The organism is Gelidibacter gilvus, assembly GCF_004115975.1.
Lineage (GTDB): Bacteria > Bacteroidota > Bacteroidia > Flavobacteriales > Flavobacteriaceae > Gelidibacter > Gelidibacter gilvus.
Genome location: NZ_SDDZ01000001.1, coordinates 865,072 through 922,742, shown reverse-complemented (window position 1 = coordinate 922,742; position 57,671 = coordinate 865,072). Strand labels below are relative to the sequence as shown.

Annotated in this window: 52 protein-coding genes (2 of these 52 only partly in view); 17 read left to right on the top strand and 35 right to left on the bottom strand. The window is 37.0% G+C overall.

Translation table 11 applies throughout. The features are described from left to right. From ESZ48_RS03875 to rpsU, 3 genes are all read left to right on the top strand, one after another. A protein-coding gene (locus ESZ48_RS03875) for an AsmA-like C-terminal region-containing protein (RefSeq protein WP_129015974.1) crosses the window boundary here: on the top strand, positions 1-2,217 show its 3' portion. Its footprint begins 441 nt before the window's first position; 2,217 of the gene's 2,658 nt are visible here — the last part of the coding sequence; the start codon falls outside the window, past its left edge; the stop codon is at positions 2,215-2,217. A 179-nt stretch (positions 2,218-2,396) separates the two neighbouring features. After that, positions 2,397-3,260, top strand: a complete 864-nt coding sequence (locus ESZ48_RS03870) for a sigma-70 family RNA polymerase sigma factor (RefSeq protein WP_129015973.1) — start codon at positions 2,397-2,399, stop codon at positions 3,258-3,260. Between the two features lie 33 nt (positions 3,261-3,293). Beyond that, positions 3,294-3,488: a 30S ribosomal protein S21 gene (gene rpsU / locus ESZ48_RS03865; protein WP_129015972.1), complete on the top strand. Its 195-nt coding sequence runs from the start codon at positions 3,294-3,296 to the stop codon at positions 3,486-3,488. A 51-nt stretch (positions 3,489-3,539) separates the two neighbouring features. On the opposite strand, the gene ESZ48_RS03860 is transcribed toward rpsU, so the two are convergent. Next, the gene (locus ESZ48_RS03860; protein WP_129015971.1) at positions 3,540-3,758 is read right to left on the bottom strand and encodes a DUF2101 family protein; all 219 of its coding nucleotides are present in this window, start codon (positions 3,756-3,758) and stop codon (positions 3,540-3,542) included. A 217-nt stretch (positions 3,759-3,975) separates the two neighbouring features. Beyond that, on the bottom strand, positions 3,976-4,770 hold the full coding sequence (locus ESZ48_RS03855) for a DUF2797 domain-containing protein (protein ID WP_129015970.1): 795 nt from the start codon (positions 4,768-4,770) through the stop codon (positions 3,976-3,978). A 73-nt stretch (positions 4,771-4,843) separates the two neighbouring features. Here ESZ48_RS03855 and ESZ48_RS03850 point away from each other — a divergent pair, with 73 nt between their 5' ends. Beyond that, positions 4,844-6,358: a GH3 auxin-responsive promoter family protein gene (locus ESZ48_RS03850; protein WP_129015969.1), complete on the top strand. Its 1,515-nt coding sequence runs from the start codon at positions 4,844-4,846 to the stop codon at positions 6,356-6,358. A gap of 295 nt (positions 6,359-6,653) precedes the next feature. On the opposite strand, the gene clpX is transcribed toward ESZ48_RS03850, so the two are convergent. The 6 genes from clpX to ESZ48_RS03820 form a co-directional block, all read right to left on the bottom strand. Further along, entirely contained in the window at positions 6,654-7,886 is a 1,233-nt protein-coding gene (clpX, locus tag ESZ48_RS03845; RefSeq protein WP_129015968.1) for an ATP-dependent Clp protease ATP-binding subunit ClpX, read from the bottom strand. Between the two features lie 62 nt (positions 7,887-7,948). Then, positions 7,949-8,632, bottom strand: coding sequence for an ATP-dependent Clp endopeptidase proteolytic subunit ClpP (gene clpP / locus ESZ48_RS03840; protein WP_129015967.1), 684 nt, complete (start codon positions 8,630-8,632; stop codon positions 7,949-7,951). A 131-nt stretch (positions 8,633-8,763) separates the two neighbouring features. Next, entirely contained in the window at positions 8,764-10,086 is a 1,323-nt protein-coding gene (gene tig / locus ESZ48_RS03835) for a trigger factor (RefSeq protein WP_129015966.1), read from the bottom strand. A gap of 211 nt (positions 10,087-10,297) precedes the next feature. Further along, positions 10,298-10,645 (bottom strand): phage holin family protein, encoded by a 348-nt coding sequence (locus ESZ48_RS03830; RefSeq protein ID WP_129015965.1) that lies wholly within the window; start codon positions 10,643-10,645, stop codon positions 10,298-10,300. A gap of 36 nt (positions 10,646-10,681) precedes the next feature. Next, positions 10,682-11,449, bottom strand: a complete 768-nt coding sequence (locus tag ESZ48_RS03825) for an alpha/beta fold hydrolase (protein WP_129015964.1) — start codon at positions 11,447-11,449, stop codon at positions 10,682-10,684. Between the two features lie 142 nt (positions 11,450-11,591). Then, the gene (locus tag ESZ48_RS03820) at positions 11,592-12,305 is read right to left on the bottom strand and encodes a pyridoxine 5'-phosphate synthase (protein ID WP_129015963.1); all 714 of its coding nucleotides are present in this window, start codon (positions 12,303-12,305) and stop codon (positions 11,592-11,594) included. 87 nt (positions 12,306-12,392) lie between these two features. Here ESZ48_RS03820 and ESZ48_RS03815 point away from each other — a divergent pair, with 87 nt between their 5' ends. The 8 genes from ESZ48_RS03815 (at position 12,393) to murI (ending at position 20,615) form a co-directional block, all read left to right on the top strand. Then, positions 12,393-13,049, top strand: coding sequence for a CBS domain-containing protein (locus tag ESZ48_RS03815; protein ID WP_129015962.1), 657 nt, complete (start codon positions 12,393-12,395; stop codon positions 13,047-13,049). A gap of 4 nt (positions 13,050-13,053) precedes the next feature. Next, positions 13,054-13,935, top strand: coding sequence for an NAD kinase (locus ESZ48_RS03810; RefSeq protein ID WP_129015961.1), 882 nt, complete (start codon positions 13,054-13,056; stop codon positions 13,933-13,935). Positions 13,936-14,034: 99 nt separating this feature from the next. After that, positions 14,035-14,724, top strand: coding sequence for a type IX secretion system protein PorG (gene porG, locus ESZ48_RS03805; protein WP_129015960.1), 690 nt, complete (start codon positions 14,035-14,037; stop codon positions 14,722-14,724). Next, a complete protein-coding gene (locus ESZ48_RS03800; RefSeq protein WP_129015959.1) occupies positions 14,725-15,465 on the top strand; it encodes an isoprenyl transferase in 741 nt (246 codons plus the stop codon). After that, a complete protein-coding gene (locus tag ESZ48_RS03795; protein ID WP_129015958.1) occupies positions 15,437-18,019 on the top strand; it encodes a BamA/OMP85 family outer membrane protein in 2,583 nt (860 codons plus the stop codon). Before ESZ48_RS03800 ends, ESZ48_RS03795 begins: the two co-directional genes overlap by 29 nt. 171 nt (positions 18,020-18,190) lie before the next feature. Continuing rightward, on the top strand, positions 18,191-19,207 hold the full coding sequence (locus tag ESZ48_RS03790) for an OmpH family outer membrane protein (protein ID WP_129015957.1): 1,017 nt from the start codon (positions 18,191-18,193) through the stop codon (positions 19,205-19,207). A 46-nt stretch (positions 19,208-19,253) separates the two neighbouring features. Then, positions 19,254-19,763, top strand: coding sequence for an OmpH family outer membrane protein (locus tag ESZ48_RS03785; RefSeq protein ID WP_129015956.1), 510 nt, complete (start codon positions 19,254-19,256; stop codon positions 19,761-19,763). A gap of 72 nt (positions 19,764-19,835) precedes the next feature. Beyond that, positions 19,836-20,615, top strand: coding sequence for a glutamate racemase (gene murI, locus ESZ48_RS03780; protein WP_129015955.1), 780 nt, complete (start codon positions 19,836-19,838; stop codon positions 20,613-20,615). A gap of 108 nt (positions 20,616-20,723) precedes the next feature. Here the strand turns inward: murI and ESZ48_RS03775 are convergent, their stop codons facing one another. The 3 genes from ESZ48_RS03775 to ESZ48_RS03765 all read right to left on the bottom strand — a co-directional run bounded on the left by ESZ48_RS03775 (position 20,724) and on the right by ESZ48_RS03765 (position 24,484). Next, positions 20,724-21,242, bottom strand: a complete 519-nt coding sequence (locus tag ESZ48_RS03775; RefSeq protein WP_129015954.1) for a gamma carbonic anhydrase family protein — start codon at positions 21,240-21,242, stop codon at positions 20,724-20,726. 212 nt (positions 21,243-21,454) lie between these two features. Beyond that, positions 21,455-22,189 (bottom strand): LytR/AlgR family response regulator transcription factor, encoded by a 735-nt coding sequence (locus ESZ48_RS03770; protein WP_129015953.1) that lies wholly within the window; start codon positions 22,187-22,189, stop codon positions 21,455-21,457. Positions 22,190-22,318: 129 nt separating this feature from the next. Beyond that, positions 22,319-24,484 carry a tetratricopeptide repeat-containing sensor histidine kinase gene (locus tag ESZ48_RS03765; protein WP_129015952.1) on the bottom strand — a complete coding sequence of 722 codons (2,166 nt, stop codon included), beginning with the start codon at positions 24,482-24,484 and terminating at the stop codon, positions 22,319-22,321. Positions 24,485-24,690: 206 nt separating this feature from the next. Between ESZ48_RS03765 and ESZ48_RS03760 the strand changes: the two genes are divergently transcribed. Further along, positions 24,691-25,851, top strand: a complete 1,161-nt coding sequence (locus tag ESZ48_RS03760) for a vWA domain-containing protein (RefSeq protein WP_129015951.1) — start codon at positions 24,691-24,693, stop codon at positions 25,849-25,851. 188 nt (positions 25,852-26,039) lie between these two features. Here ESZ48_RS03760 and ESZ48_RS03755 read toward each other — a convergent pair whose 3' ends face one another. Then, positions 26,040-27,050 (bottom strand): PorP/SprF family type IX secretion system membrane protein, encoded by a 1,011-nt coding sequence (locus tag ESZ48_RS03755; RefSeq protein ID WP_129015950.1) that lies wholly within the window; start codon positions 27,048-27,050, stop codon positions 26,040-26,042. Positions 27,051-27,431: 381 nt separating this feature from the next. On the opposite strand from ESZ48_RS03755, the gene ESZ48_RS03750 reads away from it, so the two are divergent. From ESZ48_RS03750 to ESZ48_RS03735, 4 genes are all read left to right on the top strand, one after another. Beyond that, positions 27,432-28,334 carry a NifU family protein gene (locus ESZ48_RS03750; protein ID WP_129015949.1) on the top strand — a complete coding sequence of 301 codons (903 nt, stop codon included), beginning with the start codon at positions 27,432-27,434 and terminating at the stop codon, positions 28,332-28,334. A 62-nt stretch (positions 28,335-28,396) separates the two neighbouring features. After that, positions 28,397-28,597, top strand: a complete 201-nt coding sequence (locus tag ESZ48_RS03745) for a dodecin family protein (RefSeq protein WP_129015948.1) — start codon at positions 28,397-28,399, stop codon at positions 28,595-28,597. A 43-nt stretch (positions 28,598-28,640) separates the two neighbouring features. Beyond that, on the top strand, positions 28,641-28,997 hold the full coding sequence (locus ESZ48_RS03740; RefSeq protein ID WP_129015947.1) for a DUF1304 domain-containing protein: 357 nt from the start codon (positions 28,641-28,643) through the stop codon (positions 28,995-28,997). Between the two features lie 71 nt (positions 28,998-29,068). Next, positions 29,069-29,881: a mechanosensitive ion channel family protein gene (locus tag ESZ48_RS03735; protein WP_129015946.1), complete on the top strand. Its 813-nt coding sequence runs from the start codon at positions 29,069-29,071 to the stop codon at positions 29,879-29,881. On the opposite strand, the gene tsaB is transcribed toward ESZ48_RS03735, so the two are convergent. The 23 genes from tsaB to ESZ48_RS03620 all read right to left on the bottom strand — a co-directional run. Beyond that, positions 29,878-30,549, bottom strand: a complete 672-nt coding sequence (gene tsaB, locus ESZ48_RS03730; RefSeq protein WP_129015945.1) for a tRNA (adenosine(37)-N6)-threonylcarbamoyltransferase complex dimerization subunit type 1 TsaB — start codon at positions 30,547-30,549, stop codon at positions 29,878-29,880. The two genes, ESZ48_RS03735 and tsaB, sit on opposite strands and share 4 nt — an antisense overlap. 18 nt (positions 30,550-30,567) lie before the next feature. Further along, on the bottom strand, positions 30,568-31,869 hold the full coding sequence (locus tag ESZ48_RS03725) for an efflux RND transporter periplasmic adaptor subunit (RefSeq protein WP_129015944.1): 1,302 nt from the start codon (positions 31,867-31,869) through the stop codon (positions 30,568-30,570). 49 nt (positions 31,870-31,918) lie between these two features. After that, complete coding sequence (locus ESZ48_RS03720) at positions 31,919-33,361, bottom strand: TolC family protein (RefSeq protein WP_129015943.1); 1,443 nt, start codon at positions 33,359-33,361, stop codon at positions 31,919-31,921. 50 nt (positions 33,362-33,411) lie between these two features. Further along, positions 33,412-34,575 (bottom strand): efflux RND transporter periplasmic adaptor subunit, encoded by a 1,164-nt coding sequence (locus ESZ48_RS03715; RefSeq protein ID WP_129015942.1) that lies wholly within the window; start codon positions 34,573-34,575, stop codon positions 33,412-33,414. A gap of 286 nt (positions 34,576-34,861) precedes the next feature. Next, positions 34,862-36,121: an ABC transporter permease gene (locus ESZ48_RS03710; protein WP_129015941.1), complete on the bottom strand. Its 1,260-nt coding sequence runs from the start codon at positions 36,119-36,121 to the stop codon at positions 34,862-34,864. A 1-nt stretch (position 36,122) separates the two neighbouring features. Next, positions 36,123-37,367, bottom strand: a complete 1,245-nt coding sequence (locus tag ESZ48_RS03705) for an ABC transporter permease (RefSeq protein WP_129015940.1) — start codon at positions 37,365-37,367, stop codon at positions 36,123-36,125. Next, positions 37,360-38,061, bottom strand: coding sequence for an ABC transporter ATP-binding protein (locus ESZ48_RS03700; protein WP_129015939.1), 702 nt, complete (start codon positions 38,059-38,061; stop codon positions 37,360-37,362). Before ESZ48_RS03700 ends, ESZ48_RS03705 begins: the two co-directional genes overlap by 8 nt. A 131-nt stretch (positions 38,062-38,192) precedes the next feature. After that, entirely contained in the window at positions 38,193-38,414 is a 222-nt protein-coding gene (locus tag ESZ48_RS03695) for a hypothetical protein (protein ID WP_129015938.1), read from the bottom strand. Position 38,415: 1 nt separating this feature from the next. Beyond that, the gene (locus ESZ48_RS03690) at positions 38,416-38,961 is read right to left on the bottom strand and encodes a DUF420 domain-containing protein (RefSeq protein ID WP_129015937.1); all 546 of its coding nucleotides are present in this window, start codon (positions 38,959-38,961) and stop codon (positions 38,416-38,418) included. Then, on the bottom strand, positions 38,961-39,719 hold the full coding sequence (locus tag ESZ48_RS03685; protein ID WP_129015936.1) for an SCO family protein: 759 nt from the start codon (positions 39,717-39,719) through the stop codon (positions 38,961-38,963). The genes ESZ48_RS03690 and ESZ48_RS03685 overlap by 1 nt, the downstream gene beginning before the upstream one ends. Then, positions 39,703-40,416: a thioredoxin domain-containing protein gene (locus ESZ48_RS03680; RefSeq protein ID WP_129015935.1), complete on the bottom strand. Its 714-nt coding sequence runs from the start codon at positions 40,414-40,416 to the stop codon at positions 39,703-39,705. The genes ESZ48_RS03685 and ESZ48_RS03680 overlap by 17 nt, the downstream gene beginning before the upstream one ends. Positions 40,417-40,577: 161 nt before the next feature. After that, positions 40,578-40,973, bottom strand: coding sequence for a cytochrome C oxidase subunit IV family protein (locus ESZ48_RS03675; RefSeq protein WP_129015934.1), 396 nt, complete (start codon positions 40,971-40,973; stop codon positions 40,578-40,580). Positions 40,974-40,995: 22 nt separating this feature from the next. Next, on the bottom strand, positions 40,996-41,973 hold the full coding sequence (locus ESZ48_RS03670) for a cytochrome c oxidase subunit 3 (protein WP_129015933.1): 978 nt from the start codon (positions 41,971-41,973) through the stop codon (positions 40,996-40,998). Positions 41,974-42,118: 145 nt separating this feature from the next. Further along, positions 42,119-42,700, bottom strand: a complete 582-nt coding sequence (locus ESZ48_RS03665) for a cytochrome c oxidase subunit 3 (protein WP_129015932.1) — start codon at positions 42,698-42,700, stop codon at positions 42,119-42,121. 1 nt (position 42,701) lies between these two features. Beyond that, a complete protein-coding gene (gene cyoE, locus ESZ48_RS03660) occupies positions 42,702-43,595 on the bottom strand; it encodes a heme o synthase (RefSeq protein ID WP_129015931.1) in 894 nt (297 codons plus the stop codon). A 1,092-nt stretch (positions 43,596-44,687) separates the two neighbouring features. Next, complete coding sequence (locus tag ESZ48_RS03655) at positions 44,688-46,799, bottom strand: energy transducer TonB (RefSeq protein ID WP_129015930.1); 2,112 nt, start codon at positions 46,797-46,799, stop codon at positions 44,688-44,690. Between the two features lie 114 nt (positions 46,800-46,913). Then, a complete protein-coding gene (locus ESZ48_RS03650) occupies positions 46,914-47,711 on the bottom strand; it encodes an energy transducer TonB (protein ID WP_129015929.1) in 798 nt (265 codons plus the stop codon). Between the two features lie 201 nt (positions 47,712-47,912). Further along, on the bottom strand, positions 47,913-48,641 hold the full coding sequence (locus ESZ48_RS03645; RefSeq protein WP_129015928.1) for an energy transducer TonB: 729 nt from the start codon (positions 48,639-48,641) through the stop codon (positions 47,913-47,915). 64 nt (positions 48,642-48,705) lie between these two features. Continuing rightward, positions 48,706-49,068, bottom strand: coding sequence for a VanZ family protein (locus ESZ48_RS03640; RefSeq protein ID WP_129015927.1), 363 nt, complete (start codon positions 49,066-49,068; stop codon positions 48,706-48,708). Further along, the gene (gcvH, locus tag ESZ48_RS03635) at positions 49,061-49,441 is read right to left on the bottom strand and encodes a glycine cleavage system protein GcvH (protein WP_129015926.1); all 381 of its coding nucleotides are present in this window, start codon (positions 49,439-49,441) and stop codon (positions 49,061-49,063) included. Before gcvH ends, ESZ48_RS03640 begins: the two co-directional genes overlap by 8 nt. 57 nt (positions 49,442-49,498) lie before the next feature. Next, positions 49,499-56,680: a T9SS outer membrane translocon Sov/SprA gene (gene sov / locus ESZ48_RS03630; protein ID WP_129015925.1), complete on the bottom strand. Its 7,182-nt coding sequence runs from the start codon at positions 56,678-56,680 to the stop codon at positions 49,499-49,501. Positions 56,681-56,686: 6 nt separating this feature from the next. Further along, a complete protein-coding gene (gene ruvA, locus ESZ48_RS03625; protein WP_129015924.1) occupies positions 56,687-57,268 on the bottom strand; it encodes a Holliday junction branch migration protein RuvA in 582 nt (193 codons plus the stop codon). Between the two features lie 45 nt (positions 57,269-57,313). Further along, positions 57,314-57,671, bottom strand: partial view of an NADP-dependent malic enzyme gene (locus ESZ48_RS03620; protein ID WP_129015923.1) — the end only. Its footprint extends 1,958 nt past the window's final position; only the last 358 of its 2,316 coding nucleotides appear in the window; its start codon lies beyond the right edge, outside the window; it ends in the stop codon at positions 57,314-57,316.

The following is a 57,671-nucleotide window of genomic DNA, read 5'->3' as shown; positions in this document are numbered from 1 at the left end:
TTTGACATCAAGGACTACAGCATCAAAAACAGTGCGCTTACGTATATTGACATCCCTGGAGACATGCAATTTTATGTGACGGAATTGAACCATACAGGCAAAGGCACCTTCTCAGGTGATGTCTCTGAACTTGACACAAAGTCGGAAGCCAAGGTGAGTTTGACCATGGATAGCACCAATTATTTGAACAATAACCATATCAAGCTGGATGCGTTGATAGACATGGATCTAAACGCTCAAAAATACACCTTCAAAGAAAACAAAGCATTGATCAATCAATTGCCAATTGAATTTAATGGATTTGTTCAGCTTATAGAGGAAGGTCAAAATATTGATCTATCTTTCACAAATACCGGATCATCGTTTAAAGATTTTTTAGCGGTAATCCCAGAAGCCTATTCCAAAAACTTGGATAATGTTGAAACGACCGGAAATTTCAAGATCCATGGCATCATAAAAGGAAAGGTAACAGAAACTACCATTCCAACATTGGATATCAGCATCAAATCTGACAATGCATCATTTAAATATCCTGATTTGCCTAAGCGCGTTGAAAACATCGTGATTGATACAGAAATCAAAAACGATACTGGAAACGCCGATGACACATATGTAGCCATCAATACCTTGAACTTCAAAATTGATAGTGATGTGTTCAGATCGTCAGCTTTGATTAAAAACCTAACTGGTAATATGCAAGTCACCGCCGATGTGGATGGCACCTTGAACCTGGCAAACCTTACCAAAGCCTACCCGATAGAACTTGAAAATGAGTTGAGCGGGATTCTAAAAGCCAAATTGAATACGGCTTTTGATATGAACGCCATTGAAACCAGTGCTTACGATAGAATTAAGGCGTCTGGAAATGCGACGATCAGCGACCTGGTGTTTACTTCAGATGCCATGAACGAACCGCTGCATATTTCAAAAGCAGAGATGACCTTCAACCCCTCTACGGTAACTTTAAATAGTTTTAATGCGAAGACGGGACGAAGTGATTTTTCGGCAACAGGAACCATCAACAATTTAATCGGGTTTATGCTGAGCAAGAAAGTGAACTTAAAAGGAAATTTCAACCTGAGCTCAAACACTTTGGCACTGAACGATTTTATGAGTGAAGAAACCGAGACCACTACAGCAGCGACTTCTAAAAAAGCGGCAACGAGAACCGAAGGTTTAAAAATTCCTAAGTTCTTGGAATGTACAGTTACTGCAAATGCCAACACCGTCATTTATGACAACCTAAATTTGAAAAACGTAAAAGGCGTTTTGACCATAAAAGACCAACAAGCCACTATCAATAGTTTGAGCTCAAGTATTTTTGACGGTATTCTATCTCTTTCTGGAAATGTCAGTACTAAAGCCGATACGCCATCTTTTAATTTGAATCTGGATGCCAGTAATTTTAACATCGCAAAATCTTTCAATGATTTAGAATTATTACAAAGCTTAGCGCCAATAGCGAAAGTACTTCAAGGAAAGCTGAACAGTAGTATTAAAATATCAGGAACTCTGGACAAGGAATTTTCTCCAAACTTAAATACCATTTCCGGTACCGCAAATTCACAATTGCTAACTACGGACATCGATGAGAATGCGAGCCCATTATTATCGAAATTGGAAGGCGCCTTAAGTTTTATAGATTTCGGCAAACTGGATCTAAATAATTTAATGGTAAATTTAGAATTTGCCGACGGTAAAGTAAATATCAAACCTTTTGATTTAAGATATCAAGATATTGGCATTACGGTTTCTGGAGCTCATGGTTTTGATCAAACCATGGCGTATGATGCTGTTTTTAATGTGCCGGCCAAATATTTGGGAAGTGACATCAACCGTCTTATCGGAAAGATCAATGATAATGAAGTCAACAAAATCACTATTCCGGTAATCGCCAACATTTCTGGGTCATTTACCAATCCAAAAATTTCGACAGACTTAACGAGTGGGATAACCAACTTGACCAAACAATTGATTGAGATTGAAAAACAAAAATTAATTGGGAAAGGCACAGATAAGATAAAGGATCTTTTGGGAGGCATTATGAGCGGTAACACAAATCAGATCCCAGAAACAGAACCTACCACAAAGGATTCTACCACTACCCAAACCGCTCCAATAAAAAAGGATAGCACTAAGACTGGTAGTGACGCTATAAAAAAGACCATCAAAGATATTTTTAACACTCAAAAGAAGAAAAAAGATAGCGTGAATTAAAAGAATGGAAGTTTATCGATTTATTCAGAAAATTGACGAATTTCCATGATTTGAGGTCAAAACAACCTGCAATTTAAAAAAAATTATCGAATTATGTTAAAGTATTGTGAGTTTGTTTGCTTTTGTCGTTTAAATAGTTATAATGTAGGGTTAACGTTCATTAAAACAAAAGAGACTACATGAGGCAATTAAAAATTACAAAGCAGGTTACAAACAGAGAATCCAAATCCCTTGATAAATATCTTCAGGATATTAGTAAACTGCCATTGATTACAGCAGATGAAGAGGTGGAATTGGCGCAACGTATTAGAGAAGGAGATCAGGAAGCTTTGGATAAGCTTACCACTGCTAACCTTCGTTTTGTTGTATCTGTCGCTAAACAATATCAAAATCAAGGGTTGACCTTACCCGATTTAATCAATGAAGGTAATGCTGGTTTGGTAAAAGCTGCTAAACGTTTTGACGAAACCAGAGGTTTTAAATTTATTTCTTACGCAGTTTGGTGGATTCGACAAGCAATTCTTCAAGCTTTAGCAGAACAATCTCGAATAGTTAGATTACCTTTGAACAAAATTGGTTCGATCAATAAGATCAATAAGGCCTATTCGTTTTTGGAGCAAGCGCACCAACGCCCTCCAAGTGCTGAAGAAATTGCCAAGGAATTGGATTTGACCATTAAAGATGTGAAACAGTCCATGAGAATTTCAGGACGCCATGTATCCATGGACGCGCCTTTAAGAGAAGGAGAAACATCAAGTTTATATGATGTTGTTTCTTCTAGTGATTCTCCAAGACCGGATCGTCTTTTAATGACTGAATCTTTAAGTTTGGAAATTGACAGAGCGCTCAACACACTATCACAAAGAGAAAGTGATGTGATCCGATTGAATTTCGGATTGAGCAATCAGCCACCGATGACTTTAGATGAAATTGGCAAGACCTTTGATTTAACCAGAGAACGTGTTCGTCAAATTAGAGAAAAAGGCATTAAGCGATTAAAGCACACGTCAAAGAGTAGAATTTTAAAAACGTATTTAGGATAGTCCTAAATATTCCATATACTATAAAAACTATTTATGTTAAGAATTGAAATTAAAGAAGGTGAAAATATAGAACGCGCCATTAAGCGTTATAAGCGTAAACACAGAAATGTGAAAGTTATGCAGACTTTAAGAGAAAATCAATATTTCACTAAACCGTCTGTCAGGAAGAGAAGACAAATGCAAAAGGCAGCTTATATTCAAAATTTAAGAGATCAAGAAAACATGTAGTCTTTTTAGAATGAAATAAAAAATCACGTTTTACTATAATGACGTGATTTTTTATTTTCCAATGGGATGGTCTTCGTAAAAATCTTCAAAAGTCTTATCAGTGACGTATTTATCCCGCAGCACTTTATAAGCCATTACAACTACAAGGATCTGACCCAAACACGTTAGATAGAACACCCAATTTAGAGGCATGTCCATAGCTACCATGATGGTTAAAGTCACTAACAACAGCGTGGTTATGACCACATAGAACATTACTGGAATTTTCATGAGTTCTGTATTTAAGGTTTCATGCACAGAAAGTCATCACACATAGTACAAACATTTATTTACCAAATAGAAGTGCAGTAAAGTTTAATAATCAGATAATAATGTGGCTAATAAGTCTCTCCATACAACTCTATGCATTGACCTTCATAGCCTTAAATTACAAAATGTTGTAGTGTTCGGAAAGTTTAGAGTTATAAATTAATGTTAATAAGAAACACTAAGCTATTGACAGTGCAATGACGTACCCTTCGCTGCCTCGGATATTAAAAACCGTTTGATCTTCAAAGATGAGATATTGCCCTTTGATCCCTTTTAAAACACCTTGATAGTTTGGTGTTTTATCTAAATTCAGGCTTTTCGGTTTCTCAGGATATTGTAAAACAGGAAACTCAATATTCGTTTCTTTATTATTGGCAATATAATACTCTAAAACTTCTGCAGGAATATATTGCTTTAATCGATCGCGCCATTCCACCAGATCTTCATCAACAATCTCATTCTTCAACATGGTGCGCCAATTGGTTTTATCGGCCACATAATCCTTTAGGGCAACTTCTGTAATACCCGCCAAATATCTATTGGGTACTTCAACAATTTCAATCGCTTCATGCGCGCCTTGGTCAATCCAGCGCGTTGGCACCTGTGATTTCCTGGTCACGCCAACTTTGACATTACTGGAATTTGCCAAATACACAATATGGGGTTTCAACTGCACCTTTTTCTCATAATCCAAATCACGGTCTTCTATATCCAAATGCGCTGTACTCAGTTCTGGCTTCATAATCCAATCTGCAGCTTGTGGGATATCAAAAAAACAACTTTTACAAAACCCTTGCCTATAAATTGGCTTGTTAAGCGAGCAGTTGAGACATTGGTAGCCAATAAACTGGATCGTGATTGTTTTATCCAATAACTGATTCATATTGATGAAGTCATTTTCAAAAACAAGATAGTATTGAATAGGATGAGAAAACTCAGTTTCCATTTTGGTCAAGACCCCTTGGTACGTCATTTATTTAATATTTTTATTTAGAAGAATTAATTTAAAAAAAGTGTTATTTTTAGTCTTTAAAGATACTATAAATATGCCAATCCCATTAGTTAATTCAATTGCTTCCTGGTTTTTGAAAAAGCGATTCCATCAAATTGAATTGTTTCTAAAGTACCCTAACGAAGTACAGAATGAATTGCTGCAGGACTTGCTCACGACAGCTAAAGACACTGAAATTGGCAGGATCTACGACTTTGGAAGCATAACAAATTACCAAACGTTTGCCGAAAGAGTTCCAATTTCAACTTACGAAGAAAATCAAGCCAATATTGAAAGATCCCGAATGGGCGAAAACAATATTTTCTGGCCCTCGCCTATTAAATGGTTCGCAAAATCGAGCGGAACCACTAATGCAAAAAGTAAATTTATACCCGTAAGCAATGAATCTCTTGAAGAGTGCCACTATGCAGCCAGCAAGGACTTATTGTGCATGTACCTCAACAATAATGAAAACTCCCAATTATTTACCGGAAAAAGCTTAAGGCTTGGGGGCAGTAAAGAGCTTTACAAAGAAAACGGGACGGTTTTTGGTGATTTATCAGCGATATTAATTGATAATATGCCATTCTGGGCAGAATTTAGCAGCACTCCCAGTAGTAAAGTATCTTTGATGAATGATTGGGAACATAAAATGCAGGCGATAGTTAATGAAACCATTAACGAAAATGTGACCAGCCTTGCTGGAGTTCCGTCCTGGATGTTAGTCCTTTTGAACAATGTTTTAGAAACCACAAACAAGCAAAGCATCTTTGATATTTGGCCCAACTTGGAAGTTTATTTTCACGGGGGTGTGAGTTTTCTACCTTATGTAGATCAGTACAAAGCAATTTTACCAAGAAAGGATTTTCGGTATTATGAAATCTATAATGCGTCTGAAGGATTTTTTGCCATCCAAGACCAGAACAGTTCCAGTGAGTTGCTACTCATGTTAGATTACGGCATTTTTTATGAATTCATTCCTATGGATGCCTACGGCACTCCAGAACAACGGATCATTCCGTTAGCGGAGGTTGAAACCCACAAAAACTATGCTGTGGTCATTACGACCAATGCGGGACTTTGGCGCTATAAGATTGGAGATACCATTAGATTTACGTCGTTGGAACCCTATCGGATTAAAGTTAGCGGGCGGACAAAACATCATATCAATGTGTTTGGTGAAGAATTGATCATTGAAAATGCTGAAGACGCCTTAAAGAAAGTGTGCAAGAAAACGAATTCGCAAATTGTTGATTATACAGCTGCTCCCATTTTTATGAGCGGCAGAGACAAAGGCGCGCATGAATGGCTCATTGAATTCAAAACCCCTCCAGAAGACATCAATTACTTTAACGAACTATTGGACAATGCTTTAAAATCTTTAAACTCCGATTATGAAGCTAAACGATACAACAACATCACGCTCAATAGTCCTAAGATAAATATTGCACGGCAACAATTATTTTATGATTGGCTAAAACAACAAGATAAATTAGGCGGCCAACATAAAGTACCAAGACTTTCCAATACCCGTCATTATATGGATGCGCTCCTAAAGCTGAATGTATAATTGTATTTTAGCCGAAAATATTACACTTTCCGTTTTTATGACGAGAATAAAGTAAGGTTTATCTAAAAACAGGTATTGTAATTTTTATCTTACAATTATGCTATTATATTTACATCACAGCATCTAATAAAACACAAAAAACGTGTATTAACGCTGACTTACAAAGTGCATAAACAATAGATTTCTATTGAACATATATTCAAAGCATTGTTCCTGCAATATTAATTATTAAATCCAAAAAAAATAAAAACCACCCTGAAAAGAGTGGTTTTGTTTTTTTATATGTTTTAAAGCTTTATGAAACTGCTTTCAATCGTTTCAAAGTGGTTTTATCCAATTTGTCTTCAGCGTATTCTTTGGTAACGTGTAGCTTTTTCTCTTTGCTACTTGGCAATTCAAACATAGCATCAGTTAAAATCTCTTCACATAGAGATCTCAAGCCTCTCGCTCCCAATTTGTACTCAATAGCCTTTGTAACTATAAAATCCAAAGCACCATCTGTAATGGTAAACTTTATATCGTCCATTTCAAACAACTTTTTGTATTGCTTGATAATGGCATTTTTAGGCTGCGTCAAAATAGCTCTTAAAGTTTCAGCATCTAAAGGATCCATATAACTTAAGACCGGCAAACGACCGATGATTTCTGGAATGAGTCCAAAATCCTTCAAATCTTTTGGGATGATATATTGCAGTAAATTATCAGTATCAATCACATCTTCCTGAGAAGCGGCCTTGTAACCAATAGCAGCCATATTAAGACGTTTTGAAATCATGCGTTCAATACCATCAAAAGCACCACCAGCAATAAATAAAATATGCTCTGTGTTGACTTCAATGAATTTTTGATCAGGATGCTTACGTCCTCCTTTTGGTGGAACGTTTACAGTGGTTCCTTCCAATAATTTCAACAAGGCTTGTTGTACACCTTCTCCAGAAACATCCCTGGTAATTGAAGGATTATCACTCTTACGGGCAATCTTATCGATTTCATCTATGAATACGATTCCCTTTTCGGCCTTTTCTAGATTATAATCGGCAACTTGTAATAAACGCGTCAAGATACTTTCAACATCTTCACCAACATAACCAGCTTCTGTCAATACCGTAGCGTCCACAATGGCCAAAGGCACATTGAGCATTTTCGCGATGGTTTTTGCCATTAAGGTTTTCCCGGTTCCGGTTTGTCCTACCATGATGATATTACTCTTCTGAATTTCAATATCATCTTTACTTGCCGGTTGCAACAACCGCTTGTAATGGTTGTAAACCGCAACGGACATAACTTTTTTGGTGTATTCTTGACCTATAATATACTCATCAAGAAACTTTTTGATCTGCATAGGTTTTTTAAGCATCAACTCTGACGACAATTCTGCATTGCCGCTCTGTTTCGATTCTTCCAAAACAATACCATGGGCTTGCTCAATACATCTATCACATATATGCGCGTCCAATCCTGCAATCAACAAATTGGTTTCTGGCTTTTTCCTACCACAAAACGAACATTCTAAATCTTCCTTTGCCATAACTCTTTTAATTCCTCATTTTTTCAAATTACAAACTATATCGGTATTGATGAAATCTGTAATTATTGTTTCTTTGAACTCGATAAAACCTCATCAATCATGCCATATTCTTTGGCTTTTTCCGCTTTCATCCAGTAATCTCTATCACTATCATCATACACCTTGTCATATTCTTGACCGGTATGTTTACTGATGATTTTGTAAAGTTCTTCTTTTAAGGTCACGATCTCTCTAGCGGTGATTTCAATATCACTAGCTTGTCCTTGAGCACCTCCCAAAGGTTGGTGAATCATGACACGAGAATGCGTCAATCCACTGCGTTTCCCTTTTGCTCCAGCACATAATAAAACGGCACCCATTGAGGCCGCCATTCCTGTACATATAGTCGCCACATCTGGTTTGATGAGCTGCATGGTATCATAGATGCCAAGTCCTGCATACACACTTCCACCTGGAGAATTGATATATATTTGAATGTCCTTAGCAGCATCTGTACTTTCCAAAAACAACAATTGCGCCTGAATAATATTCGCTACTTGGTCATTGATCGCTGTCCCCATAAAAATGATGCGATCCATCATCAATCTTGAAAACACGTCCATAGCCACTGCATTCATTTGACGCTCTTCAATAATATTTGGCGTCAAACCAACAGGATACATACTGTTCATTATTTGATTGTAATAGGTACTGCTGATACCTTGATCTTTTATTGCGAATTTTTCAAATTCTTTTCCGTAATTCATAAATATTTTTTAGTTCTTAAATTCGTAAAACCCCAGCATCACTGGGAAAATTGAATGACGATTACAATGTCAAAAAAAAGCGTAAAACCTGACAGTTTTACGCTCTAAAGATAACGATTTAATTATAATTATTAGCTGTAAAACTCCTTTACAAAATCATCATAAGAAATTTCCTTAACTTTAAGGTTCGCTTCTTTCTTGTAAAGTTCCAACAGCTTTTGGCTCATCAATTGCTCTGACAAACGTCTTACTTCATCCTTATTGGACAAAATACGTGCTGCAATGTCCTCTAACTCTTTATCTTGAGGATCCATTTGACCAAACTGTGCCATTTGCACCTTGATCATTTCTTTAGCGAAATCCTTCAAATCATCAAAAGTAACTTGTAGCTTATATTTTTCAATTAATTTACCTTCAATCAATTGGTAACGCATACTTTTTTCAGAATTTTCATATTCTTCCTTAGCCTGATCTGCATCTAATGGATCTTCACCAGCGGTTTGCATCCATTTTTGAAGGAAGGTTGCAGGAAGGTCAAATTTTGTATTCTCTACCAAGTATTCAGTTACATCGTTCAGGAATTTCTGATCGCCTTGTTGTCCAAATTGTTTTTCGGAATCTTCCTTGATCTTAGTTTTCAATTCAGTAACAGATGATACCACATCTTTGCCAAATAATTTATCAAATAACTCTTGGTCTAAATCAGCCAATTCTCTGATGTTCACTTCTTCTACTGTAAACGTAACGTCAACATCCAATTCATGAGCATCATCATGGGCAACTTTCAAAAAGCTCATCAAATCATGATCATCATTGAACAAGTCTTTGGTTTTTAAAGTGACAACATCACCAACTTTAGCACCGATCAATGATTTTTCGGCGGTTTTACTTTTTATTTTATCTAAAGTAAACGTCGCTTTATTATTGATTTCTTTTTCTTCATTTACAAAAACTCCAGTAACTTCTGATTCTTTCGTAACGGCATCCTGTGACACCAATTTACCATATTGCTTACGGATATGCTCCACTTGGCCATCAATCATTTTATCATCTGCAACAATGTTAAAATGCGTAATTGGCTTTTTACCTTTAAGCTCTACTTCAAATTGTGGTGCAAGACCCAATTCAAACTCAAATGTAAAAGAATCAGCATCCCAGTCTAAATCATCTTGGGCCTTTGGCAAAGGATTGCCTAAAACGTCCAATTTCTCTTCAGTCAAATACTTGTTAAGCGCATCTTGCAAAAGCTTATTGACCTCATCAACCAAAACAGCTTTTCCATATTGCTTTTTTACCATGGTCATTGGCACATGTCCTTTTCTAAATCCAGGGATGTTAGCCGATTTACGGTAATCTGCAAGAATTTTTTCGACCTTATCGCTATAGTCTTCTTTAGCGATATCTACTTTTACAACAGCATTTAATGCGTCAATATTTTCTCTTGTAATATTCATATTATATTTAATAAAGCCAATAGGCGTATTATTTTTTTTGTGATTTCAAATCTGCCAAGTTTCTACTAAAAAAGCAGAATTAGTCCGACATATACATCTATTCCTTACTGAAAAAAGACCGTATAATGCTTGTTTGACTAGCAGAAAATCGGGATGCAAAAGTACGAATTTTTTAAATCTGAACAAAGTTTTTAAACACTTGATTTATAGACTATCTTTTGTCTTTATCTAACAGTGAATAAAGTACAGATTCTAAAAACGATAATAGCAAGCTAAACAGGAGCGCCACCCAAAATCCACTGACGTTAAAACCACCCATAAACTTGTCTGCCAATAGAATGATGCAGGCATTGATTACCAATAGAAATAAACCTAATGTAAGAATTGTAATTGGCAAGGTCAAAATAACCAAGATTGGTTTTATAATGGCGTCAAGAAACGCCAGCACAATGGCAAGGATAACTGCCGATGTAAATCCGGCAACTTCTACGCCAGGAAGTCCTTTTGCTAGAACAACCACAGCAACTGCGGTTATTAATAATTTGATGATTAAATTCATTTTATTCTGTTTTTATTAAAGATAAGAAAGGTTTCATTAGCGGTCTAAAAAATCCTTGACCTCTGCATAGAAATCTTCCTGATTTTCAGCATGCAACCAATGGCCCGCATTTGAGATGGTTCGAATTTTGGCCATTGGAAAATGGGATTGGATCAGGCCTTCGTCTTGCGACGAAATATATTCTGAGCGATCTCCACGTAAAAACAAGGTTTCTTTTTCAAACTTGACATGCATTGGCAATGGCTCTCCTACCTCATTGACCTGTTCTTTCAAAACCTCTAAATTGATCCGCAATGCAAGCTTTCCTTTTTCTTTCCAATATAAATTTTTGAGCAAAAACTGTCGTGTACCAACATCAGAAACATAATGTTTTAATTCTTTATCGGCATCTCCTCTGCTTTTAAGCGTTTGGAAATCTAAGGCTGACAAACCTTTAAGGATAGCGTCATGATGGGTTGGGTAATAGCGTGGTGAAATATCAACAATGATCAATTTAGAAACCATTTCCGGATACTCAACGGCAAACAACATGGCGGTTTTCCCACCCATTGAATGCCCTAAAAGCACAATCTCATTTAATTGGTGTTCCTCACAATAACGTTTCAAATCTTCGACCATCACCTCATAGTTAAATTCGTCACTATGAAAACTGCGCCCGTGATTACGTTGGTCAAGAAGATGCACCTGATAACCATCTTCGCTGAATCTTGTACCTAGAGTATTCCAATTGTCGCTCATGCCCAAGAATCCATGGAGAAATACAAATGCTTGGCCTTCGCCTAAAATAGTTGAATGAAGATTCATGATGATTTTTGATTAACGATTAACGATTGTTGATTTGTGACCGATGACGGATGACCGATGACTGCCTACTGCCTGCCCGTCCGCAGTATTTCACGGAGGCGGGAAAACTGTTTACTGCTTACTGCAGACTGTAGACTGAACACTACTTCAACTGCCTCAAATACATATTGATGACATTTTCAATGCCCAAATACAAACTCTCCGAGATTAAGGCATGTCCAATGGAGACTTCCAGTAAATCAGGGATGTTCTGTTTGAAATATTTGATATTATCCAAAGACAAGTCATGTCCTGCGTTAAGTCCCAGACCCAAAGCGCTAGCCAAGACCGCACAGTCTGTATAAGGTTTGATTCCCATTTTATTTCCCAAGCTATAGGCATCCGCATAGGCTTCGGTATAAAGTTCAATTCTATCAGTTCCGGTAGCTTTAGCACCTTCAATTTGCTTTAATGATGGATCCACAAAGATTGAAGTACGAATCCCGTTCTGTTTAAATTCTTTAATGACGTCTACCAAGAAGTCTTTATGCTTAATGGTATCCCATCCCGCATTTGACGTAATGGCATCTTCCGCATCAGGCACCAAAGTAACTTGTGTGGGCTTTACTTCCAGCACCATATCTATAAATTGACGAATTGGGTTACCCTCAATGTTAAATTCAGTATAAACTTCAGATTTTAAATCATAAACATCTTGATAGCGAATATGTCTCTCATCTGGTCGTGGATGAATTGTGACACCCTGTGCACCAAACTTTTGAACATCTCTCGCAAATTGAACCACATTTGGAACATCACCACCTCTTGAATTTCTAAGGGTAGCAATCTTATTGATATTAACGCTCAACTTTGTCATAGCTTTTGTTTTAATGGGCAAAAATACAAAGTAGATACTGCTTTTTGTTGTTATTTTTAATTATTTTGCAGGAACAAAATCAAGAACATGCCATTAAGAGAATATATTATCAATGATATTAAGCCGCTTAACATAAATGACAAGGTGAGTGACCTTAAATTGATGTTCAATGAGCTCACCTATTCTCACATTCCTATTGAAAACAACCAAGTCTATTTAGGATGTATTTCTGAGACAGACGTGCATTGCTTTGACGGGAAAGACACTATTATGGAGTGCAGTCATTCTTTGGAAGGTTTTTTTGTCAGATTAGACACGCCATGGCTGGACGTCTTGGAAATCTTTGCCCATAACTCTTGCAACATCATGCCTGTATTGGACGCACAAAACAATTATTTAGGTTATTACGAACTCAACGATGTGATTGGTCGGTTTAATGAAACGCCGTTCTTCTCAGAACCAGGAGGCACTTTGATCATTGAAAAAGGGATTCAAGACTATTCCTTTAGTGAAATCAGCCAGATTATAGAATCCAATGGTGCCAAAATTTTAGGAGCATTCATTTCTAAAATGGAAGGTGACCTGGTTCAAATTACGCTTAAGATTGGCAGCCCCGGACTTAATGAGGTGATACAAACTTTTAGAAGATACAGTTATAATATTATTTCCGGTCATGAAGAAGATACTTATATTGAAAATTTAAAGGAGCGTTCAGATTATTTGAACAAATACCTTAATATGTAGCTTTATGAAAATTGCCATTTATAGCCAGAATTACAAGAGTAAGGAAGCAAGTATAGGTATCCTATTGAATTATTTGTTGGAAAAGAAAGCCAATGTTTTTATTGAGAATCAATTCTATCGGCTTATTGACAAGCATTTCGATCTTAAAAACAATTACAAGGAATTTGAAACATTTCAAACCCTTGACAACTCCTTTGATCTCCTCATCAGCATTGGTGGCGATGGTACTATTTTAAGGGCCATAACTTATGTCAGTGATCTTTCCATTCCCATTATCGGAATTAACACCGGGCGTTTGGGCTTTTTGGCTACAATCCAAAATAACCAAATTGAAAGTGCCCTTGACAGCATTTATGATGGCGATTATAAAATATCAGAACGCAGCTTGTTAAGCATTGAAACCAATCCTGAAAACAAAGATCTTATCCAACTCAATTTTGCACTCAACGAAATAGCTGTAAGCAGAAAAAACACCACCTCCATGATTACGGTAAACACGCATTTAAATGGAGAGTATTTAACCTCATATTGGGCAGATGGCCTCATTGTGTCCAGCCCCACGGGTTCAACAGGATATTCATTAAGTTGTGGTGGTCCCGTAATTTCTCCAGATGCAACGAGTTTTGTTATAACGCCTATTGCCCCTCACAATTTAAGTGCAAGGCCATTAGTAATTCCTGACGACACAGAGATCCAATTAAAGGTTGATGGACGTGAAGATTTTTATCTAATTTCATTAGACTCAAGAATTGCAACTTTACATAATACCACCATCGTAACCATTAAAAAAGCAGCCTTCAAAATAAAGATGGTTGAACTCCATAGTGAAAGCTTTATTGACACCTTACGCAAAAAACTGCTTTGGGGAGAGGATAAACGCAATTAAACAATAAAACCTTTTAAATACTGTTTATCTGTAATACAATTTGGTTCAAATTGTTAAAGGCTAATCTTATTTATTATATTTGCAAACTTTTAAAATTTTATGAGGTATATCATTTTAATAATTTTCAGTATTTGTTTCGTTCCGAACTTACACGCTCAAATTTACGAAGGTGGTTTATTCCTTGGTGGAAGCAATTTTATTGGTGATGTGGGCTCTACAACGTACATTGCTCCAAATAAACCAGCAGTAGGATTGCTCTTAAAATGGAACAGAAGTCCAAGACATTCGTTCAGGGCATCCATCATGTATACAGAATTGGAAGGCAATGACAGCAAATCCAGTGATCCTAGAAGAATCGCTCGGAATTATGATTTTAAAAACTCCATTTTAGAATTCTCTGTAGGCATGGAGTTTACATTTCTGGATTTTGACCTTCATAGCACTGATCATCAAATGACACCTTATTTATATACAGGAATTTCAACCGCAAGACATAACAACTACTATTTTCAAAACAATATTCAAACCTCAGAGAATTTACAAAGCTGGGCTTACGGCATTCCCATGGTATTGGGCTTTAAAACCACAACAATGATTGATGGCGTCATATTCGGTGCTGAAATTGGGGTTAGATATACATTTTCTGATGAAATTGATGGTAGTGTTCCTGATGCACCTTCAAGAGAATCACTTAGTTTTGGTAATTTAAACAGCAATGACTGGTACGTGTTTTCTGGGATTACCTTAACTTACACCTTTGGTCAAAAACCTTGTTATTCTGATTATTAAGTGAATTTAAAAGAACAGATAAATACCGACAAACTTCCTAACCATCTCGCCATAATTATGGATGGCAATGGACGCTGGGCAAAACAACAGGGTTTCCTCCGAGTGATTGGTCATGAAAACGGTACAAAATCAGTACGGGAAGTAGTTGAAGCCAGCGCAGAAATTGGCATTAAGCATTTGACTCTTTATGCGTTTTCAACTGAAAACTGGAACCGTCCAAAGATTGAAGTTCAGACCTTGATGAAACTTTTGGTCAAATCCTTGAAAAAAGAAATCAAAACTCTGCAAGACAATGATATTAAGCTCAACGCGATAGGCTGTCTGAATGATTTGCCTAAAAAAGCAAAAGAAGAGCTGGAAGAAGTCATTGAAAAAACCAAAAACAATAGCAGAATGATTCTGACCCTTGCACTCAGTTATGGCTCGCGGGAGGAACTCATAAATATGGTTAAAAAATTATCTGAGAAAGTTAAAAATAATATAATTTCAAGTGATTCTATTGACGAATCCATTATTAATAAGCATCTTTACACGCAAAATTTGCCAGATGTAGACCTGCTTATCAGGACTAGCGGAGAACAAAGAATCAGTAATTTCTTGTTATGGCAAATTGCTTATGCTGAATTATATTTCACCAGTATTTTATGGCCCGATTTTAAAAAGCATGATTTATATACTGCTTTGATAGACTATCAAAACAGAGAACGACGATTTGGAAAAACAAGTGAACAACTCAGCTAACAACACGCTTTTGAAAACAATTTCTAATACCTTTATCAGTGCCTTTTTTCTTTTATTTTCCTTGGTTTTAACCGCACAGGAAAGCCCATTTAATTCAGGACAAAAATTTACCATAGCAGAAATTATCGTTACTGGCGACACTAACTTCAGTGAAGCTACTATAGTTACCTATTCCGGCTTGAGAAAGGGAGAAGTCATCGCCATTCCGGGAGAGCGCATTAGTGAAGCACTTAAAAAATTATGGGGTTCAAATCTCTTTAGCAATATAGACATCTATCTGACCAAAACGGAAGGTGACCAGGCCTATTTGGAAATTAGCCTTCAAGATTTACCAGAACTTAACGAACTGGAAATTAAGGGTGTCAAAAAAGGAAAAAAGGACGCCTTAATAAAGGACAATAAACTGAACAAAGGTGTCAAAGTAACTGAAAACCTAATTACTACTACAAAAAACTACCTTACCAATAAATATCGTAAAGAAGGCTTTTACAATACCAAAGTCACAGTAACCACATCGCCTGTAATGGACTCGATAGAGAAAAGTCGGGTCAACATGGTAGTGAACATTGAAAAAAATGATAAGGTTAAAATCAAAGAAATTGAGTTTGTTGGCAATGAGAAGTTGAGCGATAAGAAGCTTAGAAAAGCCATGAAGCACACCAAGCAAAAAAACCTTTTGCGCTTTTTGAAACGTTCAAAATACGTACAAGCCAATTATAAGGAAGACTTGGTAAGTGTTATTGATAAATACAAGGAGAATGGCTATAGGGATGCACGTGTCACTTCTGATTCTATTTCCAATAATAATGATGGTACTTTGTCAATTGCCATCCGTGTTGAAGAAGGTGAAAAATACACTTTCGGAAAAATCGCTTTTGTTGGAAACACCATATTTACTGATCAACAATTGAGTGCCATGTTAGGCATTAGACAAGGCGACACCTATAATGGTGTTGAACTTAAAAAGAGAATTGCAGACGATTCAAGACCCGATGCACAGGATATCACTAACCTTTACCAAGATGCTGGCTATTTGTTTTCAACCATTAATCCGGTTGAAGTAAGCGCAGATGGTAATGTTATTGATATGGAAATCCGAATTTCTGAAGGAAAACCAGCATACTTCAACAATGTGACAGTTGTTGGTAACGACAAAACAAATGACCGTGTTATCTATAGAGAATTAAGAACACGCCCAGGACAGCTTTACAGCAAAACCGCTGTAGTAAGAACGGTTAGAGAGCTTGGTCAATTAGGTTTCTTTGATGCACAGCAATTGAGCCCAAATTTCAAAAACGCCAATCCTAATGAAGGTACTCTGGATATGGAATATTCGGTAGTGGAAAAAGGTTCCAGCCAAATTGAATTACAAGGTGGTTACGGTGGCGGCGGTTTCATTGGAACCCTAGGTTTGTCATTCAACAACTTTGCAATAAAGGATATTTTTAAAGGTGAAGCCTATAAACCAGTGCCAACTGGTGATGGACAAAGTTTAGCGTTGCGATTACAAGCGAGTCGTTTTTATCAAACTTACAGTTTCTCTTTTACTGAACCATGGATGGGCGGGCAACGACCAATCCAATTCTCTACTTCTTTGTCGCATACCATGCAATTCTTGTACAACCCAAGAACAAGAGATGCCGATAAGAGCAAGAGTTTTAATATTACCGGGATTACTGTTGGTCTTGCAAAGCGTTTGACGCAGCCGGATGACTATTTCACCCTATCTCAAGCCGTAAGTTTCCAACATTACGATTTGCAGAATTACAACACAGGTCTTTTTACCTTTGGTAATGGCTACTCCAACAACTTAGCTTATACCGTTGGATTAAGTAGAAACAACACCCATACAGACCCTATTTATCCGACAGGAGGTTCAAGTTTTTCTGTAACCGCTAAAGTGTCTCCTCCATTTTCACTTCTAAACAATGTGGATTACACTGCCCTAAAAGATGAAAGAGCAGCATTAAACCCATCTGACCCTGACGACTATGCTCGAATGGGAGAAATTGATCAAGAACGTTACAAGTGGTTAGAGTTTTATAAAATTAAATTTAAAGGTGATTGGTACACTAAGGTTTACGACAAATTAGTTATCAAATCTGGATTGGAGTTAGGTTTCCTTGGAGCGTATAATAACGATAGAGGTGTGATCCCTTTTGAGCGCTTCTTTGTTGGAGGTGATGGTTTAGGAAACTATTCTTTAGACGGCAGAGAGTCTATCGCCTTGAGAGGTTATCCAAACCAATCGTTATCCTCACAAGATGGTGGAACGATTTACAATAAATTCTCATTGGAACTTCGTTACCCAATTACTTTAGGAGCGCAAGCAAAAATTTTCGCTTTAGGTTTCATTGAAGGTGGTAATTCATTTGATAATTTTAAAGACTATAACCCATTTAACCTTAAGCGTTCAGCGGGAGTTGGTCTGAGAATTTTCATGCCTGCATTCGGATTATTAGGTATTGACTTTGGTCATGGGTTTGATCCTCTGCCAGGTCTATCTGAGAAAAACGGATGGGAGACCCACTTTATTATTGGACAGCAATTTTAAGTTTGGCACGGTATTTTCTAATGATACTTTGACGATTTAGTACAAGTGTTAAAATTTTTTAGAATATATTTCGTTAATTTGAAAAATATTACGCTGATCAGGCAGAGTCGTTAAGTTAATCTGTCGTTTTAGAATTTATAGCGTGACCAATAAATGATAAAATATAAACAGATGAAACACAAAGTTCTTCTTTTAGTGACCGTCTTAAGTCTTTTGAGCTTTACTTCAAATGCACAGCGTGGCGTGAGAATTGGGTATATAGATACTGAATATATTTTACAAAATGTTCCTGAATATCAAGATGCCACCGCACAGTTGGATACGAAGGTTCTTCAATGGAAATCTGATGTAGAACAGCGATTAGCCGCCTTGGATCAGAAAAAATCACAACTCAACAATGAGCGTGTGCTTTTAACCAAGGAGTTATATGAAGAGCGTTTTGAAGACATCAGCTTTGAGGAAAAGGAAATTTTGGACTATCAACAAAAGCGTTTTGGTCCAAATGGCGATTTGATGATTCAAAAAACACAGTTGATCCAGCCTATTCAAGATCAAATTTTTGCAGCGGTGCAAGAGATCGCAGGCAGTAGGGAATATGATTTTATTTTTGACAGATCTGCTGACGTGGTTATGTTATTTGCCGCAGAACGTTTTGACCTTAGTGAATTAGTGCTGAGAAGCATCACCAGATCTTCAAAACGTACGCAAGCTCAAACCAAATCAGAACGAAGAGCGGCCGCAGAAGAGGATGTTGTGCCTGTCATCAATAAAGAATTGGATGCTCGTGAACAAGCTTTGGAAGAAAAGCAGACCGAACGTGTAAAAGCGGTTGAAGCAAGAAGAGCAGAACAACAAGCGACAAGAGATTCAATAAAAGCAGATGTCGATGCCAGACGCCAAAAAATATTGGAAGACAGAGCAAAAGCAAAGGCTGAAAGAGAAGATAAAAACACACCACAAGACAGCACATCAGTGAAAGCTGAAGAAAAAAGCAAAACCACTGTGGAGAGTACTAAGAAAACATCAGCACAAATTGCTGAGGAAAAGAGACAACAACAAGCTGCTGATCGTGATGCACGACAAAAAGAACTTGACGAACGCAGAAATAAAATTTTAGAAGATCGCAGAAAAGCGAAAGAAGAACGTGATGCTCAAAAAAAATCTAAGGATTCCGTTCCAGAAAAATAATAACTAAAAACAATTAATAATTATAACACGTAATACTATTTTAAAAATGAAACATTTTAAGACCCTTTTATTTGCAGGACTACTTTTTATTGGAGCAACTAGCTTCACGAACGCACAAAGTAAAATTGCTCATATCAACACGCAAGAGCTTATTAAAGCAATGCCAGCAATGAAAAGTGCTCAAGCAGAATTAGAGAAACTGCAAAAAACGTATGAGACTGAAATTCAAACTATGGCGACTGAACTTCAAAACAAAATGAAACAGTACCAAGCTGAAGTTGAAAGTAAGACTGACGAAGAAAATGCTAAGAGATCTCAAGAAGTACAAGGTATGCAACAGAGTATTCGTGAATACCAAAATACAGCACAACAAGATCTTCAAAAGAAAGAATTTGACTTGTTAAAGCCAATTACTGACAAAGCTGAGGCATCTATCCAAAAAGTTGCAAAAGCTCAAGGTTTTCAGTATGTATTGGATTCTTCTCCAGGTTCAGGTGTGATCTTAGCTGAAGGAAAAGACCTTATAGCAGACGTCAAAAAAGATTTAGGATTCTAAAACTATTTTAGAACAACACAAAATTTTATATGGAAAGCCACTTTTAACAAGTGGCTTTCCTATTTTTGTAAAATGAGCACACAACCAATTGGCATCTTTGACTCGGGTATTGGAGGAACTTCAGTTTTTAAGGAAATAAAAGCCTTGCTTCCAAATGAACATACCATTTATTTGGCAGATAGTTTTAATGCGCCCTATGGCAATAAGACCAAACAAGAAATCATTGATTTGAGTATTAAGAATACAGAGTTACTGATTCAAAAAAACTGTAAACTCATTGTTGTTGCTTGTAATACCGCTACAACCAACGCCATCACCACTTTAAGGGATTCTTATAACATTCCCTTTATAGGCATTGAACCGGCCATCAAACCAGCCGCTTTAAGTACGCAAACAAAAGCGATTGGCATTTTGGCTACTAAAGGGACGCTCAGCAGCGAGTTGTTTCATAAAACCACAGATCTCTACAGTAAAGGCATCAAAGTAATTGAACAAGTTGGTGAAGGGATTGTGACACTTATCGAAGAGGGGAAAACAGATAGCGATGAAATGAAAACATTGCTCCTCACCTATTTGAAGCCTATGCTCGATGCAGATATTGACTATCTAGTTTTAGGCTGTACGCACTATCCTTACCTCATCCCATTATTATTGGACATGTTGCCCAAACACGTTAAAATAATCGATTCAGGGCAAGCCGTTGCGCGCCAGACCAAAACCGTATTGGAACAACATCAACTTTTGAACACACTATCTACACAGGGTGATAATCAATTTTACACCAACGGAACTGTTGATGTCTTAACAGATATTTTAGAGAGAAAATACAGAGTTCAACATTTGCAGTTTTAGATGCTTAGTGATAGGAGCTAACATTGTCTTGTAATTTAGCAAATCGCTTAAAGTTTTCTTGAGTCTTGGTTCTTTTTTCTTGGTTCTATCCTCTATATTCTTTCTCCTTTATTCTTCCTCAAACCAACTTGAATACGTTACATAATTATCAGCAATCCGATGGATTTCACCAGAAATCAATTCAGCACTAATATCCTTAACTTTTTTTGCAGGGACACCAGCATATATACTTCCAGATTCCACTCGGGTATTTTTAGTGACTACAGCACCAGCAGCAATTATACTATTGCTTTCCACAACACAATCATCCATCACAATACTCCCCATTCCAATCAAGACATTATCATGAATGGTGCACCCATGAACAATGGCATTATGTCCAATAGATACATTGTTGCCAATATTGGTGGGTGATTTCTGATAGGTAGCATGAATAATCGCACCGTCTTGGATATTGACCTTGTTTCCGATCTTAATATAATGGACATCTCCTCTAATGACGGCATTGAACCAGACACTACATTGTGTTCCGATGATGACCTCGCCAACGATGGTGGCATTTTCTGCGATATAGCAATCGTCTGCTATTTGTGGATGTTTTCCGTTTACTGATTTTATAATGGGCATCTTTTAGTTTCTAGTTTAGGGTTTTCAGGTTTCAAGTTCAAAAATCGATTTAACAAAAATAGACATTTAAACCAGAGTTGATCTTCACTATATCTTCGATTTCCTACCTACTCAGAATTGATAGTTGTCCTTTTATTTTCAAGTTCAAAAGTTTCAGGTTTCACATTCAAGTTCGAGTTCAATTTCGAATTCAATTTCGAATTCAATTTCCACTATTTAAAATAAGACAATAATTCAGATTTTCTGGACGCGGACACCATAATTTGTTTCCCACTGCTCAGTTCAACGCTCCCACCCTTCCCTTTTATATATTTCACAATCTCGTTGACGTTCACCAAATAGGATTTATGCACCCTTGCAAAACCGGATTCGGTTAAGGCATCTTCAAAATATTTCAAGGTTTTACTGACGAGTTTTTTCTTGTTCGTATTTAAATAAATCTCAGTGTAATTATCATCGGCTTTACAATAGAGAATATCCGCAGTATTCAAAACCTCAAATCCGTCTTGCGTTGGAATGGTGATTTTGCCATCAACATTCTTCGTTTTTGTAACCAACACTTGATCTTGTAAGGCATCTTCTTTAGTTCTGATCTCCGTGACATAATCTACAGCCTTAATCAATTCATCTATGGAAATAGGTTTCATCAAATAATACGATGCATGAGCATTTAAGGCTTCTATCGCATAATGGTTATAAGCCGTTACAAATACAGTTTCAAAATTGATGTCGCCTACCTTATCCAACAAATCAAAGGCATTGCCATAAGGCATTTCTACATCTAAAAACACCAAATCCAAATCATGATTTCTTATGAGGACTAAAGCCTCATCAACATTTGCAGCCTCACCTAGAACGGCAACATTAGGGCAATATTTTTTGAGATAGTTTTTTAGAATTTCCCTACTGGTCTGTTCGTCTTCTACAATGATTGATTTTAGTTTCATAAGAATGAGTTGGAAGTTGGAAGCACGAAGTTAGAAGGAAAACATTTCTCACATTGCGTTTCTATACTATATTATTTAATTCATATTCACAATAGACTTCGAGCTTCCTGCCTCGAGCTTCAAGCCTATTTAATCCTTCTTTAAGGTTACCACTACTTTCGTCCCTACATCTTCAGCATCTTGAAAATTATCTACAAATACATCGACTTTGTCTTTATTCATTTCATTCAGAATGGCAACACGTTTTTTGATATTGCCCATGCCTTTTGAGTTTTGTTTCTTCTGGTTTTCTGTTTTTAATACTTTTGATTGCTGTCTTCCAATCCCGTCATCAGCAATGGTAATCGTAATTTCAGTGTTGTTCTTTTTATGGATGCTAATATCCAAATGACCCTTTTCTAATTTGTAGCGCAATCCATGCCATACAGCATTTTCAACATAAGGTTGCAAGAGCATTGGCGGAATCTGGTACTCGTCAATATTAATGGAGTCATCTATTGTAATGGCATAATCAAACTTATCCTTAAAACGAAAATGCTCCAATTTTGTGTAAAGTTCTAAAAGTTCAATTTCTTTACGCAATGGGATAAAATCCTCATCGCTATTCTCCAAAACGGCACGCATCAATTGCGAAAAATCAGATAGGTATTTATTGGCGGTGCGTTCATCATTGGAAGCAATAAAGCTATTGACCGAATTCAGCGCATTAAAAATAAAATGCGGATTCATTTGACTTCTTAAAGATTTCAGCGCCAGTAGATTATTGGCGAAACGTTGTTGTTTGATGTATTTATACATGAAATATGCGGTGATCAACAAGAGCAAAACACCACCCACAAGTGAATATATAATCAATTCCTGTCGTTTATTGCGCTCTGTCGTCAGCTGAAAAAGGCTTTCGGAAAGTTTATTATCGCTTTCTAAAGTGGTGATGCGATTTTGCTTTTCTGTAATATTTCGATGAAATCGAGCGGCTTGAGATAGTTCCTGTTCTTTTTTGATGTAAAGCTCATCTACAACTTCTGTGTATGCTTTATAGGTAGCCAAAGCCATCTTATAATCTCCGGCATCATAATACACATCAGACAGTTTACGAGTGGCATCCTTTTGTACGATTAAATCTTCCTTTTTATTGGCTTCCTTGATACTCTTTTCCAAATAAGGAATGGCATTATCATAATCTTTTTTAGCAAAATAGGCGCTTCCAATCTTATAATTCTGTTTTTGGGAGGTCAGCGGACTTTCATTATCAATAACGGATTCCTTCTCAATTTCCTCAATATCCTTTAGCGCTTCCTTCCGCAATTCAATCTCATCAGTGTACAGTCTATTGGTATTTTGAAAATCGGCAACCGTCACTTTTTCTTTAACGGATCGTGTTTTGTTTTCTTTAGAAGCTAAACTGAGTGCATTTTTAAAATAGTCTTGCGCTTGATTTGTCTTCCCGGAAATATTATAGGTCTGCGCGATTTTTGAGTTAAGATCCGTGATTTTTGGCTTGATCAGATGTTTTTGCGCAACAACTAGTCCCTTTTTATAACTTTCAATTGCTTTGTCATACTCTTTTATGGTCACATAAGTATCAGCAAGGCCTTCATAAAGAATTGTCAATTGCCAATTGGATAAACTGGAAATATTCAGGTTTTTGTAGAGGTCAATACTTTCTTGATAGCTCTTATTGTTTCTGTAGGCTTCTGCCAGTTTCAGATTGACTTCATTGGAATCCGAGTTTTGAAGGCTGATGCGATAATTGGACACTGCCAAATCGTACTGTTTCCAATGCACATATACATCCCCTAAAACCTCATAAGCATCGGCATTTTCTTTAGAAGACGTACTTTGCAACAAAGCTTCTGTAATAAATTGAATGCTTTTTTCGGCATCTTTCTTTTGATAGGTAACGGCTGAGTCGATAAATGAATTAAAGTTCTGGACACTTCGCTGATATTTTAAATCTGATGTTGGTTTCCGAAGTGCTGGTTTTACTTCAACAGAAATACGTTCGTTACTTGTTATGGTATAATAAACGGTTTCAAAATCTTTATGCCTAATGGCCAGTTCATCACCTTTTTTAACTTGAATTCGAAATTCACCATCATTACTAGTCACCGTGTATGCACCGCCATTGACTTCAATATTGACTTTTGAAATAGGCTTATACGAATCACTTTCCCTGACCGAACCTCTTACTATAAAACTAGTACTCTCTCGTTTGTTTTCATTTTCCTGTGCCTGGATGTGCTGCGTTATAAAACACAGAATAAGGATCAAGAAATATTTAAGAATCTTTTGCATATATTTTTTAACGGAATAAAAATAGGCGTTTTATTTGACTAATTGAAACGCCTGTTTACAATTGCCAGTCCTTCACGTCCAATAAACAACAGTTCGCTAATTAGGGATGACCATTCACTAATTGATAGCTCTATCTCCCTCATTCTAACTTTTTATCCAAAAAAGTTGCTAATAGATTTATGGCATCAAATAAAAGCAAAAACACCATGAAAACGATTCTAAAAACAACAGTCTTGAGCCTGTTTCTCTTCGGATTTCTATCCTGCAATGGAAACGCCCAAAAACCAATTGCTTCTGATTTGGCACTCGCAGAAACACCAACAAATATTCCAAACAAACAATTTATTAAAGTAGCATTACTGTTAGACACAAGCAACAGTATGGATGGTTTGATTGATCAGGCCAAAGCCCAACTTTGGGAAATTGTCAATGAACTCTCGTATGCCAAATGTGATGATACCAAACCAAATCTACAAATAGCACTTTATGAATATGGCAACGACAACCTTAATGGCGATGAAGGTTTTATCCGTCAGGTATTGCCATTTAGCAGTGATTTGGATGAGATTTCCAAACAATTGTTTTCATTAAGCACCAACGGTGGCAATGAATACTGCGGACAAGTCATTCAAACCTCCTTAAAACAATTAAACTGGGGAAACAACCAAGATGACCTCAAATTCATTTTTATTGCAGGAAACGAACCTTTCACACAAGGTCAAGTCAGCTATAAAGACGCGGCCAAATTGGCCGTTGGTAAAGATGTGACGGTAAACACTATATTTTGTGGCAATTATAACCAAGGAATTTCCAGCTACTGGAAAGATGGCGCAGATTTGGCGCATGGCGATTATATGGCCATCAATCACAACCATAATACAACTTATGTAGCGTCTCCTTACGATGATAAAATATTGCAGTTGAATCATAAGTTAAATCAAACCTATGTGGCCTATGGCAGTGTAGGTCCTCAAAGAATGACCTTACAATCAGAACAGGATGCCAATGCCGAAACCTACAGTAGTGCCAATGCAGTAAGCAGAACGGTAAGCAAAAGTTCGCATTTATATAAAAATGACACTTGGGATTTGGTGGATGCGGAAAAAAACAAATCCTTTAAGTATGAAGATTTAAAAGACAGCGATTTGCCGGCGGAACTTAAAGGTAAATCAACAGCCCAAATTAAAGATTATGTGGCAGAAAAAAGTGACGAACGAAAAAAGATACAAGGAGATGTTCAAAACTTAAATGAAAAACGCAGGGTTTACATCCTCCAACATCAAAAAGGAGATGACAACGGATTGGAAAACGCCATGATAAAAGCCATCAAAACACAGGCAAAACAGAAAAATTATTCTTGGGATTAAATGGACTTACAAACTGATGATGCTTGGTGGGATTAGGAATAATGATTGACGATTGACGATTGGCGAAAAACATCTATTCCAAAAAAGTTTCAGAAATACAAAACAAGGTTTCCCAAAGAAGTTAATCAGGACTAAAGATCGCCGACTGCCGACTGATGACTGAAGACTGAAGACTGATGACTGATGACTTAATTAATCGCTGGACATGCACAATCATACTTCTTCTTTCTACAATTAAAATTATAGCCCAAGGTCAATTGATGAAAACCACCATTATTAAAAACAACAGAATTTGCTTGATAAGAGTACGTATAAGCAAATACAAAGTTCTTATAGTCCATACCTAAAAAAGGTGTAAAATATTGCAAATTCTGGCTACTTACACCAGTTCCATTTGCAAATTCAGCACCATCCAAACTTCGGCGATAAGATATGCCACCCCATAATTTCCCGAAGTCCATATCTTTATAAACCTTTGCGTTAACATCAATAGAAGACTCCTTTGTACCATCTCTATATAAAAACATTATGGAGGGCTCATAACTCCACTCACTGCCGAATTTAGTAAAAACATTTCCGGCACTGAACAACAAGGTTCTTAAATTATCATATCTAAAGATGCCATTGGCGTTGGAATTAATCCCATCGTTATTCAATACGTTTTTAACCGTAGCATGAGCATAAAAATTTATAAAGTGATATGAGAATCCAAAATCGATATTAAAATTGGTGGCACTTTGTTCGATTCCTGAAATCAAAGGATCAAAACCTTCATTTAAAAATGTGGTTTCATCCAATTTATACTGAATGGCACCTGCGCTCAACCCGAAGGATAGCATATTAAGATCAATCTCATTCCGAGAAAACATCAAATGGTGTGCATAGGTAAGATAAGCGCCCGTTTGGGAGTGGTAGCCATTCTTATCATTATAGACAATGGCTCCAACAGCAGATGGTGATTCTCCAATACGGCTGTTGATACTCATGGTTTGCAATGCAGGGGAATTAGTCTGGCCAAACCATTGTTTACGTGCTGTTAATCTTATTTTGGCACAATTGGCAACGCCCGCCATGGATGGGTGAATCAAATAGTAATTATCTGTTAAATAATCTGAATATATGGGCAATCCTTCTTGTGCTTTACTAAACTGCGCTAATAATAATCCAAAGGCTAGTAAACAAAACTTTTTAAACTTCATATTCATATTATTTTCAAGATAAAATCGGCTTCAAGCTCTTTATTTATCGGCGTAGTTATTTGATGAGAAGCCAGTATTCCTGATGGATCAACACAAACTAAACGTGTTGATTTGATTGCGCAACTTTTTCTACCTGCCAAATATATAAATTTTCGCACTTGAATCCCTACCTACACCCAATTAATAGGATTACAGATCCCATGGAAGAGAAAGATTAAGCCCGTCAAAATTTGATCCAGCCCATTATATTCTAAAACAATCTAAATCCCATAAACCAATCTAAAAGCGGATTCATCCCATTATGTTGTAGGGACTAATATCGTGCTCAAAAAACTGGGTTTACCCTTTAGATTCCTTATTTTTGCATAAAGAAATGAACCTATGCAAACGACAACTATTTCAATACAAAAAACCAGCAATCCTACGATATTAAAATTTGAAGCTGATAAATTTTTGACCAATCACGAAAGCTTCGAATTTAGTAATATTGATGAAGCCAAGAACTCCCCTTTGGCACAACAGTTATTTTATCTTCCCTTTATAAAAAAGGTATATATCTCAGGAAATTTTATCGCTTTAGAACGGTATGACATTCTGGAATGGGAAGATGTCCAAGAAGAAGTTGCCCAACAGATTGAGCAGTACATCAATGATGGAAAACCAGTTGTAACCGAAGAGACCGTTAAAAAGCAAACGCCTAGCTCAGTCTATGCGGAGAGCACTCCAAATCCAGCGGTTTTAAAATTTGTAGCCAATAGAAAACTAGTAGCAACCTCTTATGAGTTTGTCTCTATTGAAGATGCCAAGTATTCTCCTTTAGCTACAGAATTATTCCATTTACCTTTTGTAAGAAGTGTCTTTTTTGATGAGAACTTTATCTCGGTCACTAAATCTGATGTTGCCGATTGGAGTGAAATAACTACGGAATTGAGGGAATTTATCAGAAATTATATTGAAAGCGGCAAGGACATTATTCTAGCAGATGCCCCTAAAGCCCTTAAAAAAACCGAAAGTCAGGTAGAAGCCAAATTTGAGAACTATGACGACATCTCAAAAGAAATCATAACGATTCTTGAAGAGTATGTGAAACCTGCAGTTGCTAGCGATGGTGGGAATATTGAGTTTCAGTCTTACGATCCTAAAACTAAAAAAGTAAACGTTATTTTGCAAGGTGCCTGTAGTGGGTGCCCTTCTTCTACCTATACTTTAAAAAATGGCATTGAGAATATGCTTAAGGAGATGCTCAAGGATAAGGACTTGACTGTAGAAGCTTTAAATGGTTAATTTTAATTTATTATTCTTATCTTTAAGAATAGAAATAAATTATTAATTTAAAAACCATAATTATGTCAGTATTAAAAGTTGTCGAAATATTATCTAACTCGGATAAAAGTTGGGAAGACGCTACAAGAAACGGAGTAAAACACGCTTCAAAAACGATTAAGAACATTAAATCTGTGTATGTAAAAGACCAGAGTGTTACTATTAAAAACGATGAGTTGGCACAGTTTAGGGTCAACTTAAAGATAACATTTGAAGTCCAATAAAATTAAACAATAGCGCTTATAAAAAGCGCTATTTTTTTTATCTATGAGTGTTCTGACTATGGTTCTCATCAGCTTTGTTGCTCTTGAGCATTTTTACTTCCTTATTTTAGAAATGTTTTTATGGACAACACCCAAAGGCATTAAAAGTTTTGGGTTAAAATCAAAGACATTTGCCGAAGACACAAAGGTATTGGCAGCCAACCAAGGTCTTTATAACGGTTTTTTGGCCGCAGGTCTGCTGCTTTCAGTGATTTTGAAAACCTCCTCTTTTACAATCTTCTTTTTAATATGCGTTATCCTTGCCGGAATTTATGGCGCCTATTCTACAAAAAAAATGAGACTGTTTTATATTCAATCCGTACCTGCAATCTTAGCATTAGCTTCTCTAATGATATCATAAAAGGCTCATTCCATTGTGTTTTCCCTTGGAGAATTTTTAACTTTGCAGCTTAACAAAATATATAAGATACTATGGAAGTGCAACATTGGATTGACAAAGGCTATGAACTGATAATTGACTTTGGGCCAAAAGTTTTAGTGGCCATTTTAATATGGATCATTGGGTCATGGGTTATTAAACTACTTTTGAAAGGTGTTGAAAAAGGAATGGAAAAAGGCAACTACGATGTAAGCCTTAAAAAGTTTCTAATTAACATCTTAAAATGGACTTTAAAAATTGTTCTTATTATTGTCATTTTAGGCACCGTAGGCATTGAAACTACATCTTTTGCCGCAATTCTAGCTTCTGCAGGTTTAGCGGTCGGATTAGCTTTACAGGGTTCACTGGCCAATTTTGCTGGGGGAATATTGCTCATGATTTTTAAGCCTATTAAGATAGGTGATTATATAGAAGCGCAAGGCACTGCGGGAACTGTAAGAGAAATTCAGATATTCACAACCAAATTGACTTCTCCTGACAATAAGCAAATTATTATTCCTAACGGAAAATTGTCAAATGATAATATCGTGAATTATTCCGCGATGGATTTACGTAGGATAGACTTTGTTTTTGGTGTGGGTTATGACTCTGATATTAAACAGACCAGAGACATCTTAATGGAACAGTTAACATCACATCCTTTAGTATTGAAAGACCCTGCACCTCTAGTTAGGCTAAGCGCAATGGCCGACAGTTCTTTGAATTTCAACGTTAGACCTTGGGTTAAAAACTCAGACTATTGGAGTGCTTATTATGATATTATGGAAAGCACTAAACATGCATTAGATGCTGCTGGGATTGAAATTCCTTATCCACATCAAGTACATATTCGTAAAGAGGATTAAGCTTTGGCTTTAGTTCCAATAAAATCCTTTAAGTAAAAAGGCTCAAAATAGGCGACATTTTCAATGTCGCTTATTTTGTATTTATCGAAAGCTAATTTTCCCATTTCATTTGCAGAAGGAAGCTTGTTTTCAATAAAGACTGCGTTGGGATGTGTAATGATTTCTTTGGTTTTTTCAACGCCGGTTCCAATAAAGTAAACCTTGCCAATTTTTAAGAATTCTTTGAAACTATCTGCATCCAAGATTTGGGCTTCAATAGTTCTCACCTGTTTGTGATCTTTATCGTAAACGGCCGCATACACTTCCATTCTACGAGCGTCAAGCATTGGCACAATACATCCAGAATCAATATGTACCTGATGTGACAGAGCCTCTAAAGTATCTACAGAAATCAAAGGTTTATCCAAAGAAAAACAGAGCCCCTTTGCTGCTGATACTCCAATACGCAATCCCGTATAAGAACCAGGACCTTTACTTACCGCTATGGCATCAACATCTTGAGGTTTTAAATTGGCCTTTTTGAAGACCGCATCAATAAAAAGATGCAAGGATTCCGCGTGCGAAAAATTAGAGTTGTAATCCTCTTTTAAAACCAAAATCTCTCCTTCTTTAGAAAGAGAGACGGAACAATTGGTTGTGGCAGTTTCAATATTTAGTATATATGACACTTTAAATCTTTTTAAGAGCTATTTTTTCGCAGTTCCTTCTTTACCTTTTACTTCTATCTTATCACCAGGATTCAATGTTTTGGAGACGACGTTATAAGGACCAGTGATGATCACATCGCCTGCCTTTAATCCCGATAAAATCTCAATATTGGAGTCATCTTGGATGCCAGTTTTTACAACTCTTAATTTGGCTTCATCATTACTTTTGACAAAGACACATTCAAATTTCTCTTCGCTGCCACCTCTTTGAAGAACCGCTTCGCTATCATTCTCGTTCTTGGCTATTAGCTTTTTAACCGAAGAAGTGTCTGTCTTAATCACAATGGCACTAATTGGAACACTTACCACACCTTTTCGCTGTTTAGTAATAATATCAACGGTTGCGGTCATTCCAGGTCTGAACGGAGAGAAGTTTTCACCTTTACCTTCCATTAAGTCTTGATAAGACTCTTCAAGTATTCTAACTTTTACCTTAAAATTGGTGACTTGATCTGCCGTGAGTGTTCCAGCAGCGGAATTAGCAATAGCTGTAACAACGCCTCTAAATTCCTTTTTCAAGTAAGCATCCACTTCAACAATGGTGGAATCTCCAATCTGAACTTTAACAATATCATTTTCATTGACATCAATTTCAACTTCCATATTGTTCAAATTGGCTACCCTTAAAATTTCCGTACCTGCCATTTGTTGCGTTCCCACAACACGTTCTCCCAATTCCACATCCAATTTAGAAATGGTACCGCTCATAGGGGCATATATGGTGGTTCTGTTCAAATTATCGCGTGCTTCACTTACAGATGCGCTCGCACTTTGAACATTATAGTACGCCGATTGGCGTGTGGCCTGAGCAATTTCATAGGCAGAAACTGCCTTGTCCCATTCTGATTTTGAGATAATACCTTTTTCAAAAAGTTGCTTGTTCCGATCATAGCTTAACTTCGCTTCTCTTAAGGAAGCTTCAGCTTGTTCTAAACCCGCTTTTATATTCTGATAGGTTGCTTGACTTCTATTTACTGCCGATTGAATGAGGTCAGGATTGACTCTAACCAACAAGTCACCTTTATTGACCTGCTGACCTTCCTTGAAGGGAAGATCTATTATTTCTCCAGATACTTCACTGGAAATTTTCACTTCAATCTCTGGCTGAATTTTACCAGTTGCAGAAACTTTCTCCACAATATCCATTAGCGTTACTTTCTGAGTCTCGACCTCTTTAAAGTTGCCGGATTTACCAAACCAACCCGCATTTTTTCCTAACATCAATACTAAGATTAGGAGTACTACTGCGGATATTAAGATTATTACTGTTTTTTTGCTCATAACGGTTAGTTTAATGGTTGTGCTATATGTATTGATAAATCATCGATAATTAAAATTTTAATTCCATCGCAGGAATTCCAAAATATAGCTCAAGTACCTTTAATTTGAAAATATAGTCATATTTAGCGCGATTAAGCTCAATTTGGGCATTATCAAATTTCACTTTGGATTGGCTGAACTCAAAAGCATTGGTAAAACCTACATCATAGCGTTCTTTAGCGTAATTATAAGCCAATTCTTGCGATTCTAGAGCAGACTGTGCAGCTTCATAAGATTTAAAAGCTCCTTTGGCATCTACATAAGCTTGATAAACGGTAGATTCTAAATCTAACTGAGCCTGTTCCAATTGATTTTTACTGCGTTCTAAATTAATCTGATTTCTTTTGACATTACTTTTGACAGAAAAGCCATTAAGAATAGGGATGTTTAAAGAAAAACCATAAGAAATACCATCATTTTGCGATAACTGATCGATAAATGGATCCGCACCGACTTTTCGGGTGAGGGTGTTTGGGAATTCCCCAATAACCGTTTGTCCTGTATCTTCCACCACTCCTATTTCTCGTAAAATTACCGGATTGTTTGGATCAATATCCTGAATAAATGCCGCCGAATTGGAGAATCTCGTGTCATATCCAAAAAAAGCTTGTAGTGTAGGGTAATAAGCACTTTTTGCAATTTGCACATCCTTTTCAGCCAGTTCGACATTTTGCTCGGCAATTTTTATCTCAGCTCTATTTTCTTTTGCACTTTCAACAACATCATAAACACTTTTCTTGGAGATGCCTTCATCAACGATATCATAACCTTCATCCTCAATATCAAAATTTTGATAATCCTTAATCATTAAAAGCTGTGCCAAACTGATCAAAGATACCTGAACCGCATTTTCCGCATTGACAATAGCTTGTCTTTCACTGGCATCATTAGCTCTAATTTCAAGAATGTCACCTTCCGGTAAAACACCTGCATCCACCAACTCTTGCGTTCTTTTTAATTGATCTTTAGTAATGGTATTCTGCGAGGTCAAAACCGTAAGATTGGCCTTATTGAGAATCACCTGCAGATAGTTATTTGCAACAAACAAAGAAATATCATCCTCCATTTTGGTCAATCGGAACTGAGCTGCCATTTTAGATATTTTGGCGCGTTGCACCTCTTTAAAATTTCGCAGTCCATCAAATAATGTATAACCAACGCTCACCCTTCCTGATGCCGATAAAAACGTTGTGGTCTGGGCATTGTTGGTCAATGGATTAAAACCTAAACCGGTATTTTCTGAAACGTTTGCACCCATACTGACTTGTGGTATAAAATTGCCAATAGCCTGTAGGTTTTCTATATCCGTCAGCTCCAAATCCAAAAGACTTTGTTTTACGGAGATATTGTTTTCTAAAGCATGGGCCACACATTCTTTGAGGGTCCATTTTTTGACTTGTGCCTGAGAGGTTACTGCTATTAGCACAAGAACTATAAGAATTGATTTTTTCATAATTAAAATATAAGTCTACCGATTATTTAAAGTGTTACACCTAAAATGGATTATTTCTTTTTAGCATAATCTGGAATGCCTTGAACTTGATTCCAAACCTTTATTTTATCCGATTTATTAATGCCGCTTTTGACTTGAACAAAGATGCCATCGCTAATCCCCAATTCAAGATCTCTACGTTCAAATTTCTGATCGCCTACCATCACCTCTACAAAGGGTTTCTGGGTTTGAGGATCAAATTGCACCAAAGCTTCGTTAATAGCCAAAACATTTTCCGCTCTTTCCAAGATAATAGACGCATTCGCACTTAAACCCGCTCTGATAAAGGTAGAGTCAATAGATTTTAAAGTGCCTTTAATCTCAAATTGAATCGCCCCATTTTCAGCCACACCTTTAGGAGCAATATAATCCAATACCGCGTCAAACTTTTGGTCTTCAATGGCACCGACTGTGATTTCAAGCGGCAGTCCTTCCTTAATTTTCCCGACCTCACTTTCGTCAACCTTACCTTCAAAAATCATTTTCTTAACATCGGCCAAAGAAGCAATGGAGGTACCTTCATTAAAATTATTGGCCTCAATGACCTGATTTCCTTCTTTTACTGGTACATCCAACACCATCCCAGAAACTGTTGCTCTCACTTGGGTCTGAGCTATATTGCCCAACCCACTTGTAGTACCAGTCTTGACAATGTCATAATTTTGACGTGAAGAATTCAAATTGATTTCCGCTTGTTCAACACTCTGTTTTGTTTGTAAATAGGTGTTTTTGATACCTTCAAAATCGTTTGCTGAAATCACACCTTTGTCAAACAATGCTTTTTGGCGGTCGTAATTAGTTTGTTGAGTCTGCAAATTTATTTTTGCAGTTTGCAATGCTGTTTGGTTTGAAGAAATATTATTCTTAGCACTTGTTAATGATGACACATTAGGAATCACGCGAATTTGTGCAATCAAATCACCTGCATTCACGTATTCACCTGCTTCAATAAACACTTCTTCAATCACCCCAGAAATATTCGATTTTATGAGCACTTCGTCTTTAGGGACAATATTTCCTGTAGCGACTGTTTTTACCACAATAGTTTGCATCACCGGAATTTCCGTGGTGTAGGTTACCGGGTCTTCTTGATTTTTTCTCCACAAATAAATTAAGGCTATTGCAAACACTGCAACGATAAATCCTAGAATAATGACTGTTTTTGTTCTTTTCATTTGGCGTTAGTTATTGTTTTTTTAATGGTCAAATGGTGCACCTCAAAATAATTTGGAGTAAAGACTTCAATATTGCAGAGGTGGTTCATTTGGCGTTAGTTATTGTTTTTTTAATGGTCAAATGGTGCACCTCAAAAATAATTTGGAGTAAAGACTTCAATATTGCAGAGGTGGTTCATTTGGTAATTATTATTGTTATTTAGTGGTCAAATGGTGCACTTTCAAGATCCTTTGGAATACATACTCCAAAATACAGAGGTGGTTCATTTGATGATTGTTTTTGTATTTATTCTATTCTTAATGCGTCAACCGGTTTCATTTTAGTGGCACTATTAGCGGGAATCAATCCTGCCAACAGTCCAGACACCACAAGTATAAAAAGTGCGATAAAAACAACCGACATACTCACACTCGGATTTGCAAAGTTTTCAACAGGGCCATTCATGTCCAAGGCGTAATTGAGTCCCCAAATAACAGCAGCAGCAAAAGAGATACCCACCATTCCTGACAAAATGGTCAGGATTAAACTTTCTTGCAAAATTTGTGATTTGATCGTCCATGGTGAGGCTCCCAAAGCTCTTCTCACCCCAATTTCTTTAGTACGTTCCTTTACGACGATGAGCATAATATTACTAATACCTATAATCCCAGACATTAAGACGAGCGCACCTACAAAATAACCAACAAAGGTTAAAATGGAAAACAAACCGTTGACACGGCCAAAAGCTTCAGAAAGATCAAAATTACCGATGGCCCGCTCATCTTCAGGATGTACTTTGCGTCGGTTCTTTAAACTTTCCAATATTTGCGGTTTAAGGGTTGTGATATTTGTACCATCATGCGCAGTTACAGCCAACCATCCCACATTATCGGCAAAATTAAAGGCCTGTCCAAAAGACGTAAAAGGCAAAAAAATGGTATTGGCATCTTCCTCTTTATCGCCTTGGCTATTGCTCACTTTAAAGGTTCCAATTACCATAAAATTGACGCCGTTGATCTTTATATAAGTTCCTAAAGCTTCCTCTCCCTTATCATACATCGTTTTTACCACACCTGTTCCGATAACACAAACCTTTCTCTTGGCATTAATATCAGAATAGCTTATAAAACGGCCTTGAATAATATCCATGGGTTGTTGTTTTATAAATTCCGGATAATCACCGTTGACTTGAAAAGCTCCAGTTTTTGTACCTCTAATGACATTATTGCCGCCACTATAGCCTCCCAATTGATTGCGAGGTGATACATATTTGAGTTGTGGAAAGTCGTTTTTCAAACTAGCGACATCGTTCAATTTAAAATTGAAGCGTCGTCCTTTTGGTAAACCTTTATAAGGCATTGAGGTTTGCTGAGTCCATATAAACATGGAGTTGGTAGCAAAATTACCAAAGTCTGCGGTCACCCCATTTTTGAGTCCGTTGGTCAATGCCAATAAGAGCACCAAAATAGTGATGCCCCAAAACACACCAAACGCGGTCAAAAAAGTTCTGAACTTATTCGCATTTAAAGCTTCCAATATTTCGTCCCAACGGTCTCTGCTAAACATATTATTCGTCTCTTAGTGCTACAATAGGTTTAATTTTTGCCGCGCGGTACGCTGGGATAAATCCGGCAATGGCTCCTGCAAACACCAATACAAAAACAGTGGTCAATGCGGTGTTAAAATCAACTTGCGGATATTTTATAAAGTCACTTTCTATAAGCGGTCCTACAATTTCAAGAAGTCCCAAACCGGCAATAAGTCCGAAGAGACCAGAAAACATGGTTACAAAAATGGATTCCTGTAGAATCATCACCACAATAGACATGGGAACTGCGCCCAAAGCTTTACGGATACCGATTTCCTTGGTGCGTTCCTTAACAATAATGAGCATAATATTCCCCACGCCAACTACTCCGGCTATGATGGTACCAATACCCACAAACCAAAACACGGCTTTAATGGTATCTACCAACGAATAGATTTTTCTTGCTTCTTCCAGGGTATTATTTACATTAATAGCACTGATATCATCCGGAGCAATAATATGTGTTTGCTTGAGGTCGTTTTCAATACCCAAAGAAATTTGTTCGGAGAGTTTCACGGCGTCGTCAAAATTATCGGACATTTTTACGGTATAGGTCATGTTCCTGATGTCATTCCCACCGTTAAAGGCCTTTTGAGCTGTAGTAATGGGCATCATGACTTTACTTTCGTCCCGTTCTCCTCCTGGATCGTAAAAGACGCCAATCACCTTAAAATTAATTCCATACAGCGAAATATCCTTGTTAATTGGATCTTCACCCTTAAACAAATCTTGGCTTACTTTATTACCGATGACGGCCACCTTTTTGGCACCCATCACATCAGAATGATTCAAAAAGCGCCCTTGGCTGATATCTGCATTTTCAATAAATTGGTTGTCTGGTAGCACCCCTTGAATTCTATAATTGCCAGATTCATTTTTATAATTCACCAAGCCACCCCAAATGGTATAAAATGGCGATTTGTATTCTAAGTGATCATCGTATTTATTAACAATGGCAGTAAAATCTTGATTTTTTAGCTGAATACGGCGTCCGGGATTTAAGCCTTTATATTCCTTGGTGGTGACACCTGTCCACACCGAAATGCTATTGGCAGCATCTCGTTCAAATTGGGAGGTAACGCCATTTTGGATTCCTGAACTGAAACCTAGAAGAATGACTAAAATAAAAATACCAGAAGCAACAGATAACCCAGTTAAAAAGGTACGGAGCTTGTTTTTACTTAAACTTTCAAAAATTTCCTGCCAACGTTCAATATTAAACATACTGAGTAGCTCTTACTTGTTGCACGAAATTATCATCAATGATTACCCCATCTTTCAAATTGACAATACGTTTGGTCATTTTCGCAATGTCATGCTCATGCGTAACTATCAAAATGGTTTTTCCGTCGTCATTAATGCCTTGGATTAGTTCCATGACTTCATGTGAGGTTTTGGTATCCAGAGCACCTGTAGGCTCATCTGCGAGCAATACTTTTGGATCACTTGCCAAAGCTCGGGCAATAGCCACACGCTGCTTTTGTCCACCGGATAATTCGTTCGGTAAATGGTGAGACCATGGGGCCAATCCTACTTTGTCAAGATAATGCATTGCTTTTTCAACACGCTCTTTACGGTTGACACCTTGGTAATACAATGGCAGCGCAACATTATCCAAAGCCGACTTATAATTAATGAGATTGAAAGATTGAAAGATGAAACCTAAAAATTTGTTTCTGTAGTTTGCTGCAATCTTTTCATTGAGATTCTTAATGGGTACATTATCAAGCGTATAGGATCCTTCATCAGCTTCGTCCAACATTCCCAAAATATTCAATAGCGTCGATTTACCTGAGCCTGAAGATCCCATTATTGAAACTAATTCACCTTCTTTGACGTCAAAATTAATTCCTTTTAACACATGAAGTGAATTAGCACCCATGTGGTAGGATTTATGTAAATCTTTAATTTGTATCATATTAAGACCGTTGGTTCTGCAATGTTACATAAAACAAGGCACGAACTATATTAACGAATTGTTAAGACTCATCTTGAATATGTACTAATAAGACTGAAAAGGAGATCAATTGTTACAGGAAATAGTATTTTTTATATGTTTTTCTTTTTATTGAACTTCGTGTACATGACAAGACCCATCCCGGCGACCAACACATAAGGGATGACCATTAAATACACAATCCCATCATTGACACCTTTTGCAGTAGATTGGCCATCTTCACTTTCTAAAACCGCACGGCACATGGCACACTGGGCATTTGTGGTAAAAAAGGTAAACAGTGAAAACAAAATAAAAAGGACTCGAACTTTCATTTTAGACATAATAAGGTGAAATCATAATATAAACAATCACTCCGGAAATCGCAACATATAACCATATTGGAAATGTAATACGTGCTATCTTCTTATGGCGCTCAATATTATTGGTGATGGCACGTACATAAGTAATCAGTACAAATGGAATGATTATAATTGATAATAATATATGGGAAATGAGAACGGAAAAATAGACATATCTTAAGACACCTTCACCTCCATAAGATGTAGAATCACTAGTCATATGATACGCAATATACATCATTAAAAACACAATTGAACAGCCTATCGCGGTAGTCATCAAAGTTTTATGAAGCGTGATGTTCTTGTTTTTAATGGCCAAAAAGGCAACAATTAAAAGTAAGGAGGTCAAGCCATTAATAGTCGCATAAATTGGCGGCAAGAACGTCAATGGTTGCACATCAAAACCTAGATCTCTTAAGTTGACACCAAACAGTGCCCCTACAATCAATGGGATGGCAATGGATAGTATGACAATCCATTTGTTGTATTTTTTTTCTGCTGCTCTATTGATAGTTTCCATTATTCCTTTAACAACTTAGCAATATCTTGTTTTAACCATGTGATCTGCTGCTCCATACCCTCTTCATCCACTTTTTCTTCTTCTGAAATCATTCCGTTATAATAGATTATTGGGCTCCCTTGAACATCAGATCTCGATCTGATAAAACCATTTTTATCAATGAGCGCAAAATTACCCGAATGCTCGAACCCACCATCTACGCTTTCATCTTTGGCAGTATAAAGGTAGAAGCCTTCATTGGCCAATTTATAGATTTCATCAACATCTCCAGTCATCAAATGCCAATTAGGGCTTGTTATCCCATTGCTATCTGCGTATGTTTTCAATACTTCTGGAGTGTCGATATGTGGCGTTATGGAAAACGATGCAATGCCGAAATCCTTTTCATTTGAAAATACATTTTGGATTTCAACCATATTGGCATTCATTTTTGGGCAAATGCTTGGACAAGTTGTGAAAAAGAATTCAAGTACATATACTTTTCCTTCATAATCCTTGTTGGAAACAGTATTTCCATTTTGATCTGTAAAACTGAATTCAGGCACTTTCTTTCTAACCTCATTGATTTCAATAAATTGTAAATCGGATAGGTTTCCTGGTCTTTTTTTTGGATTCAGATTAATGTCCTCACTTCTACTTTCATCCCTTACAACATCCTTATTACTGATCCGGTCAATAATTTTTGGAACAAAGTAAATTCCAAACAGAAGTATGATAAACGACACTCCTACATAAGAATAATTAGTCTTTTTGCTCATCGGTAATTCCTTTTAATTCGTTAGCACGCCGTGTTGAAGAGTTAAAATTTCCCTTGCGTTTCTCTCTATATTCTGTAAACAACACGCGTATATCTTCACTCATTTTATTCTTTATTATAGCGACTTCCACACAATCGTATGACGCCAAATCGTATACATTAGCATTTTTCTCTCTTTCCTTATCTGTTCTATCATCCAAACGACCGCGTTGGTTGAGGTCGGCATCAACAATAAACACTCTAGAGGAGGAAAGGTTATCATCCAATGGAAAGTCCGATTTTAAACTACCATAAATCTGCTGTATCTCATCGTCTTCTAAAAAAACAAAATGCCAATATTTGAGATCTTCATGAGATTCAATTTCTTTCTTAAGTGCTGGAAGATCAGATTTTGCTTCAGGAGACATAATGGCAACAATCTGAAATCTTTTAAAACCCTTGAACTTGTTATAGATCAATTCCTTCAAATTAGATGCCGCTGTGGCTCTCGCTAAAGGGGTTTTTCCAAAAAAAGCCAATACGGTGATGTGGTCTTGAAGTTCAAAATCACTAACTGCAGTAATATCCTGAACATTTTCCTTTATAGTATCGAGCGCAATATAATTATGCTTTGCTGGATAAAGCATCAAAAGAAACGCTACTGGCAGAAAAAACAGGACAATAAGAACTGAATAGCGTTTAACAAGTTTTTTATTCATTTAAAATAATTTGCATGATTAAGACTCTTCAATTATGCATATTTAATCAATAAATACACGCTGAATTACATAAGTGCAAAAATAAAAAAGACGGTTCATATAACCGTCTTTTTATGTATGTTTAACACTTAAATCCTACTATTCTGCTAGAAAGGGAGACTTTAAAAATCGGTCTTTACAAAACCTGTTGAAAAGACATACTCAATGTAGTCTCCTTCTTGTAAAAGGATAAAGATTAAATAAGAAATCAGAAAGACTGCTGTCCACACAACCATACGTCTTAGACTTGCGGTTTCATCTCTCATGTGCATAAAATCCCAAGTAATATAATACGCTTTTACTATGGTCAAAATAATAAAGATCCAGTTAAGAGCCTTCATACCCAAAACTTGACCCATAAACATTTCTGGTTTGTATATCCCTAAAAGAACTTCAACAGCCGTAACTAGAGCCAAAAAGATCAATACACCCCAAATTTTTTGTTTATTGGACTTAAACTTTAAATAGCCTCTAAATATTGCGAGTTTATGTGGTTCTGCTTGTGCGTGTGATTCCATGTTCAAAATAAATTATCTAAAATTATACTAAGTAGAAGAATGTAAATACGAATACCCAAACCAAATCAACGAAATGCCAATACAATCCGACTTTTTCGACCATTTCGTAACTTCTTCTTCGTTCGTAAGTTCCTATAAGGACGTTAAAGAAAACAATAATATTCAACATCACTCCGATTGACACGTGAAATCCGTGGAAACCTGTGATGAAGAAAAAATAGTTTGCAAATAAAGGTGGACCGTATTCGTTTTGGATCAAGTTGGCACCTTCTACAACATTCTTTCCTTTAGTTTGTAATTCTTTGAGTGATTCGCTACGGGATAAAACCGTTTTATGACCATCCTCAGCAGTATATGTCGTTCTTACAAACACTCCAGGGTTTGCTTCAAATCCAGCAAGAACTTCTTCAAAAGTAAAACTTGTCAGGGCTTTTTCTCCTGAAAACCAGAGCCCATCTTTATTTGTATGTTGGGTACGTTCAGTAGACTCAGCAATAGCGAAATCCTTTAACGCCACACGCTCACCATCTGCATCCACAAAATGGATGATATTTCCACCATGAGTTCCAACAGCGCCATAACCACCTTTAATAAAAGTTGTCCATTCGTATGCTTGAGAACTTAAGAAGACAAAACCTCCTAAAACCGTCAAAAACATATATAAACTTACCTTGGCTTTATCCATACGATGACCGGCATCCACTGCCAATACCATCGTCACAGAAGACATGATCAAAATGAAGGTCATGAAGGCCACGAAAATCATTGGATAGTTACCGTGAATAAAAGGTACGTGCGTAAATACGTCGTCTGCTATTGGCCAAGAATCGGCAAATTTAAATCTTGAGAAGCCGTAGGCTGCTAAGAACCCAGTAAAAGTTAATGAGTCTGAAGTGAGGAAAAACCACATCATCATTTTACCGTAACTCGCTTTTAAAGGTTCTATACCTCCGCCCCAACGCTTGTTTTCGGCACTAGTGTTCACGACAGTCGAATCCATATGTAGTGATTAGTTTTTTAGTTTAAAAAGTTGCACAAAAATAATCAATTTATTCATCTAAAGAAACATCCTTATTGAATTTTGAAACACTATAAACAATGTTTACTGTAGTTGGTAAGTAAATCGTAACAAAATTTACCGCCAATTATCCTACAAAATATAAAAATAAAAAGAGATAGACCCACAGAATATCAATAAAATGCCAAAATGTGGCAGCGAGTTCAAAGCCGACCATATCCGTAGCGGTATACTTCTGTTTAAAATGATTATAAATTACGACTAAAATACAAACAAGTCCTACGATCACGTGAGCAATATGCACCATCGCAATTAAATAAATATAAGACATGGTCACATTACTGGTAGGTCCAGTAAAATTATAGCCCATATCAATGATCTGTTGGAAGCCCAAAAACTGGTTCGTAATAAATGCAATTCCCAACACTAAGGTCGCCATAAGCCAAGTTGTTGTCAACTGTCTTTGGTTGCTTTTGATGGCTTTTTGTGCCAACATAAATGTCACACTGCTCAACACTACCATAACCGTACTGACGATGAAGGCATTTGGCAATTGAAAATCCTTAATCCAATCTTCTCTTGTACTGCTCACAACAAAGGCACTGGTCCAACCCGCAAATGACATGATGAGCGAAACGATACCAAACCAAAGCATCATCTTTTTCGCCCTATTATTTTTCTCCTCAAAGGTTCCTTCTGTAAAATCCATATTATCTTATAAATTTATCTGCAACGTAAACAATCTGTAATAGGGTAATATATATCACACTCGCCAAGATAAGGTGTTTTGCCGCTAGCTCGGTTCTTTTCACAAACAATTGCAACGCGAAATAGATCATTCCCAAACCTATTGCAAAGACTATTATGGCTGCAACAATAGATAATTTCAAATCTCCTGTGAAGCCAAACACAGGAATGATAGATATTAAAACCGTCCAAATGGTGTACATTATGGTTTGTGTGGCTGTGCCTTTATCCCGTTTCCCAGTTGGCAGCATGTAAAATCCACCTTTTTTGTAATCGTCAAATAAGAACCACCCAATAGCCCAGAAATGAGGAAACTGCCAAAAGAACTGTATGGCGAACAATGTTCCCGGTTCAATTCCGAAAGCATTTCGTGCGGCAACCCAACCCAACATAAAAGGAATTGCGCCTGGAATAGCACCTGCGAAAACAGATAATGGAGTTTTTGTCTTTAATGGCGTATAAACACTGGTATATAAAAATATGGATATGGCGCCATACATGGCGGTTCGCGGATTGATGATGTAAAGTGTGGCAATCCCAAGAATCGTAAAGATGACAGCCATTATAAGGGCCGAGTTGACCGATATGCGTCCCGCAGGAATGGGCCTGTTCTTGGTGCGGCTCATAAGTGCATCCAAATCGCGCTCAATAATTTGATTATAGATGTTAGAAGCACCAACCATAAAATAGCCACCAAACGCCAATAGTATCAAAGTACTAACCTCAATGGTTGTGGCACCCAACAAATACCCAGCTATTGCTGAGAACACAACACTCAATGATAATCTCATTTTCGTTATTTCCTTAAAATCAGAAATAACTGAGACCCTTGGTAAAGAAGAATTTGTTGTTGCCAATCGGTGTTGTATTTGTCGCTTTTAAATGCGAGTGCAAAGATACTTTGAAAATTGGTTTTGAGCAATTCAATTAATGAATAATTAAATTTCAATATGGTTTTTGGTTTTTTGCCGACGGGAGACACGGTGTTACGCTAATATTTATAAATCTCGAACCACATAATCAAGACCTAATGGTGATGACCCTCATTTTTTTGCCTATTCTATCTTTAAAAAATAGGGCTCAAGAAAATGAATCAGCTTTTACTCATGAGATTCCTGGCTTCGCAGAAATTATGGCTTGTTAGAATAAATCAGTTTAGACCCCAAGATTAAACCAAGTAGTAGTGTTTTTAAAAGTTGTTTCTGTATTGGCTTCTGAAATGAAGTTAACAAAAACCTTTAAATGACTAATAGGATTAAAAAAAATAAGTAATTAATGAAAAGATTTCGCCTATGTACGGGAGATTCCTGCCTCCGCAGGAATTAGGGTTAATTATCAAAGTACCAATTGAATAAATCAGTTTTGACCCCAAGATTATACCAAGTAGTAATGTTTTTAAAAGTTGTTTCTGTATTGGCTTCTGGAATAAAGTTCACAAATACCTTTAAATGACTAACAGAACTAATGAATACCAAGTGATTAATAAAAAGATTTCACCTATGTACAGGAGATTCCTGCCTGCGCAGGAATTAGGGTTAATTATCTATGTACCAATCGAATAAATCAGTTTTGACCCCAAGATTAAACCAAGTAGTAGTGTTTTTAAAAGTTGTTTCTGTATTGGCTTCTGGAATAAAGTCCACAAATACCTTTAAATGACTAATAGAACTAATGAAAACCAAGTAACTAATGAAAAGATTTTGCCTATGTACAGGAGATTCCTGCCTGCGCAGGAATTAGGGCTAATTATCAAAATACCAATTGAATAAATCAATTTTGACCCCAAGATTAAACCAAATAGTAGTGTTTTTAAAAGTTGTTTCTGTATTGGCTTCTGGAATGAAGTTCACAAATACCTTTAAGTGACTAACAGAACTAATGAATACCAAGTGATTAATAAAAAGATTTCGCCTATGTACAGGAGATTCCTGCCTGCGCAGGAATTAGGGTTAATTATCGAAGTACCAATTAAATAAATCAGTTTTGACCCCCAGATTAAACCAAGTAGTACTGTTTTTAAAAGTTGTTTCTGTATTGGCTTCTGGGTTAAAATTCCTAAAACTGATATTCGTAAACACTTTTAAATGACTAACCGGATTAATGATATAACCCGCTTGCAATTCGGCATTAAAAGTTGTGGTTTTATTGCCCTGGCCAATCTTTACATTCGTATCAAAAGGCCGTTCATTGTAATTTCTGTAAATGTCTCCGCCATAACTATAATTATCGGTGCCATCATTAAAATCTAAACCACGTGTCCCGAATATAAATTTGGCATCAGCAAACCATCGCTCATAATTATAATGGCCAATAATGATAAATTCCCTAAAGTTGGCACCCCATAAATGTGCCATTGGTTGATTGCTATGGCCATAATTATTCACGATGGTGTTATGGGAATAAGTATATGGCCTTACTTGGTTATATTCTAATTGCAACATTAAATTATCAACCTTAAATGCATCGTAATACTTGGCTCCCAATTGGTATCCAAATTTGTTTTTCCAACTTTTATCACCTGCTTTTACATGACTCAATGAAAATTCATCCAAGATAAACTGTCCATACAAGTTGACTTTGTTGTTCCATTTATACTTTGCAGAAGCACCGACAATTGCATTACCTGAACCTTGCCCAGCTTCGAACTCAATAGCTCTGAAAAAAATGATGGGATTGAGGTAATTGATATCAAAACCTCTGCCATTGGTATCGGTCCACATTACCGACTCAAAAAGCCCGATATTGAGGCGTTTGGATACATTCCAGCTCAAATAATGATTGGCCATGTATTTGGTCAAAAACGCTTTGTCCTCAACTACTGCGTCGCGCACGTCCCTAAGCCACATCCAAGTATTGGTATACTTAATTTTCCAGAAATTGGTGTTTAATTTTAGAAAGGTCTGCGATGCAGCCACATCACTTTGGAATAAAGAGCGATACCCATCTCCTATAAAATTCTTGCCATGGCCAAATTGAACATTGATGAAATTTACGGGAGAATAAGACAAATACGCCTCAGCAACCGGATAATCATAGGCATCTTCCTTAAATCGTTTGCCTATGCCCCTACCCGGAACAATGGCTGGATCAGGACCAAAAGCTTTTAAGCTTTCGGCATATTGGTTATAATATTGGGCAAACCTTCCTTGACTTTCAAAGACAGAAGTAGAAAAACTGAACTTCTTGCCCAAGCCTCCTTGTATGTTTATACCTCGGGTATTGTTGAAAGTAGTATTGAAATCGGCATCCACATCTTTACCCACCTGCAAATCAAAAACCGGATCAATGGTAAACCAATAATCCTCACCTTGAATTTGAACTAAATGCTCATCCCATAATTTTCTGCTCCACCATCCGTCCGAACCTTTTACAAGCGCCTCTTTTTCAGCCTTAAAATCATAATATCGCGCAACTTCCTCATAAACAAATGGTTTTGCTGCCGTATGACTGTTTGTTCCCAAACCGTTCATATTGGCATCAAAACGCGAATAGTATTGATGGGTGAAGGGAATGTTTAACTGACTCGTATATTCCAGACCTTGATATTTGCTGATGTTCTTGGTGATGCTATCAAACTCATTGGAAACAATCTCATTAAGATCCACAAACTTCTTCAGGTTGTCCTGTTCTGCGGAATCAGCATTTATCATGAGTACGGGATCAACCAAAGGAATTTTAATGGTCAAAGAATATTGATAAAACGTAGGTTTCCCATTATAAGTTCCAGGCTGTATTTTTGGCAAAGATTGGAATACCCGTTTGGTTTCATCCTTTAGCGCATCATAAATAGCATCAACATAAACGACGCTAACATGGCCCTCTTTGTCAACTTCAAAAAGGACTTGCACATTACCCTTATAACTGTCGTCAGCGACTTCATGAGACACTTTAAAGTTTTCGAAAATATACTGGTTAAGCTTATTATTAAAGCAAGTTTTTAAATTTTCAATCGTTTGATCTTCACAACCTATAAAAACAGGAGGCTTTTCGTAAATTTTAATATTCTGAGCAAAACTATTGAGTTGAAAACTGACAAAAACAATTAAGAAGAAGTTCTTCATAGATGAATACAAGCTTTAATTCCGGACGAAAGATACTGTTTTTTTCAAAATGAGGCCATAAAAAAACCGCTATCAAATTTAACAGCGGTTCAAGTCGTATAATGCGATATATGATTATTCTACTTTAAAAATGATAGGTAGCACATACTGAACAGTCACAGGGTGCTCTCTTTGTTTTCCAGGAATCATTACTGGGATTTGCTCCACCACTCTTTTGGCCTCCTTCTCCAATTCAGGACGTGGGGCACGGGTTTGAATTTCTGTTACATTTCCATATTTGTTAATTTTAAAAACGACATCTATTTTTTGAATTCCTGATAGCCCAAGGTCTGAAACCATATCTTTATCAAATTTCTTTTGGATAAGTCTTGATAGTTTATCGGACATACATTTTAAGCGGCCTTCATTGTTTTTTTCAGATTCACAACCTGGATAAACAGGTGCTTTTTCAACACCAAGGGTGCTGAAAATCTTTAAATCCAAGTCATCATCGTCTTCCGCCTTATGGACAATAATATCATCAATCTTAGCGAGATCAATGGATAAAGTTGGGCTTTCCGTCAGAAGCTCAGTTGGCAAAGCATCAACAAAATCATTGTCTTCAATATTCGGGTCTTTGGTAAGAACATTTACAGTGACATCCTTTTTCATTTCAAACACTTCCTTTTCCAAAACAAAGTTGGTTGGCATCACCTCAACATCTTTATCCTGGTATTCCAATCTTGCTGAATTATAAGTCTTTGCTTCAAAATTCATTTCAAAAAGACCATAGGTAAAGAGTAAACAGAGAATCAAGCCCACTTGAAAGTAAAGCGAAGAGTTCTTTCGTAAATTTGCATCATGTTTGTGTGGTTTCACATTGCGCTCGTTGCTCTGACCAGCAGCTTCACTTGAGTTTTTTAAATTCTTCATAATATGTGTGTTTTAAAATGTTAATAATATGCTAAAATCACAACAAGCGTTCCAAAAAAAATCCCGCCTATTTATTTAGACGGGATTTTTTAATTCTCTCTCAGAGACTTCTTAACATAACATTCTGAACATTATAAACCAATGCAAAAAAGAAACCCTGAAGCTTTCGCATCAGGGTTCTATATTTTAAACATTTATGTTCTAATCTTGTACTTGGAAAAGAATAGGTAGAGAATACGGTACAGTTACCGCTTTACCACGTTGCTTTCCAGGTAACATTTTAGGAAGCAAAGCGATAACGCGTTGTGCTTCTTTCTCTAAACCAGGATGCGGTGCTCTTGCTTGAATGTTGGTAATATTACCAGATTTATCAATCTTAAAGATCACATTAATACGTTGCCTTCCCGAAAGACCTAGTTCAGAAGCCAAATCCACATTGAATTTTTTATTCACAAACTGGGCAATCTTATCAGACATACATTGTTTCTTAGCATTGTTACCAGCCTCTTTTTCACAACCTGGAAACACAGGTACGTTTTCAATGACGGCAAATGGTACCTCAATATCCTCTTCAGGAGCCTCTACTACAACAACATCTTCTACTTTAGCGATTTCCTCTTCCTGATTTGTTTCTGAAGATTCAATGACCGTTTCCTCAACCTCTTTCTCATCCTCCACAATCTCAATCTCTTCTGGAGCTACTGGTGGCGGTGGTGGCGGTGGTGGCGGTTGTTGTAATTGTTCAGTAATTGGAATTTCTTCTTCCAATTCATCGTCCATATTAATCATACCGATATCAATATCCGACTTGTCGTAAGTTTTGTAATTGATGGCCAGATTGGTCAACAATAACATTAAAGCCAGACCAACGGAAAAATAGATAGAACTATTTCTACCAACGTCTGCTTTTACATTTTTTTTCGGTTCCATATGCTTAGAGTGTTTAAGGAATGCTAAAATAACCAATAATTTGTTAAAAAAGCAAGGGATTAATTTATTTTAACTTTAACTTTCTATAGAAAATTACAAAGAGTACTGCAATAATTGCACCAAAAGCATTGGCAATCATATCATAGACATCAAACATTCTTTCATTGGTCAAGTATTTTTGAAGGACTTCCATTATAACCCCATAGGTTGAGGCAATAATTAAGGCGTATAAAAGACCTCTTTTTAGGTTTAATGTCTTGAAATAATTAAAAATGAACAGGGTCAAAAAGAAGTAAGCTCCAAAATGATTAATCTTATCGTCAAAAGATGAACCAAGGGGTTCAAAACCACCAATACTTACCAAGCTTAACACCAAAAGCACTATGGCGTAAACCACCAATAAGGTCAAGGCCCACTGTTTAGGCACTTATCACCTCTTTGTAGGCATCAGCTGAAAGCAAATTAGCAACTTGGGACGGATCAGAAATCTTAATTTTTATCATCCAACCTTCACCATAAGGATCTGAATTTACTTTCTCTGGCTCATCCTCAAGAACAGAATTGAACTCAATAATCTCTCCTGAAAGTGGCAAAAATAAATCAGAAACTGTTTTCACTGCTTCAACAGTGCCAAAAATCTCATCCATTTCTAAAGTTTCATCTACAGTTTCAACTTCAACATAGACAATATCACCTAATTCGCCCTGAGCGAAATCTGTAATTCCTACAGTTGCAACATCACCATCAATGCTAATCCATTCATGGTCTTTTGTGTACTTTAATTGTGCTGGTATATTCATTGTATAATAAATTTTATAGTGAAGCAAATGTACTTTTTTAAAATCCTTTAATCAAAATTAATTGCCGAAATTATATCGCAAGGTAATCCCCGATCTGATAGTCGTTTGTGGGAATGCCGTTGATATGGCATATTCAGAAAATGTATAATCAAAATAGAAGATCCCAGTGAGGTTTTTACTGAAGGCATAATCCGCTTTGTATTTCACGCCCCAAATTGTTTGCCCCGAAGTCACTTGATTATCTTCTAAGTCAAGGTATCTAATAATGGTTTTGTTGTCCCGCACTGAAATATCGGCCATCATGTTCAAATCAGCAGTGATAATTTGGGTAGGACCGGCCATTTTTGATCGGATCCTTACGTTCTTAATGCGATAGCCCAATCCTAATATATATTCGTTCCCTTTTATTTCTGTCAATAAATTATTATCGAAACTTAAAGAAAGGATTCTATCTTTTTTAAGTTCTGCCATAATCTTTACAGAACTTTTCATCTCAAAATCCAATTTCATCAACGGACTAAACTGTTCTTCTAAGTTGATGTTGCTGAATAAGGTCTCGTTCTTAAAATTTCCTCCTTGATCAAGTGCATCTGGATTGTTTTCATCATAATCCAGATTGCTACGGAATTGATTGATGGTGTAACCTGAGCGGTACCCATGTGTTACTGAAAAACGTTTGAACTTGTCCTTAAACCACTTTAAACGCATCAAACCGGTATATTTTAAGGTCCAGTTAGGAATTGGAATATCCCTAAAGGCACTCAAACTTACATTATCCGGATTGGAACCTTGATAAGCCGACAAAAATGACGGCAACAACACCGCTTGATTATTTTTTCCAAACCCAACTGGATAACCTTGGGCATCTACAGGATACGTATCATTGCCGTAAAAATTGCGCGCCAAACGTCTCGCAACTACCAATCGATTCGCTCTAAAGTCATCAAAAGCTGCAGACTGTGTCTCGTCACTTGGACTAAATGCTGTTTTTATAAGTGATGTGGAAATATTGAAATTACCAAAGGAATTTGTAATCAATGAATTGTAAACATCACTCAATCCATCTCCATTGGTATCTGAGGCATTAAAGTTCTCATTGGTGTTTTCAGAATACATTCTGCTACCGATCAAATCAATTTTTAAATCTTTTATGACTTCGATATTCGCGGAGACATCCAAACTACGGTTAGTAACCTCAGTATATTGCTGATTGAAATCGGGATAAACGGTCAACCATCCATTTCTCGCCACCATATCTCTAATATCGCTCTGACTTCCAAAAGTGTAACCAAAAGTTGGCTTAAGTGTTCCGATGAACCCTGGGGTTCTTAAATACCCTGGTAAAAAGGTCCCGTTGTTTTCACTATAGTTGATTTGCAAGCGCTTTACCATGGTGGCAATATCAACAAAAGTATTGAACACCTTTGTACCTACGCTTGTTTCATCTACAACCTTTTCCCTAGTGGCCGAGTCGCCTTTTCTTTCTATACCTGCTGGCGTAGCTCCTCGAGCTGTGGTTTTCCTAACATCCTTTCTGACCAATCCCACATATTTATAAAGCGTTTCCATATTTAAGGTGGAATTGATATTATGTGTATTAGCGTTCTGTATGGAATTCCCGAGATTATAATTATTTGTTGTTCCCGTAGTTTCATCAAACAAAGGCAAATTATTGTTCAAATCCGATCCTTTTTGCCATTGGAAATCGCCCGTATAGGAATACGTCGCTTTTAAGAAACTAAAGGTAGGAATCTTGTATAATGGAATCTCATAATTGAGTTGGAGTTGTTGATTTTGAATATTTGGATCACCTAAATCAAAGAAACCATCCCATATATCAAGCGAAGGATCTTGTTTGCCGTTAATGATATCATCAACAAAATAGTTTCTGACGATGTTGGTGTTATTTGCCGTAAAATTAAAACTCAATGATTTTGTTAGCTTATAATTGATGGCGTACTGAAAATCGAATCGGTAGTTTCTTCGGAACAATTCTTCCAAGCCAATATTACTCCCGCCCAGTTCTACCTCTCTAAACTTCTGCTTGTTGAACTGACGCAAAATATCGGAATTGACCGTAAAACTATTTGGCAATAGATTGAAGTTAAAATCTTTCAAGATTTTAGCGTACCTGTTTTTAAAGATGGAATCATTTTTAGCGAACGGCTCAATAGTTATCGGATTGAAATTATAAGCATAGTTAACGCCGGTTCTGACATTTTGATCTAAGGCATTTTCAATTTCAAAATCGCGATGGTGTACTTTATTATAAGAATAATTAAAAGTCAAATTCTCCACATCATAGAAACGTGGTTTTTCATCACCAGTACGTTGTTTTCTGACACCAATAAAATTGATGCTCCTGCGTTTTGTAAAATCTTCCGACTGCTCTAAGATCTGATCTTTTTCTTCAGATGAACTTGCGGCTTCAAGTCGTGAATCCAACGTTAAATCATTATAAAACTGATCATATTTAGGTGTCACCATTTCTTCACTTTGAGCGTAGTTGAACGGAAGCTGTATGCCCCACTTCTTAGGCAATAATTGACCAAGATTCATATTGGTGACCACATCATATTGTTTCACATCTTCTCTACTGCGCTCATTTGGCCGTTGCTCTAGACTTCCAAAACCCACTGTACTTTGTCTCCCTGTTGCACTGATATTTGCAAAATCGGCAATATTTGAGTCCATACTTAATATGGCGGCCCAACCCCCTTCATTATCCAAATCTGAAAGACGGAGCTCATTAAACCATACTTTCCCACATACATTGGTAGCCGTAGTGTTGTTTTTGACCCCAACCATAAGCACCCTAATATCTCCAAAATTAGGATTTCCTTTTATGGAAACACGGGTTTCACCAACCTCAAAGTTATCTCCTGAGGACACAAGTTCAGGGCCCGATGGGGTGACGTTATAAACTGTTGGGTCTTGATTGGACAAAGAACCGTCACTAATGCCCAAGGCTTTGATGGTCTGTAAAATCTCCAAGGTGATGTCTATTTCATTTTCAGAAGGCCATACCTGATCTCGCGCAGTTCCGGCAACAACGTTTAAAGGCACTTGTATCTCATAGAAGTTTTGGGTGAAGTCATTACCCATTCTGATAAACCCAATCATTTCACCGGGATTTAACGTTCTTCCTTCCAAAGCTTCGGCATGCATGAACATTTTCAGTTTTTTATACTGACGCATGTCAATGCTGATGTTTTTATAAACCCCTCGAGAATCATCAGCTTCCAGTTCACACACTTCAACCACCAACGATTGTTCGTTTTCCCTGATAATATTGTTGTTATTGTTACGTTGCTCCAACTCCACTCCTGGAGGCAGAACGTAATTACCTTCGTTTTCTTGTAAACCTACGACACCAACACTAAATGAAGCGTCCGCACTGTTATTGTTCGGATTGTTATCCAAATCTAGAGAATAGCGTCTCCAATCACTTCTTACTAAATCCAAAGTTGCAAAACGCATAATGGTCGTTTCAGAAAATCCTTTAAGATACATTCTTGCAAAACGTACAGATCTGATATCAGAAATCCCACCAATGGCTCTTGTTGAGGCATCAATTGGAATTCTAAATTGGTACCATCTTACATTGCGATTATCACCGTTAGGCAAGGTGATGTTTCTGGTCTTTACATCGTTGATCAAGACGTTGTTGGGATTGTCCAAACTTGCCCGCGTGATGTCAATTTCATATTCATAATAACTATCAATCGTGTTCATTGTGTTATCTCTGTTAATATCTTCTACATCAGGGTGCGTCGTGGAACCTCGGTTGGTATCTGAAAATGTGTCTGGTGAATTTCCTTCTGAGCCATTATATTTTTTATAGCGATCAAAGATATCGCCATCTGCTTGAAGGAAATAAGTGTAATTGTCATTTGAAGGATCAGGACCAAATTGTGAGCCGAATCTTGCGATTTCTTCAGCATCATCAAACCCATCATAGCCTACATCCTGATTGGCACGATTTTGACCCGTACTTGAAAACGCATAAATTAATGACTGGTTACGCGGGACAACGGTTCCAAAATCAGTGACTTGCAAACCGCTAATATCTCCATTTTCTGGCAGGCCGTTTTCATATTGTTTTTTACCGTCCTTAATAATGTCTTCTGATATATTACCAAGATTTAGGAGTAATTTTCCTCCAGGATTGGACGTGTTGTCCAAGAATGGATCTTGAACCCAAAACTCAATATACTCAACGTTCGCCTGTTCAAAATCGGTGCTGGTAATAGCACGCGTAATTCCCGCCCAGCTATTTTGTGGTGACGTTAAGGTATTTGGGTAATCAATATTTTGAGACTGAAAATTATAGGGTCCTCTTTCGGTTGGGTAATAGGCCAAATCTAAGGTTGGAATGTAAGTATTCTGTCCTTGCACCAAATCTCTTTCTGGGAAGATTTCATCAATAAACACGCGTCTGGTGTACAAGTTGGACACATCATTGTCTGTAATCCCGCTTGGTCGTTGATTACTGTAAAAAATAGGGTCAACGGTGTACCAGTTCAAGTGCGCTCTATTGAAACCGTTTTGCGTTCCAATGTCATCCTCATTAGGTGTTAATCCCAAACCTTTAGGCCGACTCGATAAAAACCAAGAATGAGGTGATAACAAATCAATACTTCCTTGAGAACCTTCAAAATCATCAACATAAGCCGTGGCCTCACCCTGAAAATTCGCGCCTTTTGGTGCTCCCGGAAGAAGGTAAGCAAATTCCCCTCTTACAGAAAGGTTGGAAGGAACATCGGTATCAATATTTGGTAATTTGTTTACCAATCGGGTTAAGAATGGCACTTCTGTAGAATAATTCCCATTAAATCCAAAAATGGTATTATTAATGGATTCACTATTATAATTGGCTTTTTGGGTAATTGGACGCTCGTTAAGATTTAAGAAGGTTCCACCCAACACGAAATTTTCACTGAATTGGTGTTCAACATTCAATCCTGTAAAACGCTTGGTCTGTTGACCAAAAACCGCATTATTTTCAACCGATACATTGATGGGTGTATTGGAGGCCTTTAATGCCTGATCCAAAATTTCAACACGGCCCAATTGATAGTTTACGGTATAGTCCACGCCTTCTACCAGTACACGTCCACCAGCGGTAACTTTTACAGAACCTCTTGGCACGTTAAATGCGCCAATGGCAATTCCTTCACCTCCTGACGACTTGTAGCGCCCTTTTAATTGGAATTTATTTTTTTCTGATTCCTCTAGCGCAGCTGTTTTTGTACCTTTGTAAAGAATATCATAGACATATTTTTCCTGATTCGGGTTGGTATAGGTTGGGTCATTATAATCTGATGGATAGGCAGGATCCGCCAAGACATCAAATAAATATTTTCCGAAAGGTTCTACTTTTGTAAAAATGATCTTCCCGTTTTGGGGCAAGACCGTAATCCCTGGTACGAAATCAAAAAAGCCATCGCCATTTTGTTGTGGATCGTTGTTATAGTTCAATCGGTCTAAATGAAAAAGCCTGATTAATGGAGTTTCTGTTATTTCTGTGTCATCAGAAGGATCTGAAGTATTATTGTCATACGGCGGAAACGTAGTGCCATCAACAGGTTTAATATAGTTTAACGCTGAAGATTCTGTATAAAAAATATTCAATTTAAAATCTTCCTGACTCAGTTGATAGGCGCCAGAATCATAAATATTTTTCATCATTAAATCCCAAATAGGCTGATTCACGTTAGTGATGGCACTTTTCAGCATTTTTAGGATCAGGTTATTATTATTGACCACTGTATTTCCTGAAACTGGATCGGTTGACGATCCTGTAGCCTCAACGCCATCATTGGCAAACTCTCCAACCTGATAAACATTACTTCCAACAGTATATTGGAACGCCACGGCCAAAACTTCATCATTCTGCAAACGTTGGTTCAAGGAGATATACCCTAACTGAGTTTGAAGTGTATAATCATACCCTTCAGTCAGCTTTTTGGCATTTTCCAATTTTCCAAAGTCAAAACCTTCATTGGCCGGAATATTTATCCCTTGTTCCACTCGGGTAATATCTCTTACCGCATTGTTTAAGTTAGAACCTGCACCACCAATATTGGTCGGATCAAAACCATTGTTCTTATTGTCTGGAAGTGGTCCTGGTCTTAAAATATTCACCGTAGAACCTACACGCTGTGATTCTCCAAGATCTTGGAAAGCGGCAACATTCCGAACGTTGTCCGTTTGGTTGCTTCTATTGGTCACCCAAACCTCAATACGAGTAATTTGGACATTACTATTGATATGTGGATACCGTTCTAAAGCAACATCATAGCGTTCCCTAAAATAATGTGAGAGGAAAAAGTGTCGGTTTTCGTCATAATCTCGGGCGTAGAATGAAAACTCTTCAAGCGTACCACCACCTTGCGCAACTACAGAACGCGATTGCGATTTTTGCTCTGAAAATACTGCGGTTACTTTGGTCTTTCCAAATTGCAGTTCGGTTTTGACACCAAATAAGCTTTGAGCTCCTGTAATTAACGAACTATTGAGTGGCATACTCACGTTACCAACTTCAATCTTTCTGACAATATCATCTTCGGTTGGTGTGTATTCCAACTTGATCAAGTTTTGAAAATCGAAAGTAGATTGGGTATCATAATTGGCCGTTACTTGAAGTCGTGTGCCCACTTTACCCAATAAACTCAAACTGATACGTTGGTCAAAATCAAAGGTGAAATTGCTTCGATTACGTGGAGAAAATGAGGGATTGTCCTGTTTGGTAAACAAAACACCCAAATCCATTTCTACCGAACCTTGAGGAATGACCTCAATGGTATTGCCCCCAAAAAGAGTTTCAAAAAAACTGGAGTTGACGTAAAATTCAGGAAGTAAATTCTTCTGTTGGTCCTCAGTACCCTCTTTTTTGCCTTCGGCAGCATCAACTTTTTGTTTGTAGTAATTCTTTAGATTTTCTTCAAGCACCAATTGTTGATATTCCTTTGGTGTCAGAATTAAAGGATGGTTGATATTAAAACTTCCGACGGTTTGTGTAAAAATATAACGATCCGTATGTGGATCGTAGGTGTACTTGGATACAATGCTGTTAGGATTTGGCATTTTGATACTGCCCAATACGTGTCCAGTTTTAGTAGAATCCTGCCCTGTTGGTATGACTTGAGAAAACCCAATATGACCTATAACTAAAGTCAAGCCTATGAGCCATAAACGTTTTAATGATAATGATAAGCTAGGGTTGGTTGTACTCAAAATCGGTTATAAATTTTTTAATGCTTCTTTTATAATGACTTCTACGTTTGCATCGGGTTGATTGGCAACTATTTTCTCGACCACACGTTCTGCTTGTTTTCGTACAAATCCGAGAACTTCTAAAGCAGATAACGCTTCATCTTTGTGAGTATTGTTTCTAATTGTCGAAACATCGTCAATATCATAAATCTTCAGCACTTTATCCTTCAAATCCAAAATGATACGGGCCGCAGTTTTTGCACCAATACCTTTGACGGATTGCATTAATGCCGCATCACCATGCGCTATTCCTTCCCTAACTTGTTTTGGAGTCAAAGAAGACAGCATGGTACGAGCGGTACTGGCGCCTACGCCACTCACCGAAATCAACAATTTAAAAATCTCACGCTCAGCTTTTGAAGAAAAACCAAACAAAGAATGCGAGTCTTCCTTAACCTGTAAATAGGTGTATAGTTTAAGAAAGTCGCCTTCTGGAATTTGAGAATAGGTGTGCAGTGATATATTGACAAGATAGCCTACGCCATTGCAATCAATTACAACATCAGTTAAATTTTTTTCAACAAGTTTCCCTTGAATATGTGTAATCATGTATTGGCTTTAGTTAAAGACTCAAATGTAATAAAATTATTTTCATTACAAAGCTGATTCTTTTTCTAAAGCCGCTTTCATTTCTTGTTCTCTTTTCTCTTTTTGTTGTGCATCAATAACTGCAATCGCGGTCATGTTGACAATTTCATCAACACTGGCATCCAATTGCAAAATATGCACTGGTTTGCGCATGCCCATCATGATTGGCCCAATGGATTCCGCACCATTGAGTTCTTTCAAAAGTTTATAAGTGATGTTTGCCGAATCTAAATTTGGGAAAATAAGTGTGTTGACTTTTTTACCAGCCAATCTTGAAAACGGAAAATTCTCTTGAAGCATTTCTTGATTGAGGGCAAAATCCGTTTGCAACTCTCCATCAACCAACAAATTAGGGCTGGTCTCA

Coding starts and splice junctions, on each gene's coding strand:
- ESZ48_RS03870 (WP_129015973.1), top strand. CDS start 2,397: ATGAGGCAATTAAAAATTACAAAGCAGGTTACAAACAGAGAATCCAAA.
- rpsU (WP_129015972.1), top strand. CDS start 3,294: ATGTTAAGAATTGAAATTAAAGAAGGTGAAAATATAGAACGCGCCATT.
- ESZ48_RS03860 (WP_129015971.1), bottom strand. CDS start 3,758: ATGAAAATTCCAGTAATGTTCTATGTGGTCATAACCACGCTGTTGTTA.
- ESZ48_RS03855 (WP_129015970.1), bottom strand. CDS start 4,770: ATGACGTACCAAGGGGTCTTGACCAAAATGGAAACTGAGTTTTCTCAT.
- ESZ48_RS03850 (WP_129015969.1), top strand. CDS start 4,844: ATGCCAATCCCATTAGTTAATTCAATTGCTTCCTGGTTTTTGAAAAAG.
- clpX (WP_129015968.1), bottom strand. CDS start 7,886: ATGGCAAAGGAAGATTTAGAATGTTCGTTTTGTGGTAGGAAAAAGCCA.
- clpP (WP_129015967.1), bottom strand. CDS start 8,632: ATGAATTACGGAAAAGAATTTGAAAAATTCGCAATAAAAGATCAAGGT.
- tig (WP_129015966.1), bottom strand. CDS start 10,086: ATGAATATTACAAGAGAAAATATTGACGCATTAAATGCTGTTGTAAAA.
- ESZ48_RS03830 (WP_129015965.1), bottom strand. CDS start 10,645: ATGAATTTAATCATCAAATTATTAATAACCGCAGTTGCTGTGGTTGTT.
- ESZ48_RS03825 (WP_129015964.1), bottom strand. CDS start 11,449: ATGAATCTTCATTCAACTATTTTAGGCGAAGGCCAAGCATTTGTATTT.
- ESZ48_RS03820 (WP_129015963.1), bottom strand. CDS start 12,305: ATGACAAAGTTGAGCGTTAATATCAATAAGATTGCTACCCTTAGAAAT.
- ESZ48_RS03815 (WP_129015962.1), top strand. CDS start 12,393: ATGCCATTAAGAGAATATATTATCAATGATATTAAGCCGCTTAACATA.
- ESZ48_RS03810 (WP_129015961.1), top strand. CDS start 13,054: ATGAAAATTGCCATTTATAGCCAGAATTACAAGAGTAAGGAAGCAAGT.
- porG (WP_129015960.1), top strand. CDS start 14,035: ATGAGGTATATCATTTTAATAATTTTCAGTATTTGTTTCGTTCCGAAC.
- ESZ48_RS03790 (WP_129015957.1), top strand. CDS start 18,191: ATGAAACACAAAGTTCTTCTTTTAGTGACCGTCTTAAGTCTTTTGAGC.
- ESZ48_RS03785 (WP_129015956.1), top strand. CDS start 19,254: ATGAAACATTTTAAGACCCTTTTATTTGCAGGACTACTTTTTATTGGA.
- murI (WP_129015955.1), top strand. CDS start 19,836: ATGAGCACACAACCAATTGGCATCTTTGACTCGGGTATTGGAGGAACT.
- ESZ48_RS03775 (WP_129015954.1), bottom strand. CDS start 21,242: ATGCCCATTATAAAATCAGTAAACGGAAAACATCCACAAATAGCAGAC.
- ESZ48_RS03770 (WP_129015953.1), bottom strand. CDS start 22,189: ATGAAACTAAAATCAATCATTGTAGAAGACGAACAGACCAGTAGGGAA.
- ESZ48_RS03765 (WP_129015952.1), bottom strand. CDS start 24,484: ATGCAAAAGATTCTTAAATATTTCTTGATCCTTATTCTGTGTTTTATA.
- ESZ48_RS03760 (WP_129015951.1), top strand. CDS start 24,691: ATGAAAACGATTCTAAAAACAACAGTCTTGAGCCTGTTTCTCTTCGGA.
- ESZ48_RS03755 (WP_129015950.1), bottom strand. CDS start 27,050: ATGAAGTTTAAAAAGTTTTGTTTACTAGCCTTTGGATTATTATTAGCG.
- ESZ48_RS03750 (WP_129015949.1), top strand. CDS start 27,432: ATGCAAACGACAACTATTTCAATACAAAAAACCAGCAATCCTACGATA.
- ESZ48_RS03745 (WP_129015948.1), top strand. CDS start 28,397: ATGTCAGTATTAAAAGTTGTCGAAATATTATCTAACTCGGATAAAAGT.
- ESZ48_RS03740 (WP_129015947.1), top strand. CDS start 28,641: ATGAGTGTTCTGACTATGGTTCTCATCAGCTTTGTTGCTCTTGAGCAT.
- ESZ48_RS03735 (WP_129015946.1), top strand. CDS start 29,069: ATGGAAGTGCAACATTGGATTGACAAAGGCTATGAACTGATAATTGAC.
- ESZ48_RS03725 (WP_129015944.1), bottom strand. CDS start 31,869: ATGAGCAAAAAAACAGTAATAATCTTAATATCCGCAGTAGTACTCCTA.
- ESZ48_RS03720 (WP_129015943.1), bottom strand. CDS start 33,361: ATGAAAAAATCAATTCTTATAGTTCTTGTGCTAATAGCAGTAACCTCT.
- ESZ48_RS03715 (WP_129015942.1), bottom strand. CDS start 34,575: ATGAAAAGAACAAAAACAGTCATTATTCTAGGATTTATCGTTGCAGTG.
- ESZ48_RS03710 (WP_129015941.1), bottom strand. CDS start 36,121: ATGTTTAGCAGAGACCGTTGGGACGAAATATTGGAAGCTTTAAATGCG.
- ESZ48_RS03705 (WP_129015940.1), bottom strand. CDS start 37,367: ATGTTTAATATTGAACGTTGGCAGGAAATTTTTGAAAGTTTAAGTAAA.
- ESZ48_RS03700 (WP_129015939.1), bottom strand. CDS start 38,061: ATGATACAAATTAAAGATTTACATAAATCCTACCACATGGGTGCTAAT.
- ESZ48_RS03695 (WP_129015938.1), bottom strand. CDS start 38,414: ATGAAAGTTCGAGTCCTTTTTATTTTGTTTTCACTGTTTACCTTTTTT.
- ESZ48_RS03690 (WP_129015937.1), bottom strand. CDS start 38,961: ATGGAAACTATCAATAGAGCAGCAGAAAAAAAATACAACAAATGGATT.
- ESZ48_RS03685 (WP_129015936.1), bottom strand. CDS start 39,719: ATGAGCAAAAAGACTAATTATTCTTATGTAGGAGTGTCGTTTATCATA.
- ESZ48_RS03680 (WP_129015935.1), bottom strand. CDS start 40,416: ATGAATAAAAAACTTGTTAAACGCTATTCAGTTCTTATTGTCCTGTTT.
- ESZ48_RS03675 (WP_129015934.1), bottom strand. CDS start 40,973: ATGGAATCACACGCACAAGCAGAACCACATAAACTCGCAATATTTAGA.
- ESZ48_RS03670 (WP_129015933.1), bottom strand. CDS start 41,973: ATGGATTCGACTGTCGTGAACACTAGTGCCGAAAACAAGCGTTGGGGC.
- ESZ48_RS03665 (WP_129015932.1), bottom strand. CDS start 42,700: ATGGATTTTACAGAAGGAACCTTTGAGGAGAAAAATAATAGGGCGAAA.
- ESZ48_RS03655 (WP_129015930.1), bottom strand. CDS start 46,799: ATGAAGAACTTCTTCTTAATTGTTTTTGTCAGTTTTCAACTCAATAGT.
- ESZ48_RS03650 (WP_129015929.1), bottom strand. CDS start 47,711: ATGAAGAATTTAAAAAACTCAAGTGAAGCTGCTGGTCAGAGCAACGAG.
- ESZ48_RS03645 (WP_129015928.1), bottom strand. CDS start 48,641: ATGGAACCGAAAAAAAATGTAAAAGCAGACGTTGGTAGAAATAGTTCT.
- gcvH (WP_129015926.1), bottom strand. CDS start 49,441: ATGAATATACCAGCACAATTAAAGTACACAAAAGACCATGAATGGATT.
- ruvA (WP_129015924.1), bottom strand. CDS start 57,268: ATGATTACACATATTCAAGGGAAACTTGTTGAAAAAAATTTAACTGAT.